General features: G+C 44.6%; 49 protein-coding genes (1 of these 49 running past the window's edge). 9 read left to right on the forward strand and 40 right to left on the reverse strand.

Features of this window, described 5'->3' with window-relative positions; all coding sequences use genetic code 11:
- Positions 1-34: 34 nt before the first annotated feature.
- The 5 genes from ASV53_RS02255 to purL all read right to left on the reverse strand — a co-directional run bounded on the left by ASV53_RS02255 (position 35) and on the right by purL (position 10,518).
- Positions 35-508, reverse strand: coding sequence for a Dps family protein (locus ASV53_RS02255; protein WP_062691023.1), 474 nt, complete (start codon positions 506-508; stop codon positions 35-37).
- Positions 509-894: 386 nt separating this feature from the next.
- The gene (glnB, locus tag ASV53_RS02260; RefSeq protein WP_062691022.1) at positions 895-1,233 is read right to left on the reverse strand and encodes a nitrogen regulatory protein P-II; all 339 of its coding nucleotides are present in this window, start codon (positions 1,231-1,233) and stop codon (positions 895-897) included.
- Between the two features lie 102 nt (positions 1,234-1,335).
- Positions 1,336-1,737, reverse strand: coding sequence for a hypothetical protein (locus ASV53_RS02265; protein WP_239928708.1), 402 nt, complete (start codon positions 1,735-1,737; stop codon positions 1,336-1,338).
- A gap of 255 nt (positions 1,738-1,992) precedes the next feature.
- The gene (locus ASV53_RS02270; RefSeq protein ID WP_141226220.1) at positions 1,993-6,129 is read right to left on the reverse strand and encodes a golvesin C-terminal-like domain-containing protein; all 4,137 of its coding nucleotides are present in this window, start codon (positions 6,127-6,129) and stop codon (positions 1,993-1,995) included.
- Positions 6,130-6,600: 471 nt separating this feature from the next.
- Positions 6,601-10,518, reverse strand: coding sequence for a phosphoribosylformylglycinamidine synthase (purL, locus tag ASV53_RS02275; protein ID WP_094955957.1), 3,918 nt, complete (start codon positions 10,516-10,518; stop codon positions 6,601-6,603).
- 426 nt (positions 10,519-10,944) lie between these two features.
- Here purL and mltF point away from each other — a divergent pair, with 426 nt between their 5' ends.
- Positions 10,945-12,438, forward strand: coding sequence for a membrane-bound lytic murein transglycosylase MltF (gene mltF, locus ASV53_RS02280; protein ID WP_094955958.1), 1,494 nt, complete (start codon positions 10,945-10,947; stop codon positions 12,436-12,438).
- Between the two features lie 534 nt (positions 12,439-12,972).
- On the opposite strand, the gene tadA is transcribed toward mltF, so the two are convergent.
- Both tadA and ASV53_RS02290 read right to left on the reverse strand, forming a co-directional pair.
- Positions 12,973-13,521 carry a tRNA adenosine(34) deaminase TadA gene (tadA, locus tag ASV53_RS02285; RefSeq protein WP_275657083.1) on the reverse strand — a complete coding sequence of 183 codons (549 nt, stop codon included), beginning with the start codon at positions 13,519-13,521 and terminating at the stop codon, positions 12,973-12,975.
- 82 nt (positions 13,522-13,603) lie between these two features.
- On the reverse strand, positions 13,604-14,473 hold the full coding sequence (locus ASV53_RS02290) for a LysR family transcriptional regulator (protein WP_094955930.1): 870 nt from the start codon (positions 14,471-14,473) through the stop codon (positions 13,604-13,606).
- A 209-nt stretch (positions 14,474-14,682) separates the two neighbouring features.
- Between ASV53_RS02290 and ASV53_RS02295 the strand changes: the two genes are divergently transcribed.
- Positions 14,683-15,813 carry an S-(hydroxymethyl)glutathione dehydrogenase/class III alcohol dehydrogenase gene (locus tag ASV53_RS02295; RefSeq protein ID WP_094955931.1) on the forward strand — a complete coding sequence of 377 codons (1,131 nt, stop codon included), beginning with the start codon at positions 14,683-14,685 and terminating at the stop codon, positions 15,811-15,813.
- 151 nt (positions 15,814-15,964) lie between these two features.
- Positions 15,965-16,810 carry an S-formylglutathione hydrolase gene (gene fghA, locus ASV53_RS02300; protein WP_094955932.1) on the forward strand — a complete coding sequence of 282 codons (846 nt, stop codon included), beginning with the start codon at positions 15,965-15,967 and terminating at the stop codon, positions 16,808-16,810.
- Positions 16,811-16,900: 90 nt separating this feature from the next.
- Here the strand turns inward: fghA and ASV53_RS25155 are convergent, their stop codons facing one another.
- The 4 genes from ASV53_RS25155 to guaB all read right to left on the reverse strand — a co-directional run bounded on the left by ASV53_RS25155 (position 16,901) and on the right by guaB (position 22,255).
- Complete coding sequence (locus tag ASV53_RS25155) at positions 16,901-17,035, reverse strand: AbgT family transporter (RefSeq protein WP_141226221.1); 135 nt, start codon at positions 17,033-17,035, stop codon at positions 16,901-16,903.
- Between the two features lie 137 nt (positions 17,036-17,172).
- Complete coding sequence (locus ASV53_RS02305; RefSeq protein WP_062690293.1) at positions 17,173-18,732, reverse strand: AbgT family transporter; 1,560 nt, start codon at positions 18,730-18,732, stop codon at positions 17,173-17,175.
- Positions 18,733-19,088: 356 nt separating this feature from the next.
- Complete coding sequence (gene guaA / locus ASV53_RS02310; RefSeq protein ID WP_062690292.1) at positions 19,089-20,672, reverse strand: glutamine-hydrolyzing GMP synthase; 1,584 nt, start codon at positions 20,670-20,672, stop codon at positions 19,089-19,091.
- A 119-nt stretch (positions 20,673-20,791) separates the two neighbouring features.
- Positions 20,792-22,255 carry an IMP dehydrogenase gene (guaB, locus tag ASV53_RS02315; protein WP_094955933.1) on the reverse strand — a complete coding sequence of 488 codons (1,464 nt, stop codon included), beginning with the start codon at positions 22,253-22,255 and terminating at the stop codon, positions 20,792-20,794.
- 256 nt (positions 22,256-22,511) lie between these two features.
- Here guaB and xseA point away from each other — a divergent pair, with 256 nt between their 5' ends.
- Together xseA and ltaE are read left to right on the forward strand one after the other, a co-directional pair.
- Positions 22,512-23,867 (forward strand): exodeoxyribonuclease VII large subunit, encoded by a 1,356-nt coding sequence (gene xseA / locus ASV53_RS02320; RefSeq protein WP_062690290.1) that lies wholly within the window; start codon positions 22,512-22,514, stop codon positions 23,865-23,867.
- A gap of 180 nt (positions 23,868-24,047) precedes the next feature.
- Positions 24,048-25,058, forward strand: coding sequence for a low-specificity L-threonine aldolase (gene ltaE / locus ASV53_RS02325; RefSeq protein WP_094955934.1), 1,011 nt, complete (start codon positions 24,048-24,050; stop codon positions 25,056-25,058).
- A gap of 104 nt (positions 25,059-25,162) precedes the next feature.
- Here the strand turns inward: ltaE and ASV53_RS02330 are convergent, their stop codons facing one another.
- The 23 genes from ASV53_RS02330 to trmJ all read right to left on the reverse strand — a co-directional run bounded on the left by ASV53_RS02330 (position 25,163) and on the right by trmJ (position 47,965).
- Positions 25,163-26,782, reverse strand: a complete 1,620-nt coding sequence (locus ASV53_RS02330; RefSeq protein ID WP_062690289.1) for an ABC transporter ATP-binding protein — start codon at positions 26,780-26,782, stop codon at positions 25,163-25,165.
- Positions 26,783-26,980: 198 nt separating this feature from the next.
- Positions 26,981-27,211 carry a zinc ribbon domain-containing protein gene (locus tag ASV53_RS02335; RefSeq protein WP_062690288.1) on the reverse strand — a complete coding sequence of 77 codons (231 nt, stop codon included), beginning with the start codon at positions 27,209-27,211 and terminating at the stop codon, positions 26,981-26,983.
- A 582-nt stretch (positions 27,212-27,793) separates the two neighbouring features.
- Positions 27,794-28,678 carry an alanyl-tRNA editing protein gene (locus tag ASV53_RS02340; RefSeq protein WP_094955935.1) on the reverse strand — a complete coding sequence of 295 codons (885 nt, stop codon included), beginning with the start codon at positions 28,676-28,678 and terminating at the stop codon, positions 27,794-27,796.
- Between the two features lie 86 nt (positions 28,679-28,764).
- A complete protein-coding gene (der, locus tag ASV53_RS02345; protein ID WP_062690286.1) occupies positions 28,765-30,267 on the reverse strand; it encodes a ribosome biogenesis GTPase Der in 1,503 nt (500 codons plus the stop codon).
- A 200-nt stretch (positions 30,268-30,467) separates the two neighbouring features.
- Positions 30,468-31,625: an outer membrane protein assembly factor BamB gene (bamB, locus tag ASV53_RS02350; RefSeq protein WP_094955936.1), complete on the reverse strand. Its 1,158-nt coding sequence runs from the start codon at positions 31,623-31,625 to the stop codon at positions 30,468-30,470.
- Between the two features lie 12 nt (positions 31,626-31,637).
- On the reverse strand, positions 31,638-32,249 hold the full coding sequence (locus tag ASV53_RS02355; protein ID WP_062690284.1) for a YfgM family protein: 612 nt from the start codon (positions 32,247-32,249) through the stop codon (positions 31,638-31,640).
- A 13-nt stretch (positions 32,250-32,262) separates the two neighbouring features.
- Entirely contained in the window at positions 32,263-33,531 is a 1,269-nt protein-coding gene (gene hisS / locus ASV53_RS02360) for a histidine--tRNA ligase (protein WP_094955937.1), read from the reverse strand.
- Between the two features lie 94 nt (positions 33,532-33,625).
- Entirely contained in the window at positions 33,626-34,747 is a 1,122-nt protein-coding gene (gene ispG, locus ASV53_RS02365) for a flavodoxin-dependent (E)-4-hydroxy-3-methylbut-2-enyl-diphosphate synthase (protein WP_062690283.1), read from the reverse strand.
- Between the two features lie 11 nt (positions 34,748-34,758).
- Complete coding sequence (gene rodZ / locus ASV53_RS02370; protein ID WP_062690282.1) at positions 34,759-35,745, reverse strand: cytoskeleton protein RodZ; 987 nt, start codon at positions 35,743-35,745, stop codon at positions 34,759-34,761.
- Positions 35,735-36,496, reverse strand: a complete 762-nt coding sequence (gene pilW, locus ASV53_RS02375) for a type IV pilus biogenesis/stability protein PilW (RefSeq protein ID WP_094955938.1) — start codon at positions 36,494-36,496, stop codon at positions 35,735-35,737. Before pilW ends, rodZ begins: the two co-directional genes overlap by 11 nt.
- A 177-nt stretch (positions 36,497-36,673) precedes the next feature.
- Positions 36,674-37,795, reverse strand: a complete 1,122-nt coding sequence (gene rlmN / locus ASV53_RS02380; RefSeq protein WP_062690280.1) for a dual-specificity RNA methyltransferase RlmN — start codon at positions 37,793-37,795, stop codon at positions 36,674-36,676.
- Positions 37,796-38,033: 238 nt separating this feature from the next.
- Entirely contained in the window at positions 38,034-38,462 is a 429-nt protein-coding gene (gene ndk / locus ASV53_RS02385) for a nucleoside-diphosphate kinase (protein WP_094955939.1), read from the reverse strand.
- A gap of 44 nt (positions 38,463-38,506) precedes the next feature.
- Entirely contained in the window at positions 38,507-39,784 is a 1,278-nt protein-coding gene (gene pepB, locus ASV53_RS02390; RefSeq protein ID WP_094955940.1) for an aminopeptidase PepB, read from the reverse strand.
- Between the two features lie 117 nt (positions 39,785-39,901).
- Positions 39,902-41,218 carry an aminopeptidase PepB gene (pepB, locus tag ASV53_RS02395; protein ID WP_094955941.1) on the reverse strand — a complete coding sequence of 439 codons (1,317 nt, stop codon included), beginning with the start codon at positions 41,216-41,218 and terminating at the stop codon, positions 39,902-39,904.
- Between the two features lie 247 nt (positions 41,219-41,465).
- Complete coding sequence (iscX, locus tag ASV53_RS02400; protein ID WP_062690279.1) at positions 41,466-41,666, reverse strand: Fe-S cluster assembly protein IscX; 201 nt, start codon at positions 41,664-41,666, stop codon at positions 41,466-41,468.
- A 123-nt stretch (positions 41,667-41,789) separates the two neighbouring features.
- Complete coding sequence (gene fdx, locus ASV53_RS02405) at positions 41,790-42,128, reverse strand: ISC system 2Fe-2S type ferredoxin (RefSeq protein ID WP_062690278.1); 339 nt, start codon at positions 42,126-42,128, stop codon at positions 41,790-41,792.
- Positions 42,129-42,130: 2 nt separating this feature from the next.
- Entirely contained in the window at positions 42,131-43,984 is a 1,854-nt protein-coding gene (gene hscA / locus ASV53_RS02410) for a Fe-S protein assembly chaperone HscA (RefSeq protein WP_094955942.1), read from the reverse strand.
- A gap of 14 nt (positions 43,985-43,998) precedes the next feature.
- A complete protein-coding gene (gene hscB / locus ASV53_RS02415; RefSeq protein ID WP_062690276.1) occupies positions 43,999-44,514 on the reverse strand; it encodes a co-chaperone HscB in 516 nt (171 codons plus the stop codon).
- A 76-nt stretch (positions 44,515-44,590) separates the two neighbouring features.
- A complete protein-coding gene (gene iscA / locus ASV53_RS02420; protein ID WP_062690275.1) occupies positions 44,591-44,914 on the reverse strand; it encodes an iron-sulfur cluster assembly protein IscA in 324 nt (107 codons plus the stop codon).
- 21 nt (positions 44,915-44,935) lie between these two features.
- A complete protein-coding gene (gene iscU / locus ASV53_RS02425; protein WP_062690274.1) occupies positions 44,936-45,322 on the reverse strand; it encodes a Fe-S cluster assembly scaffold IscU in 387 nt (128 codons plus the stop codon).
- A gap of 34 nt (positions 45,323-45,356) precedes the next feature.
- The gene (locus tag ASV53_RS02430; protein WP_062690273.1) at positions 45,357-46,571 is read right to left on the reverse strand and encodes an IscS subfamily cysteine desulfurase; all 1,215 of its coding nucleotides are present in this window, start codon (positions 46,569-46,571) and stop codon (positions 45,357-45,359) included.
- 31 nt (positions 46,572-46,602) lie between these two features.
- Positions 46,603-47,121 (reverse strand): Fe-S cluster assembly transcriptional regulator IscR, encoded by a 519-nt coding sequence (iscR, locus tag ASV53_RS02435; RefSeq protein ID WP_094955943.1) that lies wholly within the window; start codon positions 47,119-47,121, stop codon positions 46,603-46,605.
- 112 nt (positions 47,122-47,233) lie between these two features.
- Positions 47,234-47,965, reverse strand: coding sequence for a tRNA (cytosine(32)/uridine(32)-2'-O)-methyltransferase TrmJ (gene trmJ / locus ASV53_RS02440; protein ID WP_094955944.1), 732 nt, complete (start codon positions 47,963-47,965; stop codon positions 47,234-47,236).
- Positions 47,966-48,211: 246 nt separating this feature from the next.
- Here trmJ and suhB point away from each other — a divergent pair, with 246 nt between their 5' ends.
- Together suhB and ASV53_RS02450 are read left to right on the forward strand one after the other, a co-directional pair.
- The gene (gene suhB / locus ASV53_RS02445) at positions 48,212-49,012 is read left to right on the forward strand and encodes an inositol-1-monophosphatase (protein ID WP_062690271.1); all 801 of its coding nucleotides are present in this window, start codon (positions 48,212-48,214) and stop codon (positions 49,010-49,012) included.
- Positions 49,013-49,194: 182 nt separating this feature from the next.
- Positions 49,195-49,881: a leucine-rich repeat domain-containing protein gene (locus ASV53_RS02450; protein WP_094955945.1), complete on the forward strand. Its 687-nt coding sequence runs from the start codon at positions 49,195-49,197 to the stop codon at positions 49,879-49,881.
- 85 nt (positions 49,882-49,966) lie between these two features.
- Here the strand turns inward: ASV53_RS02450 and secF are convergent, their stop codons facing one another.
- From secF to ASV53_RS02480, 6 genes are all read right to left on the reverse strand, one after another.
- Positions 49,967-50,914 carry a protein translocase subunit SecF gene (gene secF / locus ASV53_RS02455; RefSeq protein ID WP_062690269.1) on the reverse strand — a complete coding sequence of 316 codons (948 nt, stop codon included), beginning with the start codon at positions 50,912-50,914 and terminating at the stop codon, positions 49,967-49,969.
- A gap of 12 nt (positions 50,915-50,926) precedes the next feature.
- Entirely contained in the window at positions 50,927-52,780 is a 1,854-nt protein-coding gene (secD, locus tag ASV53_RS02460) for a protein translocase subunit SecD (protein WP_094955946.1), read from the reverse strand.
- A gap of 25 nt (positions 52,781-52,805) precedes the next feature.
- Positions 52,806-53,141: a preprotein translocase subunit YajC gene (yajC, locus tag ASV53_RS02465; RefSeq protein ID WP_094955947.1), complete on the reverse strand. Its 336-nt coding sequence runs from the start codon at positions 53,139-53,141 to the stop codon at positions 52,806-52,808.
- Between the two features lie 22 nt (positions 53,142-53,163).
- Positions 53,164-54,342: a tRNA guanosine(34) transglycosylase Tgt gene (gene tgt / locus ASV53_RS02470; RefSeq protein WP_094955959.1), complete on the reverse strand. Its 1,179-nt coding sequence runs from the start codon at positions 54,340-54,342 to the stop codon at positions 53,164-53,166.
- 284 nt (positions 54,343-54,626) lie between these two features.
- On the reverse strand, positions 54,627-55,685 hold the full coding sequence (gene queA / locus ASV53_RS02475; protein ID WP_062690267.1) for a tRNA preQ1(34) S-adenosylmethionine ribosyltransferase-isomerase QueA: 1,059 nt from the start codon (positions 55,683-55,685) through the stop codon (positions 54,627-54,629).
- A gap of 81 nt (positions 55,686-55,766) precedes the next feature.
- Entirely contained in the window at positions 55,767-56,831 is a 1,065-nt protein-coding gene (locus ASV53_RS02480) for a S1 family serine peptidase (protein WP_094955949.1), read from the reverse strand.
- Between the two features lie 234 nt (positions 56,832-57,065).
- On the opposite strand from ASV53_RS02480, the gene ASV53_RS02485 reads away from it, so the two are divergent.
- Together ASV53_RS02485 and ASV53_RS02490 are read left to right on the forward strand one after the other, a co-directional pair.
- Entirely contained in the window at positions 57,066-57,512 is a 447-nt protein-coding gene (locus tag ASV53_RS02485; protein ID WP_062690266.1) for a CBS domain-containing protein, read from the forward strand.
- A 107-nt stretch (positions 57,513-57,619) separates the two neighbouring features.
- Positions 57,620-57,671, forward strand: partial view of an acyl carrier protein phosphodiesterase gene (locus ASV53_RS02490; RefSeq protein ID WP_094955960.1) — the 5' end (the start) only. Its footprint extends 542 nt past the window's final position; 52 of the gene's 594 nt are visible here — the first part of the coding sequence; its start codon is at positions 57,620-57,622; the stop codon falls past the right edge of the window.

Consider the following 57,671-nt stretch of genomic DNA (forward strand, 5'->3'; position numbering starts at 1 on the left):
TTTTTTATGATTATTTAACTGCTTAACTAAACGGTTATTGATTGTAAGCATTCAGCATCCACATTAGCTTTTCTTGCTCTCGGATATAATCACCCATCAATGCCGCTGTCCCTTCATCTTCAGCATCACCAGCTAACCCAAGAATACTACGCTGCATACCCAATAAGGTTTTAAAGCCCGCTTGTAAGCCACTAACACAGTCACTACCTACATGCGCATTAAGGTGTTCTTTGATTTCACTGACCTGAAGGTACTGAGTAAAGCTATGTGATGGCGTTGCACCCAGTGTTAAAGCACGCTCTGCTAACTCATCAATTTTCACTTGTAGATCGGTATAAATTTCTTCAAATTTCGCATGTAATTCAAAGAACTCTCTACCTTTAATATTCCAGTGATAGCCACGTGTATTCATGTAGAGCACTTGATAATTGGCCAGCAACGTATTGAGTTGAGCAGCCAACTCATCAGATTTACCACTATCAAGACCAATAATATTTTGTTGTCGCATAATTCGATTCCTCTTTGTTTTCTGCAATATTACGGGTGCTATCACTCTGACACCATTCGTCTTGCTTTATACATTCAATAGCCAAAAACTATTGAAGTATAATTTTAACAAGTTTTAATCTATTAAAAATACGGAAATTCGACCAAGAAAGTAGCCGTAAAAAAGGTTTAGCAAACCAAGAGAAAGTAATAACAGCAGAAAGATGGAAAGAGAAAAATGGAAATGTAGAGGGCACATGGTGGCGTTGCAATAAGAACAAAGGATTGTTGATAATTACTGGAGCGAAGGAGTTTCGCTCAAAAACCAAGAGGGAACGCAGAATTTATAGCCATAAATGAGCACTCCCGATACAGTTATTGAGCGAAAGAAGACGCTATCATCTCAATTTAGATCGCGTCTTCGTCCTCTTCACCAGTACGAATACGCACAACGCGCTCGACATCAAACATGAAGATTTTGCCATCACCGATTTTGCCTGTTTGCGCTATTTCAATAATGGTCTCAATACACTGTTCTGCCACTTCATCTGTAACTACAATTTCAAGCTTCACTTTAGGCAGAAAGTCGACCATGTATTCTGCACCACGGTATAGTTCTGTGTGGCCTTTCTGACGACCAAAACCTTTCACTTCAGAGACTGTCATCCCTGTGATGCCAACTTCGGCCAAAGCTTCACGTACATCATCCAGCTTAAATGGCTTAATAATGGCTTCGATTTTTTTCATTTTCTCGTCGTCCTTTTTGAGCGGAGGCTAATAGAATGATTATCTCAGAAACCCCTACTGTGCCTCAATGTATTTAACCACTTAGATCACAAAGGTTCATATTTATAATGAGTGAAGATCTATTGGCGAATCCATTTTTTTCAACAGTAAAAAGACAGCATAGAGCAAAATACTGATATTCAGAGCTAGTACGATATAGGCTCTTATTTCAACAGGGAAAAATAGCGGAACGAAGGGCACCAAGCTAAAACTAAAAAACATGGTTGCGGCGGGTATAAAAAAATAGAGCGGTAAAAATCCCCAATGGCGGCCATTCAATAAGCCTACACTGGCTAAAACTCCTGACATCAGTACTAAAACTGCGATCACGACAGGCACGATACCCAATTGGTTATAGCTAAAGGCTAAAATAAACGCGTCGATATTGCGTAGCAAACAAACGGTAACAATGCAGCCCAACACACGCAGTGCCAGTGTGGATGTATATTGTTTTACAGTATCCAATGTGTATTTCATCCTTGATAGTACAACGTCGTCTGAAAGCACCAATTCCATGTGACACAGACTATGTTCAGCGAACAAAACGCTAAATGATTAGCCGAGCATTTTAGGAGGAACACTTTAATGACTCAACACCAAACTCAGCAATTTGGGCAACTGCTCAACTTTTCCAATAATTCTCACACTTTTTTTTGCTTTAAAACAAAAAAATCGCCCATTAAGGCGATTTAATAACAAGATTTATCTAGTATTTGAATATTATGGCAACGGCTTATAAATAACTTTAATCGCATCCGCTGCAATACCGTATTTATACCCCCATGAGGTATAAGCACCACTAATACACACTTTATATTGCTGACCTTTCTGCAAATAAACAGATTCAATCAAAGGCGAAAAACGATAACTCTCCTCATACAGATCAAGCTGTGTACTCGCTAACTCGGCATCATTCTCAAGCAACTGATACTTAACCTTATCTGAACCATAGCCATGACTGCGGCTAAAGCCCCCAGGGCTGTTCACGGCCACTTGATAATATCCATTTTCAACCACTTCAAATACCCATTCAGCTTTAGCATGGCTATCGGTCGAATAATAATAGTCATCACCATACTGGCCATTATCATCTGTTTTCAAGCTTCCCGGAACAGTGATATTAAAGTTACGATCTTGGTTATCCATTACCGTACCTTGTGGACCTAGACTAATAATGACAGGTTCTGGTACCTGACTTTTCTCGAGCATTTTAACCGCGTTATCCAGTTGTGCCTTCATTGCTAACATAGTTACTGATGATAACGTAGGATCAAAAGCTACCTGTTTCACACTCGCCAACGCTGTATTCAGCTGACTCACAGCCTCCGCAGAATACTGACCAGGCTGGTCACCCACCTGTACAGAAACAAGCAAAATTTCGGCTTGTTCAACCCACAGTTGCAACTCTGACCCCGCAGACATATTGGTATTGCTTGAGATATATTCAACCTTAATCGCATCTGCAATCAATGGGCCTGTGATGATCTCAACGCTACGATTATGTAAGGTGACTTTGTAATCATGGCTAGCATCAAAAACAAAATTACCTAATGTCACATACTGACCATTTGGCGCCGCAGGATAATTAAATGGCGCCGCGTTCTGAACACCGTCAACAAGATTGAACATACGATCTTTCGATTCACCAGCAGCAGAGAACACATTGTACTTAGCCCCTGTAGTGGCACCATGCGCAAAGAACATTGAGCCTTGAGCAAAGTTCGACGGCGTTCGCATTGATACACGGTATGTCCCGGGCTTATTTACGCGGAACCACCACGCAGCATGCGAAAAGTAGTTATCACCACTACCTGACGCGTACTGGTAGCGACCTCCTTGGCTATCATTAGGACGGTCTGCTTGGCTTACCCAATTACCCGTGGTTTCAAAAGCGGCATCATCGTTATCAATAATACATGCCATCTCAGCCTCACAACTGGCGGGTTGCTTACTTACCAAAGTAATCGTGGGCAATGGGGTATCATTTTGATGCGGATCGACCTGACTTAATAAATTCGCATCTTTAACCTTCACCTTCATTCCATTATGAGTGAAGAAATCACTCACCTGCCCCGTCATTTCAAGGAATAAACCACCTGAACGCTTAAGTGAATCTGCCGCTAAATAAATCAATGACAGGTGATCTTTACCCATGTTGCCAGATTTAAACGCTTCAACCAGCTGTTGATTATCCAACATCATACGTTGGATATTCTCAAGCGCCATGACAGGCGTAACGTGGGTGCCACGGTTAAATCGCGCGACCACTTTCAATGGTTGCTCATGCTCAGCGCTGACTGAAAAACTACGATTTAATGACGGGGTTATAGCATTATCAAGTTCATAACGTAGCGACTGCAACCCAATTAATTTCACCATAGGCTCAGAGCCTGCGAGCGGCGCAGCAATACTGCCATCAAATGGCATAACAGGCTTACCGTCCGCACTGTTTGGAATAGTTTGATCTGGCAATGTTGTCATTGGTTGGCCATTCGCCGAGTATTGCTGATAGCCATTAGCATCGATAACAGGTGCTCCCCCCACAACCTCAGCCATATAAAGACCCGTATCGCTGGCTTTCAGCTTGGCAGCAAAGTTCAGTGGATCAACCCCATCAATCACACTCTGTAGCGTATAGAAATAATGCTCAAAGGATTTTGAACCTAACGTTAGTGGTTGCTCAGTATCCAAGTGTTTGAGGGCACCTAGGATTTCAGGGCGAAAGCTTGGTGAATGCTCAAGCAGCTTTGGTACCCCACCACCTGTGGTTAGCAATGCTGCGGCTTGAATTTTCGGTAAGTTTGGATTGTATTGACGCACCAAAGGATCGTTGTTTACAGCCACAAATGGCATTCCCAACACGCCACCTAACGAGTGACCAACAAAGTAAACGCGGCTAGTGTCGAAATCAGCGATACCATCGCCATCAAGGTCAATATTTTTCAGGCTAGCATTTAAATTCAATAAGTCAGAAATAGCTTGGCGCATCCGGTCACGCTGACTTAACACATTACTGAAATTCATAAAAGTCGAGCCCGAAGTGCCCTTAAGCGCGGCTAAATCCCAACTCATCGGCGTCAACTCACCCGTAGGGGTACGTGTCGCACCAAAGTGACGCTCAACAATACCATCCATCTCACCTAATCGAGTTTGAAGTTCAACTTGAGTTTGGCGTTCGCTATCAGTCAGTGCTGTTTGGCTCGCTAACTGACTCAGTGTTTTTTCAGTTTCAGCGCGAAGAGAGTCCATCCCAAAACCAATAAATGGTGATGGTAGCGCTGTACTGCCAATCAATAATTGAGGGGATATCCCGTGCAGCGGTAAATCCATCGCTATCGTGGCAAAACAAGCATTATCCGGACGTTCTTTATCGCACAGAGATGCTAGTGCCATACCAGCAGGAAAACTGTTACTGCGGTCGCCCAAAATACCATGTTGGAAGATCACCACAGGCCAACCACCAATAGGTTTATTCCCTTCAGGCAGAGTAACCAAAAAAGGCACTTTATATTCGGCTTGCTGATCAGGGGATGATAATGCATTTTTTGCACCAATAGACGCTGAATGCGGTTCACGGTATTGCCATTCATCATGACCAAATTCCGCCAATGCGCTCGCTTTAATATGGCGTTTGTCATCCAATTCTGGCGCGGCTAAATAATACGGTAAACTAATATGTCCCTGAAAAAACTTGACCTTCGGATAACCAAACGAAGCAAACTCGAACCCCTGAACACCATTCGTCAGCAAATCATCCAACAGTGAACCATCTAGCTTAAAATCTTGATATTGCAATTTGAGCTGATCAACTTGCTCAACAGATAGATTAAATTGTTGTGCCAGTACTTGGCTATCGAGAGAATTAAATACCACCCCAAGTTTTTGCAAAAACGGATCGAGCATATCGCCAATCGATAAGTCTCGGCGAATAATTCCCACTTCTCGAGGTTGTGGGATTGCATTACCGTGAGAGACAGAAGCAAGCAAATCATCCGCTTGCTGCTCTGTTACCCCTTGATTCATCAGAGCCGCTTTCGGGCTAGCTAAAGATTCAAGCTGCTCTGTACCGACAGTTGTTGTAAATGTAAAAGCATGCGCAATTTGCTCTGCCACTTTCTTGCGATCATCTGACAAGTAACTTGATTGCCCTCTTTCAATAAAACCACCGGCAATGGCGGCCAATACATCACTGGCCATATTGTGCCAACGTAAAACAACAGCAGCTATTGGCAAACCTTCCGCCGAAGGGCTTGAGTGACTAAAACGATGATAATCTTGAGAAGGGACAATCGCTCGCCCTTGGCAGTCACGCAACGTATTAGCAAGGATCACTAAATACTTAGTGTTTGGTGCTAATGGTAATAATGGGCTAATTCGCAGTACACTCGCTTCCCCATCTAAAGTAACCACGTTGGCTCGGATTTGTTGTTGAGCCAGTTTACGCGGATCAACCAACTGACCACCATAGCCTTGAAAATTGTCCAGCAACATTACATCGCCTTGGCCAGACTGTAGTGGCAACACGAATACATTTTGAGTTGAGCCACTATAAGAGACGCTATTAGGATCAAGTGGCTGGCTAAAGCTCACATCAAATTGCGCCGATGTAGAAAAACCAAAATTGTCAGCCAAGGTTAACCCTCGCCCCCCATTAATACTCACAACCCCATCATCTGGCGTCTGATAATCAATACCTGCCGCTAGACGAGAACCAAAACGTAAATCATTCACCAAATCCATTTGTTGGCTGAGCGGCGCAAAGAGTACATGCGGCCGATCGCCAGTGTGATACGTGGTTGTTACCGAATTGTCATCAGGAGACGAACGGTCAAAACAGCCTGCCATTGACGCACTCAAGGCCAACACCACAAAACAACCTTTAAGAGAAAGGCGGTGAGATCGGTTTATAGATTGAAATGAATTACCAAACACTAGACACCATAAATCAAGACAGCAACTACTCCCTTTTCAATCAATAAACTTCAACCACCACACAATACGCAGGGAAAAATCATCGATAACAGGTTGTAATGCTATTTAGCAGAAATAGAAGCAAACGATAATAATCATCATCACGAAAGTCCGAAGAACCAAAGCGTTATACCAGCGACCATTAAACAACTAGTTAACTTATTGATGGTATTGGAACTTTATGATGACGCTAGGGTAGTAATATAATTATGCTTCTAATGAAAGGGGCGCGATTATACAGATAATGTCTTATTGAGAGGTCGGAGGTGAAGCTTGAAATGGTGAATAAAAAGGCAGTTACAACTGAATAAACAAACATCGGGCAAAAAGCCTGCCCGATGTTTAATTTTACAGCTATTAACCGATGTTAACGCGTGCATTACGGAACATACGCATCCATGGGCTGTTTTCGCTCCAATCATCTGGGTGCCATGAGTTCGCAACAGTACGGAATACACGCTCAGGGTGCGGCATCATGATAGTCACGCGGCCATCTTGTGTCGTCAGACCCGTAATACCATTTGGCGAACCGTTCGGGTTGGCTGGGTAGTTCTGCGTCACGTTACCGAAGTTATCTAAGTAACGCAGTGCCACTGTACCTGATTGCTCGATTGCAGCAAGGTGCTCAGCATTACGAACTTCGACACGACCTTCACCGTGAGAAACCGCGATTGGCATGCGAGAACCTGTCATTTCATTAAAGAACAAAGAGTCACTCTTCTGTACTTCAACCAAGCTAAAGCGCGCTTCAAAACGCTCTGATTCGTTACGCACGAAGCGTGGCCATAGCTCTGAACCAGGGATCAAATCACGTAAATTCGACATCATCTGACAACCGTTACACACACCTAATGCTAGGGTGTCGTTACGGTGGAAGAAAGCTTCAAACTGGTCACGCGCCATGTTGTTGAACAAAATTGATTTCGCCCAACCTTCACCCGCGCCCAATACATCACCATAAGAGAAGCCGCCACACGCGACCAACCCGTTGAAGCCATCAAGCTTCACGTCGCCAGAAAGAATATCGCTCATGTGAACATCTTTCGCTTCAAAGCCAGCGCGGTCAAATGCGGCTGCCATTTCAACATGGGAGTTCACACCCTGCTCACGCAAGATAGCCATTTGTGGTTTCGCACCCGTATTGATTGCAGGTGCAATAAACGGTGCTGCCACATCTTCGTTAATATCGAATGTTAGCTTAGTATTTAGACCTGGGTCGCTGTTGTCTTTCTTCGCTTCAAACTCTTGCAGTGCACCCGCTGGGTTATCACGCATCGCTTGCATTTGGTAGGTTGTTTCAGCCCAAATAGTACGAAGTTCAGTACGGTTTTGCTCTAGCACTTGGTCGTTACCATTCCAAATGCGAACAATATCTTCATCAACTACAGTACCAATGATGTGGCTACAATCTTCTAAGCCGTTTGCAGCCAATACCGCTTGCACTGCATCTAGGTCTTCAGTGCGAATCTGTAGCACCGCGCCCAATTCTTCGTTGAACAGGGTAGCGAGTACATCGTCACACTCGTCACCGTCAGTGGTGTTCAAATCAACTTCAACACCGGTGTGACCAGCAAATGCCATTTCTGCTAGCGTCACGTATAAGCCACCATCACCACGGTCATGGTAAGCCAGCACTTGCTCATCACGTACTAGCTGTTGAACTGCAGTGAAGAAGCCTTTCAGTAATTCAGGGCTATCAACGTCTGCTGGTTTATCACCAAGCTGCTTATAAACTTGCGCCAGAGCTGTTGCACCAAGGCGGTTTTGACCACAACCTAAGTCGATAAGCACTAGGCTTGAATCGCCTTTATCGGTACGCAGCTGAGGCGTTACTGTTTTGCGAACATCTTCTACACGGCCGAAAGCAGTAATCACAAGCGATAATGGTGAGGTCACTTCTTTGTGTTCACCGTCTTGTTCCCATTGGGTTTTCATCGACATCGAATCTTTACCCACAGGAATCGTTAGACCCAGCGCTGGGCATAGTTCTTCGCCAATCGCTTTAACGGCTTCGTACAAACCCGCATCTTCACCAGGGTGACCTGCTGGCGACATCCAGTTAGCTGACAGATTAATACGCTTCATGTCGCCAATATCTGCACTTGCGATGTTGGTAATAGCCTCACCTACCGCTAAACGTGCCGATGCGCCAAAATCAAGCAGAGCAACAGGTGTACGCTCACCCATCGACATTGCTTCACCGTGGTAGGTGTCGTAACTTGCAGCAGTTACTGCACAGTTAGCAACGGGTACCTGCCATGGGCCAACCATTTGGTCACGTGCCACTAAGCCTGTCACCGTACGATCACCAATGGTGATAAGGAACGTTTTTTCTGCAACAGCTGGCAGACGAAGTACGCGCTGGGTGGCTTCTTCTAAATCAATCCCCGCGCGGTCAATTGCCTGACCTTCTACTTTCAGCGTTTTCGCATCACGGTGCATCTTCGGCGCTTTACCCAATAGAATGTCCATTGGCATATCGATTGGCGTATCGTCGAAGTGGCTGTCTTCAAGCGTTAGGTGACGCTCTTCAGTCGCTTCACCCACAACCGCATACGGTGCACGTTCGCGCTTACAAATGGCATCGAATGCAGCCATGTTTTCTGGCGCGACAGCCATCACATAGCGTTCTTGTGATTCGTTACACCAGATCTCTAGCGGGCTCATGCCTGGTTCGTCATTAGGTACATCACGTAGTTGGAATTTACCGCCACGCTCACCATCATCAACCAACTCAGGTAATGCATTTGAGATGCCGCCCGCGCCTACATCGTGGATAAAGGCGATTGGGTTGTTTTCACCCATCTGCCAACAACGGTCGATCACTTCCTGACAACGACGTTCCATTTCTGGGTTTTCACGCTGTACTGAAGCAAAATCAAGATCTTCTGCCGACTGGCCAGACGCCATTGATGATGCTGCGCCGCCGCCAAGGCCAATGTTCATTGCAGGACCACCCAGTACGATCAATTTCGCACCCACAGGGATCTCTTTTTTCTGAACATGCTCAGCACGGATATTACCCATACCACCTGCAATCATGATTGGCTTGTGGTAACCACGTACTTCTTCGCCATTGTGTGACGTTACTTTCTCTTCGTACGTACGGAAGTAACCTAAAAGGTTAGGACGACCAAATTCGTTGTTAAATGCTGCGCCACCTAATGGGCCTTCAAGCATAATATCTAACGCGGTAACAATACGGCCCGGCTTACCAAAATCGGTTTCCCAAGGTTGTTCAAAGCCCGGTACACGCAGGTTAGAAACCGTAAAGCCAACCAAACCAGCTTTTGGCTTACCACCAATCCCCGTCGCGCCTTCATCACGGATTTCACCGCCTGAACCTGTTGATGCGCCTGGCCAAGGTGAAATGGCCGTTGGGTGGTTATGTGTTTCAACTTTCATCAAGATATGTGCCGCTTCTTGATGGTAGTTATATTGGCGAGATTCTGGGTTCGGGAAGAAACGACCCACTTCAGAGCCTTCCATTACCGCTGCATTATCTTTGTAAGCAGACAGGACGTGCTCGTGGTTCTTTTCGTAGGTGTTTTTGATCATCTTGAACAGTGACTTTTCTTGATCAACACCGTCGATCGTCCAGTCAGCATTAAAGATTTTATGACGGCAATGCTCTGAGTTCGCTTGAGCGAACATCATCAATTCAATGTCATTCGGGTTGCGACCAAGTTTAGTGAAGTTTTCCACTAAGTAGTCAATTTCGTCTTCTGCTAATGCTAAACCCAAAGTGACGTTTGCTTCTTCTAGCGCCGTGCGGCCACCAGCAAGAATATCAACAGATTTCACTGGAGCAGGTTCAGCTTGAACAAACAAGGCTTGTGCGGCTTCAAACTCACCGTAAACCACTTCCATCATGCGGTCGTGGATTAAGCCTTTCAGCTCTTCAATGTGTTCATTCGTTAGTGTTGCTGTCGCTTCGACGTAATACGCTGTACCACGTTCTAAACGTTTAACGTGTGTTAAACCACAGTTGCGGGCGATATCCGTTGATTTAGAAGACCATGGCGAAATAGTGCCTGGACGTGGCGTTACCAGTAGCAAGGTGCCAACTGGCTCATGCTCGGCAATCGTTGGACCGTAGGTCAGCAGGCTTGCAAGCTTGCTTTGCTCGTCGGCAGTAAGAGGCGCTGATAAATCAGCAAAGTGCATGAACTCGGCATAAATGCCAGTCACAGGCAGACCTAATTCGCGACAACGCTCTAATAGCTTATTAACGCGAAACTCAGATAGTGCGGGTGAACCACGCAAAATTTCCATGTGCGAACGACTCTCGATTAGCAGTTGAATGAAGGTGATATTGATGTGGTAATACATACCTATTGGCATCTATTACCACATCAATGTCACCTTTTTCAGCAATTACACGGCTCAGTTTCGAGGTGTATGGCTCATGTTTGGGCGTAGTATAAGGGAAATTGTTTGGTGACGTAACACCTGACGCAACCGTTTGCGTGTTTTTTTTCCATTCACACGTAATTTCAGCATAAAAAAAGCATTTCCCGATCGTTTCAATAGCATTATCACCACAAAGCTGACAATCAGTATGCACCGGACCGATAATCTTAAATGTTATATTGAGTACATGATTACTATCAGGTTACTTTGATGATCCGTCGTCATTTGGTATAAAGAACACCAAACTATAATGATGAGCATGTATATTTGAACAGTCATTCATTCAACATTCGCTTCAAAGCCTTGGTACTGGTTGCATTTGCTTGCTTCGGCCTTAGTGGATGTAAATGGCAAAGCCAACCTCAAGACGACTTAGAGCGCATTCGTGAAAGCGGTGTGCTTCGCGTTGGCACGCTGAATAATCAGCTTTCTTACTATATCGGTAATGACGGCCCAACAGGGCTAGATTATGAACTTGCCCAGCGCTTTGCCAAAAAGCTGGGGGTTAAGCTTGAAATGCAACCTATGTTCACCCTCTCTGGGCTTTTCCCTGCTTTAAAACGTCACGATGTCGATATTATTGCTGCTGGCTTAACCATTACCCCCGATCGTATCAATGCCTTTAAAGCCGCACCTGCTTACTACTTTGCTAGCCAAGTGGTGGTGTATAAAAAAGGGAATTGGCGCCCACGTAAACCAAGTGATCTAGCACTAAATAAAGGCAGCTTAAAAATAGTCAAAGGTTCAAGCCATGAAAAACGCTTACTGCAATTAAAAGAACTTTATCCTGACTTAGTATGGGAAGCCTCTGACGATACCGACAGTGATGAACTGCTACGTTTAGTGGCTGCTGGTGAACTTAACTTTACCGTGGCGGATTCAGTTGATGTGGCTTTGCTTCAACGTATTCACCCTGACATTGCTATCGCGATGGAGCTAACAGAAGACGAACCCATTGCTTGGTTTGTAAATCAATCACCCAACGACAGCTTGTATGCGCTGCTGATTGAGTTTTTTGGCGACATTCAGCAAAGTGGCGAACTGGCCAATCTAGAAGAGAAATACTTCGGCCATGTTGATTCTTTTGATTACGTCGACACCCGTGCATTCTTGCGGGCGATTGAGAAAAAGTTACCACGTTGGGAAGCCTTATTTAAACAATACTCCAACGAGTTTGACTGGCGTTTATTAGCAGCCTTGTCTTACCAAGAATCCCACTGGAACCCTCGTGCAGTGTCACCAACAGGTGTTCGTGGCATGATGATGTTAACACTGCCAACCGCCAAATCAGTTGGCGTGAATAACCGCCTAGACCCCGAGCAGAGTATCCGTGGTGGTAGCGCGTATTTACGTAAAATGATTGCTCGCGTACCTGATAGTATCGAAGAGCATGAGAAAGTGTGGTTTGCCCTCGCCTCTTACAATGTTGGTTTTGGCCACATGATGGATGCCCGCCGCTTAACCCAAAAGCAAGGTGGTAACCCTGATGCGTGGAGTGATGTTAAACAACGTCTACCTTTACTGCGCCAGCGTAAATACTACAGCCAAACGCGTTACGGCTATGCCCGTGGTGATGAAGCTTTAAATTACGTCGAGAACATCCGTCGTTATTACCAAAGCATTATTGGTTACGAGCAAGCGCACAGTGAGCCAGTACAAGATGAAGGCATCGCTAATATCGATGGCTTACAAATCATTCAAGCACCGCAAAAACAAGCGGTAAATGTAAGCGGGGCGACGTCTGCAAATGAGGCAGAAAACAGTAGCGATACTGTCCAGTAATAAGCCGTAGTACAAAATTTTACGAATAATTAAAGCCTGCCTTCCAAGCAGGCTTTTTCTTTACAAACTGTACTATTCGTAAACAATCTCACACTTGGTATGAGAAATAATGAGACCTAGCACGATGGTTTTAGAACAATGTCGTTCTCTTCAGCGTCGCTATAAGTAGTATTGATTTATATATAACGGACCCAGAATCAAGGGAGGATAAATGAAGCTATTTAAACGGAAATCCGCCAGTCCTACATTTCAAAAAAATATGACCTCCGCAGCGACCCGCCGTAAACGTCTGAGTGTTAACGTACGCCGAAAAATTTTATGGCGTCAGCGTAGCTATTCTCTGATCCAGCTTGGCGAGTGTGTGTAATTACTCGGTACTAATACCTTACTGTTAATCTCTACTAGCGCTGTTTTCACCATGAATGCGCCCAAGTCCTGTGCGACCGCCCATAGACAGATTCACTATAAGCTTGAAACAAAAAAGCTCAGTTTGATAAACAGACTGAGCTTTCTTTATAATATCGCGTCTTATCACTATGCCTCTTTATCGTTTGCCTCTAGTGCACGACGTGCTTGTTTTTCTGCTTTCTTTTCCGCCCGACGACGCTTAAAAAAAGCTTGTAGTTGCGCACGGCATTCTGGCTCTAACACACCCGATTCACACAATACATGGTGATTCACTTGGTCGTAACTTAGCAAATTCATAGTACTGCCAGCGGCGCCCGTTTTTAGATCTGGCGCGCCATACACCACCTTACCGATTCGGCAATGCACCATAGCACCAGCACACATAGGACAAGGTTCTAAAGTCACGTACATAACCGCGTCCAATAAACGGTAGTTTTGCACCACTTTGCCAGCTTGGCGCAGTGCCATAATTTCAGCATGTGCAGTAGCATCATGCTGACCGATAGAGCGGTTCCACCCTTCTCCAATCACACGTCCATCTAATACCACGACAGCACCTACAGGTACTTCGCCTTCAGCTTCTGCGTTACCCGCCAATTCAATGGCACGGCGCATATAACGCTCATCTTGATGAGGGTCGGCTAGATGGATATCGGTAGAGGTTTGCTCGGTCACGATGATTCTCGTACTACAGGGGTTATGTTTGGCTCGGGATTATAACGAATTATAAGCATTAACCCAGTGCCAGTTTATTTTTCTAGGTTAAATTTAGTGCAAGGTAATCCACCAGCATCCGTACTTTTGGTGATAAATGCCGATTATGCGGATAGAGTGCCCAAATCCCCTCTTCAGGTTCTTGATACTGTGTCAGCACCGCCACTAAAGAACCATCAGCCAAATCATCGGCAACATAATAATCTGGTAACTGACTTAATCCAGTGCCTTTACGCACCGCATCTAACAAACCATAGCCACTGTTACATCGCAAACTGCCGCCTACTTTGACCGATTTATCTTTGCCTTGCTCTTGAAAGTGCCAATGGTCATAGTTACCAACTAAACAATTATGCTGATGCAATTCAGATAACGAATGCGGTGTACCATACTTCGCCAAATAATCAGGCGAACCACACACAAACTGGGTACGCGTTGTTAAGCGTTTCGCCATCATACTCGAACTTGACAAGCGCCCTAATCGAATCGCCAAATCATATCCGGCCTCGACCAAATCGACCTGTTGATTGGTCAGATCCATATTGATCAATACGTCGGGATAAAGCTGCTGAAAGTCATTAATCAACGGCATAATAAATTTCTCCCCATAGGTCACTGGGGCGGTTAACTTCACTAACCCTTGCGGTTTATCTCGTAGGCTGGTGATAGCTCGCTCTGCCTCTTCCAATCCATCAAGAACTTGGCGGCAGTGTCGATAATAAATCGCGCCTTCTTCAGTCAGAGAAACTTTACGTGTAGTGCGGTAAAACAACTTAGTGCTTAACCGACCTTCCAAGGCACTGATCTGCCGACTCACTTGGGCGGTTGAAATGCCAAGCTGTTTAGCGGCACTGGTAAAGCTTTCACGCTCAGCGACGGCCACAAACTCCATCACACCTTCCCACAGAAACATTATTACACCTGAGTAAAAGTAATTTGATAATTAGGGTAATTATCATTCATGTAGAAATAAATACAATAGCCTCATCAAAACAAACGACAGCGCTTTCACGATTACGATTGAAACCTTCGTCGTTCTCACTTTTATCTTCTACTGTCTATTAGTACGAAGTGAAGTGTGACTAATAACTACAGACCAAGAGTCTTAAAGAGAGAATGAAAATGTCTGACCAATTTATCAAATCAAAAGCAGCTATTGCTTGGGGCCCTAACCAGCCATTATCTGTTGAAGAAATTGACGTAATGTTACCTCGTGCTGGTGAAGTACTGGTTCGTATCATTGCAACAGGCGTCTGCCACACTGATGCATTTACACTTTCTGGTGATGATCCTGAAGGCATTTTCCCAGCAGTACTTGGTCACGAAGGTGGCGGTATTGTTGAACAAGTGGGTGAAGGCGTGACAAGCGTACAAGTGGGCGACCACGTTATTCCACTTTACACCGCTGAGTGTGGCGAATGTAAATTCTGTAAGTCAGGTAAAACCAACCTTTGTGGCGCGGTGCGTGAAACACAAGGTAAAGGTCTAATGCCTGACGGTACAACCCGTTTCTATAAAGATGGCCAGCCAATTTACCATTACATGGGCTGTTCAACTTTCTCTGAATACACAGTACTGCCTGAGATCTCACTGGCTAAAGTGAGTAAAGAAGCACCATTAGAAGAAGTATGCCTATTAGGCTGTGGTGTAACAACGGGTATGGGCGCAGTACTTAAAACTGCCAAAGTACAAAAAGGCGATACGGTTGCGATCTTTGGTCTTGGCGGTATCGGTCTATCGGCAATCATTGGTGCAACTATGTCTGGTGCAAGCCGCATCATTGGTGTTGATATCAACGAAAGCAAATACGAGCTAGCGAAAAAATTAGGCGCAACAGACTGTATCAACCCGAACGACTATGACAAGCCAATCCAAGAAGTGATCGTTGAGATGACAGACGGTGGCGTAGACTTCTCATTTGAGTGTATCGGTAACGTCAACGTGATGCGTTCAGCGCTTGAGTGTTGTCATAAAGGCTGGGGCGAATCGGTTGTTATCGGTGTTGCTGGTGCTGGTCAAGAGATCTCAACGCGTCCATTCCAACTTGTGACGGGTCGTGTATGGCGTGGTTCTGCATTTGGTGGTGTTAAAGGCCGCTCTGAACTACCAGAAATTGTTGACCGTTACATGGCAGGTGAGTTCGCACTGAATGATTTCATTACTCACACTATGGGTCTTGAAGACATTAACCATGCGTTTGACCTAATGCACGAAGGCAAGAGTATCCGTAGCGTTATCCACTACGATAAATAATCTCACCTCCCCGTTCCCGATACTCATTCAGCACTGCAATTGCAGTGCTGTTTGTTCTTTTTACCGCTCTTTCTAGAGCACTTTATCTTTCTTTTAAACACGCATTTCTTTTTTATTTTCTGTTTCAGTACTTCAACATTGAGAGCCGACCATGACATTAGAAAACATCAGTGCCAATAAAAGCTTTGGCGGCTGGCACAAACAATACACTCACCGCTCAACCGCATTAAATTGCGACATGCGTTTTGCTATTTTCTTGCCACCACAAATAGCACAAGGCCAGCAAGTACCCGTGCTTTACTGGCTATCAGGCTTAACCTGTACCGATGAAAACTTCATGCAAAAAGCAGGCGCACAGCGTCTAGCCGCTGAATTAGGTATGGCCATTGTGGCACCAGATACTAGCCCTCGCGGTGACGATGTACCTGATGATGCAGAAGGCAGCTACGATTTTGGCTTAGGCGCAGGGTTTTATCTGAACGCAACAAAAGCACCTTGGCACCGTCATTACCGTATGTATGAATATGTGGTATCTGAACTGCCAGCGCTTATTGAAGCGAATTTCCCAGTGACAACCCAGCGTGCAATCAGTGGTCACTCTATGGGTGGACACGGCGCACTGACCATTGGATTAAAGAACCCTGAGCGTTACAGTTCAATCTCTGCGTTTAGCCCGATCACTAACCCAATGAATTGTCCTTGGGGGCAAAAAGCATTTACTGGTTACTTGGGCACCAACCAAGAAGATTGGGCGCAGTACGATACCACTGAGCTCATGAAAGCCAGCCAAGCACAGCTGCCAGCCTTGGTTGATCAAGGCACACAAGACAATTTCTTAGCAGAGCAATTAAAACCACAAGCCTTGCTAGATGCAGCAGAACAAGTGGGTTACCCACTAGAACTACGCTTACAAGAAGGCTTTGATCACAGCTATTACTTTATCTCGAGTTTTATTGATGATCACCTACGTTTCCACGCGAAACACCTAGGTTTATAATCCGTCGCGCTCTATGCCAAAAACAAAATAGCCCAGCAAATGCTGGGCTATTTTGTATCTATATCGGCTTAACCGATCATGCCTTTTTGCTTAGAAACCCAGTGGGATCTCAAACGCGAAGAAACATACGAGTACGGTTGTCCATACCGATAGGAAAGCCAGCGAGTATGGCACCATCATCGCAATCACATCACCAAAGGTTAGCTCTGGCTTGTAGTTACGCATGAAGGGTAAGTAATATAATCCCCTAAACCTGAGTAAATCAGTAGCTCAGTAGCGCTAAGAAGTTATATCTGAGCCAAAAAAAAAGCCTCGCAATGCGAGGCTTTAGCATAATGTACTAGCCTAAAGGCTATCTAACATTACATTGAGTAAGTGTACGGAGCTTGGATACCAAGAGGAATACCCAGTGCCCAGTATGCCAATAGGAAGATAGTCCAACCAATCAGCATTGCAATAGAGTACGGCATCATCATCGAAGCCAGCGAACCAATACCCGATGTTTTCACGTAGCGTTGCATGTAAACAACAACCAGAGGGAAGAACACCATCATAGGTGAGATAATGTTAGAAACAGAATCACCAACACGGTATGCCGCTTGCGTTAGCTCAGGAGAAATACCCACAGCCATCAGCATTGGTACAAGAATAGGACCAATCAGTGCCCACTTCGCTGATGCAGAACCCACCAGTAAATTCACAAACGCCGTAAGTAAAATCATACCAACAATCGTTACCTGACCGGGTAAGTTCATTGCGTGCAGCAGTTCAGCACCCGAAAGCGCCAATAGTGTACCTAGGTTAGATTGAGTAAACGCCACTAGGAATTGAGCAATAAAGAATGCCATTACCATGAAGCTACCCATGCTGCTCATGGTTGCTGACATTGCTTTAATCACATCGTCGCTAGCTTTAAATGTGCCAGCAACTTTACCGTAAACCACACCCGGAATAACAAAGAGGATAAAGATCAGCGGTACAATCGACTGCATCAGTGGAGCAGAGAACGCTGTGATTTCACCATCTGGAGAACGAAGGGGTGATGTCTCAGGGAATACAGAAGCAACAAGTACAACGATACCCGCAATCATAGCCCAGCCCGCACGCGAGAATGCTTTACTTTCGATTTCAGAGAAAGAACCCATATCTGGAGCTTCTTCTGCATCAGTATCAATCGGTGTATTCGCCAGGCGTGGTTCGATGATTTTCTCTGTTACATACCAACCGATAGCAACAACAAGAATCGACGATAAACCCGTGAATAGTAGATTTGAAAGTGGGTTCACAATGTAATCAGGATCTAAAATTTGAGCTGCTGATTGTGTAAAACCAGCAAGGAGTGGATCGATACCTGAAGGGATGAAGTTGGCAGAGAAACCACCCGATACACCAGCAAAGGCTGCTGCAATACCCGCTAGTGGGTGACGGCCTGCAGCGTGGAAGATGATACCACCAAGAGGAATAACCAGAACATAACCTGCATCCGCTGCCGTGTGCGAGACAATCGCAACTAGAATCAGCATAGGTGTTAGTAGTTTTGCTGGCGTGAAGTTCAACATCTTCTTCAGGCCCGTGTTAATGAAGCCAGATGCTTCAGCAACACCCACACCTAACATCGCAACCAGTACGATACCCAGAGGAGCAAAACCAGTGAAGTTTTTCACCATATTTGCTAAGAAGCTTGCGAAAGACTCACCCGTAAGTAAGTTCTTCACTTCAACCGCTTGACCTGTAACTGGGTGAATAAAGCCAAAATCAACTTGCGATAGCAATGCTGATAATGCCCATACAATTAATAGTCCCCAGAAGAATAACAATGCAGGATCTGGGATCTTGTTTCCTGCTCGTTCGATAAAGTTTAAAAACTTATTCATACCACCAGATGACGCTTCCGGTGCTGTTTTTGCTGCTTGATTACTCATGGGAACTCCATGGATGTGTAGTGTTGGTTTGCGGCGAATTATTTGCTGTACTTCTTATACGCCAGTTGATCATCGTTTTTCTCAGACTAGGAGAAAACTTTCAAGAAATTGTAATGTAAATGCAGCCTAAAAAAGCGCGTTAGACCAAGAATCAGACGAATTGCATTTGTTTATATTGTAAACGGAGATTAACAGAGAACATCCCCCTAACAAATACAACACTAAAAACACCCAACCTCGTAACCTCTTTTAGGCCGTATAACTCAACACACCGATTCCCTAATGGCCTTTCTAAACGAAAAAAGACACCCGAAGGTGTCTTTTTAATTGTGTAAGCTATCAATACCTACAGGGTATTATTCCCACTCAATCGTTGCTGGTGGTTTACCTGAAATATCGTAAACAACACGTGAAATGCCATCAACTTCATTAATGATACGGTTAGAAACCTTACCAAGGAAGTCGTATGGTAGGTGTGCCCAATGCGCAGTCATAAAGTCGATGGTTTCAACTGCACGCAGTGATACAACCCAATCATATTTACGACCATCACCCATTACGCCCACAGAGCGAACAGGTAAGAATACAGTGAACGCTTGTGATACTTTATTGTACAAATCTGCTTTATGCAGTTCTTCAATAAAGATTGCATCAGCACGACGTAGTAAATCACAGTATTCTTTCTTCACTTCACCCAGTACACGTACACCTAAACCAGGCCCAGGGAATGGGTGGCGGTAAAGCATGTTGTAAGGTAAGCCAAGCTCTAGACCAATCTTACGTACTTCATCTTTAAACAATTCACGTAGTGGCTCAACAAGGCCCATTTCCATGTCATCAGGAAGGCCGCCCACGTTGTGGTGAGATTTGATAACGTGTGCTTTACCGTTCTTCGATGCCGCTGATTCGATAACATCAGGGTAAATCGTACCTTGTGCTAACCATTTTGCATTTTCTAACTTTTTCGATTCTTCATCGAATACATCGATAAATACGTGGCCGATGATCTTACGCTTAGCTTCAGGTTCGTTCTCGCCGGCTAATGCAGAAAGGAAACGGTCTTCCGCTTTAACATGCACAATGTTCAGACCGAAGTGGTCACCGAACATGTCCATAACCTGCTCACCTTCATTTAAACGAAGTAAGCCATTATCAACAAATACACATGTTAGCTTGTCACCAATCGCACGGTGAATAAGCATAGCAACAACCGATGAATCAACACCACCAGATAGGCCTAGGATAACTTCATCGTCACCTACTTGTGCCTTAATGTTTGCGACAGCATCTTCGATGATGTTTGCAGAAGTCCACAGTTTCTCACAGCCACACACTTCAAGAACAAAGTTCTCAATCATACGCATACCTTGACGCGTGTGTGTTACTTCAGGGTGGAACTGTACACCGTAAAAACGTTTTTCTTCATTCGCCATTGCCGCAAATGGACAGGTTTCTGTCTCTGCAACTTTTACGAAATCAGATGGAATTTCAACAACTTTATCGCCGTGGCTCATCCATACGTCAAGTAATGGTGCGCCGTCTTCTGCGATAGCATCTTCAATATTTTTGAATAGGCCTGTTGGCTCAACAACTTTAACTTGTGCATAGCCAAATTCACGTTCATTTGAGCCTGCAACTTTACCGCCAAGCTGCTCAGACATTGTCTGCATGCCGTAACACACACCAAACACAGGTACGCCAGCTTCAAAAACATATTGTGGTGCACGTGGAGAACCAGCTTCAGTAACACTTTCCGGGCCACCAGAAAGGATAATACCGTTCGGGTTAAAGTCACGAATGTCGGCTTCATCGACATCCCAGCTCCATAGCTCACAGTAAACACCGATTTCACGGATACGACGAGCAATTAACTGAGTATATTGAGAACCAAAATCCAAAATAAGGATGCGCTGGTCATGAATATTTGTAGATGTAGTCATTATCGAGAAGTCTCAAAAATAATTGAAATAATAGTGGGGGGCTTTAAAGCGCCCCCGATCTTATAGAAGTTTCATCATTAGGCAAACGTTTTCGCCTAATCAATACTCGTCAGGTAAAATTAACCTAAACGGTAGTTTGGTGCTTCTTTTGTAATGGTCACATCATGAACGTGTGACTCTTTAATACCGGCACCAGAGATACGAACAAACTCAGCTTTGGTACGTAAATCTTCAATCGTTGCTGAACCAGTTAAGCCCATGCTTGAACGCAAGCCACCCATTTGCTGGTGAATAATTTCTTTGATGTGACCTTTGTAAGCAACGCGGCCTTCAATGCCTTCTGGCACTAATTTGTCTGCTGCGTTATCTGTTTGGAAGTAACGGTCAGAAGATCCTTGAGACATTGCACCCAGAGAACCCATACCACGGTAAGACTTGTAGGCACGGCCTTGGTAAAGTTCAACTTCACCCGGCGCTTCTTCAGTACCAGCGAACATAGAGCCAACCATCACACATGATGCGCCAGCAACAATCGCTTTACACATGTCGCCAGAGAAGCGGATACCACCATCGGCAATAACAGGAATGCCGTACTCAGCGGCCGCATCGGCTGCATTAGAGATAGCAGTAAGCTGTGGAACACCCACACCTGTTACAATGCGTGTTGTACAGATAGAACCAGGGCCGATACCGACTTTAACCGCATCAACACCCGCTTCGATAAGTGCACGAGCACCTTCAGCTGTGGCTACGTTGCCGCCAACGATTTGTAGTTCAGGGAATGCTTCACGGGTTTCACGAATACGTTGTAGAACGCCTTCAGAGTGACCGTGAGATGAATCGATAAGTAGAACGTCAACGCCCGCTTCAACCAGCGCTTTAACACGCTCTTCGTTGCCTGCGCCTGCGCCAACTGCAGCACCTACACGTAGACGGCCGCGCTCATCTTTACATGCGTTAGGTTTACGTTCTGCTTTTTGGAAGTCTTTTGCAGTGATCATGCCTTTCAGTTGGAAATCATCATTAACCAGTAGCACTTTCTCTACACGGTGTTCTTGCATGATGGCTTCAACTTCTTCACGAGAAGCACCTTCTTTTGCTGCCGCCAGTTTTGTTTTTGGCGTCATCACGTCTTCAACTTTAATTGAAAGGTCGGTAACAAAACGAACGTCACGACCAGTGATAATACCAACAAGTTCGTTGTTATCACTCACAACTGGGTAACCAGCAAAACCATTTTCAATAGTCAGTGCTTTAACATCAGCGATAGTTGCTGATGGTTTTACTGTCACAGGTTCAGACACAACACCCGCTTCGAACTTCTTAACCATGCGTACTTGGTTAGCTTGTTGTTCGATAGACATGTTTTTGTGAATGAAGCCAATGCCACCTTCTTGAGCTAACGCGATAGCGAAGCGACCTTCGGTTACTGTGTCCATTGCAGCAGAAACCATTGGAACGTTGAGCGAAATCTTTTTCGTTAGTTGGGTGCGCAGATCGGCAGTGTTAGGGAGAACCGTAGAGTGTGCTGGAACCAGCAGAACATCATCAAAAGTTAAAGCTTCTTGTTTGATACGTAACATTGCAATATCTCACACCGAGTTAAGGTTTAAAGGAGGATAAAATATTGCGAACGAATTATACGTATGATGCAATCGTTTGGCTACAAAAAAATTATATTTTTTTATTGACTCTTTTTGCTTGATACGTAATATATTTCGGTTAAGTTTCCGGTGCTGCGGTCTCGCATGTAAGGCCAAGATCTGTCCATAGATCTGCCTGTATGTTTTTTACTCTTTCCGCACATTACCTAGCCTTCGATAACAGGTGCCTCACCTCGTGACTCTATTCGCTCAAACTCAATCCAACGATCGTATCTTTACTGTTTCAAGCCTCAACGCAGAAGTTCGCTTATTGCTCGAAAATGAAATGGGCATTGTCTGGCTTGTGGGTGAACTGTCGAACTTATCCATGCCCGTCTCAGGCCATTGGTATTTCACACTCAAAGATTCACGCGCCCAAGTTAAGTGCGCCATGTTTCGTGGCAACAACCGCCGGGTAACCTTTAAGCCAGCGAATGGTACGCAAGTACTAGTGAAAGCCCGCTTATCACTGTATGAACCTCGTGGTGATTACCAACTGATCATAGAGAGCATGCAGCCAGAAGGCGATGGTCGCTTACAGCAACAATTTGAACAACTTAAAATGAATTTAGCGGCTGAGGGCTTGTTTGCTCAGTCACTAAAAAAACCACTGCCTGAACAGCCTAAACGCGTCGGTATTATCACCTCTAAAACGGGTGCGGCATTGCATGATATCTTGAACGTTTTACAACGACGTGATCCTAGCCTGCCAGTGGTTATTTACCCAACCATGGTTCAGGGTGAAGGGTCAGCGATTTCGATTGCTCAGGCCATTGGGCGAGCCAATTCACGCCAAGAGTGTGATGTGTTGATTGTCGGTCGTGGCGGTGGTTCACTTGAAGATTTATGGGCGTTTAACGAAGAAATCGTTGCCCGTACGATTGCGGCTAGTCAGATCCCGATCATCAGTGCCGTTGGCCACGAAGTGGATGTCACTATTGCCGATTTCGTCGCTGACATGCGCGCTCCTACTCCTTCAGCAGCGGCAGAATTAGTTAGCCGTGATAACAGCCATCAGACCCAAAAAATCAGTCAAAAAACACAACAACTGACCCACAGCGTTCGTCAGTATTTGTCTGATCGTCGTCGTCATTTAACCCAGTTGCAACACAGATTAGAGCGTCAACACCCGCAATTGAGGTTAAACCAACAAAGTCAGCGACTTGATGATGTCAGCAGCCGTTTAGAGCGCGCGATGAAAAACTATATTGTTCAACATCGCCAGCACCTTAATCGTAATGAACACAAGCTAGCCCTACATTCACCCGTGCAAACACTAAAGCAACAAGCTAACCGCTTGGAACGTGTTGAAAGCCGTTTACATGATGCAATGGATAGACGCTTACTCACTGCACGCCACCAGCTAGCAATGGCAGCAGAAAAACTGGAAACGGTTAGTCCACTCGCGACTCTAGGGCGTGGCTATTCGATTACTCGAGACAGTAAAGGCAAAGTAATTCGCACCACAGATCAAGTTAACCATGGCGATACTATCATCACTAAAGTGGCTAACGGTGAAATCCAATCGGTCGTTTCAAAAGACCACCAATAACCCACCTAGATTTCAGTTAAGATGCACTTGTGTACACAAGTGCATTAATATCTCTTCAAAATAAATAAAACATCATAAAAATAATGGTTTTTCTCCTACACAATGCAGCGTAGTCTCTAGTACTAAGTCGGACACATTGACTGGCACTAAACACCTACAGCAGTATGAGGAAAACAAGGAATGATAGATTTTCGATCTGACACAGTGACACAGCCTAGCCCCTATATGCGTGAAGCCATGGCGCAAGCTCCTGTAGGTGATGATGTTTATGGTGACGATCCAACCGTGAATGAACTTGAAGCTTGGACAGCGAAACGTCATGGTTTTGAAGCCGCACTTTTCACCTCCTCTGGAACTCAAGCCAACCTATTAGGTATCCTTGCCCACTGCCAACGAGGCGATGAATACTTATGTGGGCAGCTGGCTCATAATTATAAATATGAAGCGGGTGGCGCGGCTATTTTAGGCTCGGTACAACCACAACCGATTGAGAACAATCCAGATGGTACACTGTGTTTTGAAAAACTGGCCTCAGCCATCAAGCCTGACGACATTCACTTCGCCCAAACCAAATTGTTGAGCTTAGAAAACACTATAGGTGGTAAAGTTTTACCTCTGGATTATCTAGCTAAAGCCCGTAAGTTCGTAGACCAACATAACTTACTGCTACACCTTGATGGCGCACGCGTATACAACGCAGCTGTCGCACTCAACGTCGATGTTACCGAAATCAGTCAATACTTTGATTCAATGACCATTTGCTTATCCAAGGGACTAGGTGCACCTGTTGGTTCGCTACTATTAGGCTCAACAGATTATATTGAGCGAGCGAGAAGGCTCAGAAAGATGGTCGGCGGTGGCATGCGCCAAGCGGGTATTTTAGCGGCTGCAGGCAAAATAGCCCTGACAGAAAATGTTGAAAGGCTGGCAGATGATCATGCCAATGCTGATTATTTAGCACAGCAACTTGATCTATTAGACGGCTTTAATACCGCTGATTTCCCACCACAAACCAATATTGTCTACGTCAACGTCGATAAAAAAATTGATATCGCCGCTATCGCAGCAAGCTTAAAACCACAAGGGATCTTATTTTCACCGGGTTACAGTCCAATGCGCTTAGTCACCCACTTGGACGTTTCGCGTGAAGATATCGATACCTTCATCAACGCATTGAAACAACAACGCTAGCAAGCTGTTAGTCGCTAGATAACAGGTTATCGCTACAAATAAAAAGAGCGATTCATCGCTCTTTTTATTTAATGCATTCAGGCTAACGTCAGTGCTTTAATCATTTATGCCACTGCTGTTTCATCAATCATCATACAGGCACTAATCAAGCTCTTTGTATAAGATTCTTGAGGATTATCGAATATCTGCTCTGGTGTTCCCCGCTCGACCACCGCGCCTTTCTGCATCACAATCACTTCATCTGAAATCGCTCTTACCACAGACAAATCATGACTAATAAACAGGTAAGCTATGTTTCGGCGCTGCTGAATATCTTTAAGTAATTCCAACACTGTCAGCTGAACCGAGCGATCCAGTGCCGATGTTGGCTCATCTAACAAAATAAACTGTGGCTCTAAAATAAGTGCTCGAGCAATCGCGATACGTTGACGCTGCCCACCTGAAAATTCATGCGGGTAACGGTTAATGCTAGCAGGATCCAAACGTACTTCTTCCAACGCTTTTTTAGCTTTTACTAAACGTTGTTGGTGAGTTAAATCAGTAAATACAGTCAGTGGTTCAGTAATTATCTCACCCACCGTCATTCGTGGTGATAAAGATCCAAACGGGTCTTGAAAGACCATCTGCATATTTCTTTTTAACTCAAAACGTTGCTGCTTAGTCATTTCATCAAAGCGTTTGCCTTGGAATATGATCTCACCTTGTGAATCCAATAACTGCATGATGGCACGGCCCATGGTCGATTTACCCGACCCAGACTCCCCGACTATTCCAACGGTTTGGCCTTGCTTTAATGTTAGGTCTATCCCTTTTACCGCTTGAAGCAACTCCGTTGGTTTTCCTAACCAGTTATTTTTCAATACGTAATTAACGCGCAAGTCACGCACTTCAAGAATATTAGGCGAAGAGTTATCCGTTTCATGGATACCAGGTTTAGGTTCAGCATCTAAGAGCATTTTGGTGTAGCTATGCTTAGGTGTCGTAAATACACCTTCAACAGTACCCGTTTCAACCACTTCACCTTTACACATCACCACCACATCATCAGCAAAATGGCGAACAACCCCAAGGTCGTGAGTAATAAATAAGATCGCCATCCCCATTTCGGCTTGGATTTCTTTCAGTAGGTTCAATACCTCTGCTTGAACGGTCACGTCCAATGCCGTGGTTGGCTCATCAGCCACCAAAATATCAGGCGTATTTGCCAGTGCCATCGCAATCATGATGCGTTGCAGCTGGCCACCAGAGAATTCATGAGGATAATGATTCAGTCTTTTACGAGGATCAGGCAGATGTACCTTGTCAAACAAGGCTAACGTTTCTTCCATCGCAACACGTCGAGAAACACCACGGTGATGAATAATAGCTTCAGCCACTTGCTCACCCACGGGCATATACGGATTCAGCGATGTCATCGGCTCTTGGAAGATCATTGCAATACGATCACCACGGATGCTGCGAAATGCCTTTTCATCCATACCAAGTAAGTCTTGCCCTTGGAATCGAATTGAACTTTGCGCACCAATTCGAGCATTGTTAGGCAGTAATCCCATAATGCTGCTTGATGATACTGATTTACCCGATCCCGATTCCCCCACGAGTGCCAATGTTTGGCCCTTCTCTAGGGTGAACGAGATGTTCTTAACAGCATCAAAACATTCATCTTCCATCTTAAACGAGACAGAGAGATCGCTTACTTCTAACAATGGATGTTGCACAGCCATACTAATATCCTTATCAGTAACAATAATTGCAATTGATAATTATTATCACAAGTAAAAATAAAGCACCAGTATAAAAACCTATTACTTGGGTATGACGTATTCGAAAATATAACGAAAACCGTACTCTAAGCATGCTTTTCGCTAGTTAACAGACCGGATAAAAATAAATCCATGGCGAAGGGGCCATGGAAATAGGGATCATTCTGCAGGGGTAAAAGCGATACGTACTCGAGATTTTGACTTTAACTCATTACAAGCATTACAGAAGTAGCTAGCAGAACCACAGGCTTGTAGCTTCTCTAACTCGGTATCACAATCAGGACAAAAAGCCTGTTTCGTCAGAGTTATCTGGCATTTTTCGCAGCTATATTGGTTAGCTTGCCAAGCGAGTTCGTCGTGGCAAGTTGGACATACATTTTCAGTTGTCATCGTTATCTCCTTTTAACCTGACTATCATATCAATACTTTACTCGCAGTGACTAAATCGATCCAAAACAAGCTTGATCTATCACAAACCTCCTCATAACAAGAATGACAACAGAAGAGTGCCAGAGCGATAAGCAAGCGTACTAACTGAAAGTCGCCGTATTCAAAGGCCGTAATTTAGTAAGACTGTTTTCATGCTTCCGAGAAAACGATTCAAATTTGACCACACCAAACAATCAACTGAATACTTAATGTTCAATCTACTACCTGATCAAGTCACATGAACAAGGATCTTTATGGTGATCACAGGCAAAAGCCATCTTGATCAGCGATCACCCCTCAAAAGAACATTTATCAATACACATCCCGAAAGCATAAGTTACATATGCTGTTTTTGGATTTTAAGCGATATATATATCTGCAGGTAGGTATTTAAAGCAAAAGATCCAACAGATGACAAATGAAGATCTTGGTTGAAATTCGACGATGCTCTCTGTCGGAAATCGATATATAACCATTAAAAACGGCTAACAACTGAAAAATAACCACCAATTCGAACCGCATTAAACATGCGTGTATACCTAGTTATTTCGCAGGCACAACAGATGTCACCATTATCAGCTCTTGATCAGAAACTAATTCGAAACTCACTGTTAGCTGCTCATACTCTGTCAGCGAGTTGATATGCGTACCACCACACGGAATCTCTATTAGCCCTGCCTCTTCACCTAAATCGCATTGCCAATAACGAGAATCTGTCAGCGCTTCGCCCTCTTTACGCATCACAACAGCTGCGCCATTTACTCGCCACTGTTCAAGCTGTTGATTTATTTTCTCTGCTATTTCATCTAGCTGACTAACAAAGTCGGCACTGTTTAAACCGCGCTTACGTAGCGTTTTACCTAAACGATAAGTGTCGGTACTGCAATCTGGCGAAACAATACTTTTTGTTTGCGCATAACTGTGGAAATCAAAATAACCCAGTTCATCACAGCGAGTCGGTTCTTTACGCCAAAAGTCATGATGAAGCACTTTATTTATCGCCAGTGATGACAGGTGGCCTGCACTGTGCCCGCGGCTCAAAGCTTGCTGATGTTCAGCATCAACGGTGAGTTCTATCTCGCTACCGTCTGCGAGCTCAATCGCTTCATCAATATGATGAACCACAACAAACACCCAGCCCTCTGTATCGCGCTTAACCGGAATATCATGTCCAACGAACAGCTGCTTTGTTTCCAGTTCAACAGCACCAACCTGACAGTCTGTAATGTCATGATTTACGTCATTTACTTTAACCATTCCACGATCAGCGGGGTGATCCGGCCAGATATGGCTCACTGGGTGGAAAGGCGTTTGCTCTGTCACTAACCAAGTGCCTGCTGCTTTTGCTGGCATCGATAGTTGCACCAGCGTTTTTACGTGAGTTTGTTTTTGTGGGAAGACAACCACTGTAGAACGAACCAAAGTCATAATGTTCCTGCTGTAATGATTAGAAATAATAGATACAAAAAACCCAGCACGAGGGCTGGGTTTCATTTTATGCTTTCTAACTGTGATTAGTCACGATCACGGTTTTTCAATGCAGAGGTTAGACGCTTACGTTGACGCTCTTGTGAGATCGTCAGCTTTTGCGTTTTACCTTCAAACGGGTTATCGCTGCTTTGGAATAGAATACGGATTGGTGTACCCATCAATTCTAAAGACTTACGGTAGTAGTTCATTAGGTAACGTTTGTAAGAACCCGGAAGTTCATTCACTTGGTTACCGTGAATTACAACGATTGGTGGGTTGTAACCACCTGCGTGCGCATACTTCAGTTTCACACGACGACCACGGATCATTGGTGGCTGGTGATCATCTTGAGCCATTTGCATAATACGTGTCAGCATAGATGTGCTGATACGCTTAGTTGCAGACTGGTAAGCTTCAATTACAGATTCGTATAAGTGACCAACACCCGTGCCGTGTAGCGCAGAGATGAAGTGAATACGAGCGAAATCAACGAAACCTAGACGACGATCTAATTCAGACTTAACGCGATCTTTCACGTCGTTGTCCAAACCATCCCATTTGTTCACTGCAATCACCAGTGAACGACCAGAATTCAGGGCGAAACCCAGTAAACTTAGATCTTGATCTGAGATATTTTCACGCGCATCGATAATCAACAGTACAACGTTGGCATCTTCAATCGCTTTAAGTGTTTGAATAACAGAGAATTTCTCTACAGCCATGCTCATATTTTTACGACGACGAACACCCGCAGTATCGATCAGCACGTATTCTTGACCATCACGTTCCATCGGAATGTAAATGGAGTCACGTGTTGTACCAGGCATATCGTAAACAACAACACGTTCTTCACCTAAAATACGGTTAGTCAGTGTTGATTTACCTACGTTTGGACGACCAATGATCGCCATTTTAATAGGTTGTTCTTGTAGGCGTTTGTATGCAGCTTCTGCATCTTCTTCAGATAGGTTTGCGTTCTCGATCTCTTCTACAGTGTTTAAATCTGTAAGATCGATTAACTCGCCATCTTCACCTTCAGTCGTTTCTTTCAATGATTCAGCAAACGGTGCTAGCGCACGTTCCATCAATGCTGTTACGCCACGGTTTTGTGCCGCTGCGATTTGGTACATAGCATCAACGCCAAGCTTCCAGAAGTCAGCACATGCGCTATCGCCATCAATACCATCAATTTTGTTAACAACCAAAAATGTCGGTTTTTCGCGGCTACGTAAGTGTGCAGCAATCGCTTCATCAGATGACGTAAGGCCAGCACGGCCATCTACCATAAATAGAACAACATCAGCTTCTTCAATCGCCGCTAGCGATTGTTCAGCCATTTTTGTTTCTACGCCTTCTTCTGTACCATCAATACCACCGGTATCGATAACAATAAATTCGTGCTCTTCTAACTGAGCTCGACCGTATTTACGATCCCTTGTTAGGCCAGGAAAATCAGCTACCAGCGCATCCCTTGTGCGGGTAAGACGGTTAAATAACGTCGATTTACCCACGTTAGGGCGCCCGACAAGGGCAACAACAGGAATCATAAGTACCTCTTACTTTTCATAGTCTTAATCATGCTAATCCCTATATCTTTATCTCTTCACGACAATAATCTAGGAACGGAATTCAACTTAAAAACTAACGTTCTTATCTATTAGTTTAAGATGAATTACTATAAATAACGGCTCCTAACTGTATAAAACAGTAGGAGCCGACTTAATATTACGCGGTATTATAGCAAAGCTTACGGCATTTGCATTTTATTGATTTGACCGTCTCTGGTAACCACTAAGTAACCGTCGCTAACTTTAACAGGTGGAATTGCAATACCACTGCCATCAACTTTTTGCTGTGCAGTAAACTCACCCGTATATGGGTCTAGCCAATGGAGGTAACCTTCACTGTCACCAACAACAACATTGCCATCAATCACAACAGGAGAGCTTAGTAAGCGATATTCTAGATCTTTGTTTTGCCAAATCTCTGTACCACTACGCGCATCTACTGCAACAACATGATCTTTATCAGTGATCAGATAGATCTGATTACCTTCAACAATGAAGTTATTAGCCGAAGAATAGCTACGTTTCCACGCTGGTTGACCAGTACGTAAATCAATAGAAACTAAGTTACCATTATAACTCACTGCAAACAGGCGTTCACCAGCAATAACAGGTGATGCGTCAACATCAACTAAACGGTCGATTTCTGTCGAACCTTTCGGTGAACCTATCGGCTGTTGCCATAACATTTGACCAGTGCCCATAAGTGCCCCAGCTAAACGTCCGTTTGCTTGGCCCCAAAATACACCACCAGAAATAGCGACGGGTGAACTATCACCACGTAGCGTTAATGTTGGTACTTCACCACTTAAACGCCACTTGTCTTCACCAGTATCAGCATCTAACGCTTCAAGTACGCCACGGCTAGTATTAACGATGACAAGACCTTCATCGACTAATGGTGCCGCAAGCACTTCACCTTCAACGCTAGTACGCCACAGTTCTTCACCTGTTTCTTCATCCAACGCAATCACTTCTGCGTTTTCAGTACCAAGGAAAACTTTACTGTAGGATACCGTGATACCACCTGAAATTTTCGCTGTGATATCAGATTCAAGATCTTGTGACCAAATCACTTTGCCTGTATCAGGCTCAAGTGCTTGAACAACACCATCTCTATCTGCAACGAAAATCTTGCCGTAACCCACTGCTGGTGACAATTTAGAAAAGTATTGGCCAACACCACTACCTACTTTATGTCCCCAGCTTTTAACAGGGGTGAAATTGCTTTCGACAACAGGAAGCGGTGCCTTTTGAATCGATTCTTCTTCACCGGCACAGCCCGCAAGTACGCCTAACGTAAGTGCAATAGTTACCGCTTGCTTGAACACCTTCTGCATACAGTTCCGCCTTTACTGCGCTAAATCGTCTAGCTTCATTTGTACAACAGGCGATGTACCCAATTGCTGTGCTTGAACATACGCTTCACGCGCAGCAGCACTGTCACCTTGTTGTAAAAGAATATCACCACGAAGCTCTTCAACTTTCGCTTTCCAGCTTTCAGCAGTGACTTTGTCTAGTTCAGCAGTCGCTTGATCAAATTTTTGCTGTTCAGCATAAATTCGGGCAAGACGGGTTTGCGCTAGAGGAAGAATAGCTTCATCTGACGTATTTGTGATAGCCCAGTTAAGCTGCTCTGTCGCAGCATCTAGTTCATTATTCTGAACTTGTGCTTTTGCCAGTTGCAACGCCGCCAGTACTGAATATTGGCTTTCTTCGTGACCCGCAATGAAAGCTTTAACATCAGCAATAGCTGAATCGTTACCGCTTTCTAGTGCTGTTATCGCTTGCGTATACGCATCAGAGGCTTGTTCTTTACCTGATTGGATTTCTCCTTGGTAAAAACGCCAGCCATAAAGACCACCCAGACCAATCACAGCACCTAGAACAACGGCTTTACCGTTTTCTTTCCACCACGACTTAATCGCTTCAACCTGTTGTTCCTCGGTCTCGTAGACGTCCACTTCCTGTCCTCTCTTAAATCAATTCTGCAAGCTTCGCAGCGACTTCATTCTGTGCCATTGTTTCTTGCTCGCCACCGCGTAGATCTTTCACTACGACCGTGTTGCTGGCCATTTCATTTTCGCCAAGCACAAGCGCAACAGCTGCACCGACATTGTCGGCACGCTTAAATTGTTTTTTAAAGTTACCGCCACCAAAGTGAGTCATCACTCGTAGGCCGGCAACTTCTTCGCGTAATTTTTCAGCCAGTTGCATACCAGCCATACGAGCACCGTCACCCATTGTTACTACATAAGCATCAACTGGACGACGAACATTTGTCAGTTCCAGTGTTTCCATCAGTAGAACAAGGCGTTCAACACCCATAGCAAAACCAACAGCAGGTGTCGCTTTACCACCTAACTGCTCAACCAGACCGTCGTAGCGACCACCAGCACAAACAGTGCCTTGTGCACCTAGGCTTTCAGTCACCCACTCAAATACAGTACGGTTATAATAATCTAAACCACGTACAAGTCGCTCATTTACTTGGTATTCGATACCAGCAGCGTCTAATAGTTCACATAAACCAGCAAAATGTTCTTTCGATTCTTCATCTAAGTATTCTGATAGCTTAGGTGCGTCAACTAGGATCTCTTGAACAGCAGGGTTCTTGGTATCAAGAACACGCAATGGGTTGGTGTGCATACGGCGCTTACAGTCGTCGTCTAACACTTCAGTGTGCTGCTCTAAGAAAGCGACCAGTGCAGTACGGTAATCAGCACGAGCCTGAAGTGAACCGATTGAATTCAGTTCAAGACGCACGTGCTCAAAAATACCCAACTCACGCCAGAAACGCGCCATCATCATGATCAATTCAGCATCAATGTCTGGGCCATTTAGACCAAACACTTCTACACCAAACTGGTGGAATTGACGGTAGCGACCTTTCTGTGGACGTTCATGGCGGAACATTGGGCCTGTGTACCACAGACGTTGTTCTTGGTTGTATAACAGGCCATTTTGAATACCAGCACGTACACAACCCGCTGTACCTTCAGGACGCAGAGTGAGGCTATCGCCGTTACGATCGTCAAAAGTGTACATCTCTTTTTCAACAACATCGGTCACTTCACCGATAGCACGCTTGAATAGATGAGTCGATTCTACGATTGGCATACGGATTTCATTGTAACCGTATGCACTTACAACACGTTTAATCGTATCTTCCACTTTGTGCCAAAGTGGAGATTGTGTAGGTAGGCAGTCGTTCATGCCTCGAATTGCTTGAATTTGTTTCGCCACGTTTATTCTCGTTAACCGATGGGGAATTGAACCGAATATATAGGTATTGAAGGAAATAGTGAACCGCCTGCCGCATTACAACAGGCGTTTTAGCTTATTTCTCGACTTCTTGAACGTTAATACGATTATTAACGTCTAAAATTGCTGCTTTTGCTCGGATCTTGGTTTCTAGTTGATCGACAATGTTGTCGTTATCAAAGCGCTCTTTTTGACGAAGACCATCCTCATAAAAAGCACTCTTACGATTACTGCCCGCGATACCAAGATGAGAAACCTCTGCTTCACCAGGGCCGTTAACCACACAACCAATCAAAGACACATCCATTGGAATAGTGATGTCTTCTAAGCGTTGTTCTAGTTCGTTTACGGTAGCAATCACATCAAATTCTTGACGTGAACACGTAGGACAGGCAATAAAATTAATGCCACGCGAGCGAATTCGTAACGATTTTAAGATATCAAAGCCCACTTTGATTTCTTCAACTGGATCAGCGGCAAGCGAGATACGCAATGTATCACCGATGCCTTCAGACAATAACATGCCAAGACCAACCGCTGATTTCACTGAACCAGCACGTGCACCGCCCGCTTCAGTGATACCTAAGTGCAATGGCTGCTGAATTTGTGCAGCCAGCTTACGGTATGACTCAACCGCAAGGAAAACATCTGATGCTTTCACACTGACTTTAAACTGGTCAAAGTTCAGACGATCAAGAATATCGACATGACGCATCGCAGATTCAACCAGCGCATCTGGGGTGGGTTCACCGTACTTTTGTTGGATGTCTTTTTCTAATGAACCGCCATTGATACCAATACGGATCGGGATGTTTTTATCGCGCGCGCAATCAACCACAGAGCGAATTCGGCTTTCATTTCCGATATTACCTGGGTTAATACGTAAGCAGTCCACACCATATTCAGCCACTTGAAGGGCAATACGGTAGTCGAAGTGAATATCGGCCACGAGTGGAATATTCACTTGCTGTTTAATTAATTTGAATGCTTCAGCCGCATCCATAGTAGGAACAGACACACGAACGATGTCGGCGCCCACTTTTTCAAGTGCTCTAATTTGAGCAACTGTCGCGTCTACATCTGTGGTACGGGTGTTCGTCATCGACTGAACGGCGATTGGAGCACCGTCACCAATGGGTACGTCACCCACATAAATACGTGTGGACTGACGACGTTTAATCGGGGATTCGTTATGCATTGCTCTTACTCTTACTGCGGCAGTTTCAATCGTGCGACTTTACCAGCAGGGTAAACGCTTAAGTCAACCTGCTCGCCTTTATAGTGCATTTTAACAACACCAGGCGCACCTAGCACTATCTTATATGGAGCTGTGCCATTTAAGTTCAGGGTTTCACCTGCTTTTTTAATGCCGGTATCTAGACGTTTACCGTTCGCATCACGGATATCAATCCAACAATCCCCACTGAATGTTAGGGCAAGATCGGTATCTGCAGCTACTGATGCAGTGGCATCATCTTCAAGAGTGACTTCTTCAAGTACTTCTTCTGCCATATCTGGCGCTTGAACAATGGCAGGTTCAGGTGAGAACGTTGCTTCAAGTTCAGGCAAACTGGCAGGCTCAGTCGCTGGAGAGACTAACGCTTGGGTTGTTTGTTCAGATGGCGTGGAATTTGCGCTCGGTGACACAGAATTGTTTGCAGCAGAAACATCAGATGCAGTCGCTGGGTTAGCAGAAGGCGTTAACGTATTCGCATTGGCTAGTGATTCATCCAGCGGTTGCGCTGCTGACGTAACAGATACGATTTCAGCTTCTTGACTAATTTGTTGGCTCTGCCACCACCACCACGCAGTTAAGCCAACGAATACTGTTCCCAGTACCCAAGTTAGGCTCATAATACGATTGTCATGCTTTTCACGTTTAGTACGACGTGAAAAACTCTGCATTTCTTGTTCTTTCGGTTGTGCATGGCCCAGTTTATCTAACTGACCCAGTAATTCGTCTTCATTAAGGCCCACAAATTTCGCGTACGAACGAACATAGCCACGCGTGAACGTGGCCGACTGTGCGGCTTCAAAGTTGTTGTTTTCAATAGCGTCGATAACCGACTGGCGTAAACGTAAGCGACTGGCAATATCTTTTTGTGAGTAGCCTTGCTTCTCACGAGCCTGACGCAGTACATCTCCTGGACGCATCACTTCTTCATTTTTTTGCGTTTCGTTCTGTTCAGTCTTCATTGGCTAAATAGTTCTGATATTGCTGAGAGTCTGGAAACTGCTCCTGTAGCAAATCGACATATTTTTCAGCTTGAGTCAGTCTTCCCGACTGTTGCTCTAACTGAATGAGTAACGATAAGCTATCGGCTTTGTACCCATATCTCTTGTTAAACGTAAATAACAATACCCGCGCATCTTTATAATTGTTCGATGCTATATTCAATTGCGCAAGCTGTAATAATGATCTGGCTCGTTGTGGGTCATGTGCTAAAGCGCGTTCAAAGTAAAACACTGCTTCTTCATTCTCACCTTGTTTCAGGCGACACAATCCCGCATTTTCATAACTTGCTGACGTTAAATAATAATAAGGCTGCTTGATTGCACGTTCAAATGCATCAATCGCTTCATCATAACGCTCCTGTCCACACAAGAATACACCATAGTTATTGCGGACATCGCCATTTTTTGGTGAATCTTTGAGGGCTCGCTTGTACATGGCTTCAGCTTTGTCGCCTTCGTCCACCTTTTGGTAGTAATACGCCATCGCATTTTGCGCGCGGTAATACTTTGGAGCATAGGCTAATGCTTGATCAAGATTTTTTCGAGCACGTTGCCATTGCCCCATCTCTAAATAACTTAACCCCAAGGCAATACGTGCTTCTGATGCTTCAATGCTATCAAAAGCTTTACCATTAGAATTTTGGTTGGGGTCAACGGTGACGCAGCCCGCTAAAAAAACACACAGTACAAGTGCTAATGTTAATCGAGCCATAATATCATCCTACTCTCGTCCATGTTGAGAACAGTTGGCACTCAAGTCGGGTACTTGGCGTCCACTAAAGGCCTTATTCAATCACTCAATAACGGAAAAAGGCCAATAGTATCAGGCGATAACTGTTGTCAGGAGATGGTATCTGACTTAGCTCGATAAACACATTAGATTACAGTTTTAGACTGCTTTTACTGGAATTTGTTCACCTTTTTGCGCTTTACCTTGGGTACGTTTTGTGCGGTCAATCACATCGCCAACAAGTTGACCACATGCTGCATCGATATCATCACCACGTGTTTTACGGACAGTTACCGTGTAGCCGTATTCCATTAGCGTTTTCATAAAGCGATCAATTCGAGAATTGCTCGGCTTTTTGTAAGGTGAACCTGGATAAGGATTGAATGGGATCAGGTTAATTTTTGATGGCGTGTTTTTCAGTAGTTCGCCTAACTGACGCGCATGATCCATATCATCATTGATATGATCAAGTAACACGTACTCGATCGTTACACGACCGCGGTTTGCGTTCGATGATTCAATATAACGGTGAACAGACTCTAGGAAAGTTTCGATGTTATAGCGATCGTTGATCGGCATAATACTTGAACGAAGCTCATCGGTTGGCGCATGCAAAGAAATAGCGAGTGCGACATCAATGTTACCCGTCATTTGATCAAGGCCAGAAACAACACCTGATGTTGATACTGTTACACGGCGCTTAGACAAACCAAAACCAAGATCATCAAGCATGATTTCCAGTGCAGGGATCAGGTTTTTCATGTTCAGCAGTGGCTCACCCATGCCCATCATTACGATATTAGTGATTGGACGACGACCGGTTTCTTTCTCGATACCAATTTCTTTCGCTGCACGCCATACCTGACCAATAATTTCAGATACACGTAGGTTACGGTTAAAACCTTGCTGAGCCGTTGAACAGAATGTACATGCTAGTGCACAGCCCACTTGAGAAGATACACACAATGTTGCGCGTTCTTCATCTGGAATGTATACCGTTTCAACGTCTTGATCGCCCACGCGCATAGCCCATTTGATGGTGCCATCACTTGAATGTTGCGCTTCAGAAACGATTGGCGCACGCACTTCTGCAACCGCTTTAAGCTTCTCACGCAGTTTCTTGTTGATGTTCGTCATATCATCGAAGTCATCACAACCGAAATGGTACATCCACTTCATTACTTGATCAGCACGGAATGCTTTTTCGCCCAGCTCTTCAGCAAAATATTTACGCAGACCTTTGCGATCGAAATCCAGTAGATTAGTTTTAACAGTTGTCATCGGTTGTAGCCTCATATAATTCGTGACGAATTCTGCGCCTTAAGCACCCACAAAAGAAATAAGTAGTCAGTGGCGTGCGACAGGTCATTGTTTAAGGCGCGAAATTGTACAGGCTTTACTCTGATGTTTCCACTTATCACAGTGTAGCTACTTTCAAAGGGACCATTTTCCTTTTAGATCCAAAAAAAATGGGAAGCCTAAGCTTCCCATTTTTTATTATTTCAACTTGTCTGCTGCATTAGCCGCGTGGGCAAATCTCATCATCAGCAAAGAAGTACTCAATTTCACGCGCCGCTGATTCAGGGCTATCAGAGCCATGTACCGAATTATGACGCATACTTAAAGCAAAGTCGGAACGAAGGGTGCCACATGCCGCATCTTCAGGGTTTGTTTTACCCATCAATTCACGGTAACGCTCGATAGCTTGTTCACCTTCCAATACCTGTACCATCACCGGGCCAGATGTCATGAATGACACTAAATCACCAAAGAAAGGTTTCGCTTCATGCTCTGCATAAAACCCCTTTGCTTGCTCTTCAGTTAGTTGCAGCATTTTAGCCGCCACAACCTTAAAACCCGCTTTTTCTATACGATTATAAATCGCGCCAATCAAGTTACGCTTAACTGCGTCAGGTTTTACGATTGAAAATGTTTTTTGAATTGTCATTATTCTTCCTTTTAAATCTTTTGATCGGTCAGCCACGTTAGCAACTACAGTAGTAATGCCGCGATATTCGCCACACCTAAACCGGTTGCACCCGCAGCCCAACGAGCGTTCGGACTATCGTTAAAACATGCTGCTAAATCAAAGTGAATCCAGTTTGTCGTTTCGTCATCAACAAAACGCGATAAGAAGCCAGCGGCATTCGATGCGCCGCCCATACCCCCCCCTTTTTGCACTCGGCTATTCGCCGTATCTGCATAATGAGAAGGGCACTGACCTTGATGCCATTTTTCTAATGGCAATGGCCATGCGGGTTCGTTAACCAACTCTGAAAGCTGCTGCGCTTTCGCCAATAATGGCTTATTTAAACCGAAAATTGCGTTGTAATCACTACCAACGGCCATCATTGCAGCACCCGTTAAGGTCGCAGCATCAATCACTAATGGCGCTTTAGTTTCACTGGCTGCAATCAAGCCATCTGCAAGAACAAGACGACCTTCTGCATCGGTATTCACTACTTCAACGGTCACACCGTTTTTGTACGTTAACACATCACCAAGCTTATAGGCATCGCCTGCGATTAAGTTTTCAGCACAACATAAGATCAACTTCACACGTTGGTTCAAACCTTGCTCAATCGCATAACCTAATGCCGCAGTTACTGTCGCGGCACCGCCCATATCGCATTTCATCGCGACCATGCCAGCACTTGGCTTGATACTGTAACCACCTGAATCGAAGGTAATACCTTTACCGACTAAGCAGGCAGAGACAGGGGCATCAGGATTGCCAGTCGGGTTGAAGTCTAACGTTAACATCACAGGTGGACGGCTGCTTGCACGGCCGACGCTGTGTGTGCCAATCCAACCTTTGGTTAGCAGATCATCACCAATTACTAATTCGTGGCTGATATTATCGCCATCAATCTGAGTCAGAAATTCTACTGCGTCATTCGCAAGTTTCTCGGGGTACATGTCTTCAGGCGTTGCATTCACAACCTGACGAACCCAATCAGCGCTACGACGGCGAGCATTTAATAACTCAAGTTCGTCTTCATCAGCTGATGCCCATTTTAGCTCTACAGACTGAGATGTCGCCGCAAAACCGCAATAGAACGCCCATTGACGTTCGTAGCTCCAACCTTCACCTTCAAGAGCAACTTGCGTTGCACCTTGTGCTTGTAAGGTACGGCCAGCCTGTTGAATACGGCGAAGTGGGTAATCTCCCGAAAAGTGAATCACAGCACCTTCGGTTTGAAAAGCAACCAGAGCATTGTCGCCCCATGCACCTGAATAGGCTTCAGATGATAATGTAATCCTTAACATAATCGACTTCTCTACTTTCATGATTGTCTTGCGTTTATGGCTGCGCTGAAGATCAGCGCAACCTCACAATGTTTATTTTGAGTATTCTTTCTCTGCTGTTATTACAATGAATAACAGTTAGTCAGCTAAATGCTCTTCTTCTACAGAGTCATCATCGCAAAGGATGTTAGCAAGCGTTCGTACACCCATGCCGGTAGCACCTGCAGACCACTTGTCGTTCGCGCTCTTACGGTAAGTACCACTACAGTCAATGTGCATCCAACCGTTTTGGTAGTCTTCAACAAAGTAAGATAAGAACGCAGCAGCCGTACTTGCACCCGGTAAAAAATCACCTTGTGAGATGTTAGACAAATCAGCAAAGTTAGATGGCATCATGCCACGGTGCATTTCAGCTAGAGGCAATGGCCATAAGCCTTCCATCTCTTCGCTTGCAGACATTAATGCACGCTGAGCAAGATCATGGTCAAAACTAAACAATGCATGGTAATCATTACCCAGTGCATTTTTAGCCGCACCCGTCAGCGTTGCACAGTCGATGATCACTTCAGGGTTTTGTGAGCTTGCGTAAATCAGGCCATCAGCCAGTACTAAACGGCCTTCAGCATCGGTATTTAGGATTTCTACTGTTTTACCGTTTTTATAAGTAATCACATCACCCAATTTGAAAGCACGACCAGAGATCATGTTTTCAGCACAGCAAAGGATCAGTTTAATACGCTTATTCGTACCACGAGCAATAGCAAGTGCTAGACCACCCGTCGCCATTGCTGCGCCACCCATATCAGCTTTCATTGCTGACATACCGCCTGATGGCTTCAAGCTGTAACCGCCTGAGTCAAAAGTAATGCCTTTACCAACAAGACAAGTATGAACAGGCGCATCCGCGTCACCTGTTGGGTTGTAATCTAGACGAAGCATTGCTGGTGAGCGCTCTGAACCACGACCAACCGTGTATGTTCCCATCCAGCCTTCATCGATAAGGTCGTTACCTTTAATGATTTTGTACGTTACATGCTCTGGTGACAGTGATTTGATGAACTCACCCGCACGTGAAGCTAATTGTGATGGACGAACAACTTCAGCTGATTGGTTGATAACTTCACGCACCCAGTTAGTCGCTTTTAGGCGAGCTTGTAGTTCCGCTTCGTCTGTCGCTTCTAGCGCAGTCCACTCAACTTCATTGCCTACTTTGGTGTTACGGTGCCCTTGAATAAAAGACCAAATACTTTCAAGCTCCCAACCGTCCCCCATTAGCGTTACGTGTTTGATACCTTGACCATCAAGTTTACGTGCCGCACGTTGAATCGCGACTAACGGATTATCATCTGTTAGGTGGATCGTTGTTCCCTCTGCATCATAAGATACAAGAGCATTACCTCCCCACTTAGCATCCGCGGGCTCCTGAGATAAGAAAACAAGCATATTGGCAGACATGTAAAACTCCTTGGGTTCTGTTCCAATCTAGTGAATAGCGCAAAATAAAAGGCGGCGCAGTTTCACCCTTAACCTTGGTTATGAGGGCGCACTGGCTAGTTTGCAAGATGATATAACATTTAGATACAACAAAGCGGACCATTGGTCCGCTTTCAATCACGTTTAACGATACTTTGCCCTGTCTATTAAATTTAAACAAGTTCTTTACATAAAAGTAAGAGCAAGATCGACTTGTCGTACTGATGGATCAGTCCGCTTCTTCAATCCAATACATCTGCACCGCTTCGAGCACACGTTCATTACAATGGGTAGGGTCATCATCGAACGCTTCAAGCTCCATGATCCACTCACGTAGTTCAGTAAAACGTACCGTGTGGGGATCTTGTTCGGGGTACTGTTCACAAAGTGCAATTGCAATTTCAAGCGAGTCTATCCATTTCAAACTCATAATCATTCCTTGTCCTTTCAATACTACATAAAAATATAGCCCCCCTATCAGACTATTGCTGTGCAACAGTTAACAGGAGAGCTATATTTATTGTCACTTTGTCTGCCAGAGCAGTACTTGTGATTAGTGTTGTTCCGACGCCAGATTTAGCGTGTATTTCGGAATTTCAACCACAAGATCAACTTGAGCAACTTTAGCTTGGCAACCTAAGCGTGATTCAGGCTCAAGACCCCATGCTTTATCTAGCATGTCATCTTCAAGCTCATCACTTTCATCCAACGAATCAAAGCCTTCACGTACAATCACATGGCAAGTTGTACATGCACATGATTTTTCACAAGCATGCTCAATCGCGATGCCATTTTTCAGGGCAACGTCCAGTACTGTTTGGCCTTCTTCAGCTTCAAGTACTGCGCCTTCTGGGCAAAGATCTTCGTGGGGTAATACAACAATTTTAGGCATGCCTAAACCTCATCAATAGATTGACCAGCCAATGCCTGTCGAATAGATTTGTCCATTCGACGAGAAGCAAAATCTTGGCTAGCTTTGTCTGTTTTCTTAATACCATTTTCAATTGCGCGTACATCAGTACCTTGACGCAATTGAACCAATTCCATCATCACAGCTTCCAACGCACTACGCTCTTCCTTCGATAGTAATGTATCACCATCTTGAGCCAATGCTGCAATAAGTCCTTCTAACACACGATCGGCTTCAACTTGTTGTTCAGCGAGCGCTCGTGCATCTTTATCGTCTTGTGCGTAGGTCATTGAATCACGAATCATAGTCGCGATTTCATTATCACTTAAACCGTAAGACGGCTTAACTTGAATAGACGATTGTACACCGCTGCTCTTTTCCATCGCTGTCACAGACAGTAAACCGTCAGCATCAACTTGGTAAGTCACACGGATATGGGCAGCACCTGCCGCCATTGCTGGAATACCGCGCAGCGTAAAGCGTGCCAGTGAACGACAATCGCTCACCATTTCACGTTCACCTTGTACAGTGTGAACAGACATTGCAGTCTGACCATCTTTGAACGTGGTAAATTCTTGTGCACGTGCAACAGGAATTGTGGTGTTACGTGGGATGATTTTTTCAACCATGCCACCCATGGTTTCAATACCCAATGATAATGGGATCACATCCAATAATAACATCTCAGTATCTGGCTTATTGCCCACTAAAATATCAGCTTGAATAGATGCCCCAATAGCAACAACTTTATCTGGATCAATGGTTGTTAGTGGTGTTTTACCAAAGTAATCACCGACTAATTCACGCACCAGTGGGACGCGTGTCGAACCACCGACCATAACAGTTTCAATTACGTCATCACTTTCAACATCCGCATCGCGTAGTGCGCGGCGGCATGACATCAACGTTTTCTTCACTAATGGTTGAATCAATGAATTAAACTGTTCACGTGTAATTTCACCTTGCCAGCCCAACACATCAATCGAAGTTGTTGTGTTATCTGATAAGGCAATTTTAGCGTCTGTTGCTGCATCTTGCAGAATACGGCGCTGTTGCGCAGTTAAGTCTTCACCAAGGCCGGCTTGGGTCGCAATCCAATCTGCCAATAGGTGATCGAAATCATCACCACCTAGCGCAGAATCACCGCCCGTCGCCAATACTTCAAATACGCCTTTTGATAAGCGTAAAATAGAAATATCAAAAGTACCGCCACCGAGGTCATAAACAGCAATCACACCTTCTTGACCTGAATCTAAACCATAAGCAATCGCCGCTGCTGTTGGCTCATTCAGTAGGCGTAATACATTTAAGCCAGCCAGTTGCGCTGCATCTTTGGTACCAGCACGTTGAGCATCATCGAAGTAGGCAGGAACCGTGATCACTACCCCCTCAAGATCACCACCCAGCGTTTGCGTTGCACGCTCTGTCAATGTCTTAAGGATTTCAGCGGACACTTGAATTGGGTTAATAACACCATGACGTGTTACCAGTTGTGGCAAACCGTTGTCAGTTGCAGTGAACTGGTAAGGTAAATGTGGGTAACGCTGTTCAATATCAACCAATGAGCGGCCCATCATTCGCTTAACAGAAATGACGGTATTCTCTGGGTCTTGCTGTGCGAATGCTTTTGCATCATGGCCGACTAACACCGATTGCTCACCGTAATGAACAATAGATGGTAATAATGAACGATCATTATCATCTACCAGTGTCGCGGGTTCGCCGCTGCGAACAGCAGCAACTAATGAATTTGTCGTACCCAGATCAATACCTACCGCAAGACGATGTTGGTGCGGTGCAGCGCTTTGACCTGGTTCAGCAATCTGTAACAGTGCCATGGTGATTCCTGTTTTTAATCTAGTAACGTCTCTTCCAGACGCTCAACTTCGTCACGCAGCTTATCAATAAATTTAAGCTTACGCACGGCATCCGCCGCATCATTCCAATTACTCTCTGCCAATAATGCTTCAAGCTCTAGGAGTTGTGCTTTAAAGAGCGTTTTAGTTTGTTGCTCAAAATCAAATAGAGCATCGGCAGGATCGCTAGCATCAGAAATTTCTTCAAGTTCTTCACGCAGTTCCATTTGCTGCATCAAGAACATTGGGTCTTGCAATGTTTTGTGCTCGCCACGGATGTCTAGGCCACGCTCAGAAAGCATGTACTCTGCACGAGAAATAGGGTGCTTAAGCGTTTGGAATGCATCGTTAATTTGAGCGGCTTTTTGTACCGACATCAAGCGATCACGCTCTGAAGCCGTAGCAAAATTATCAGGATGGAAACGACGCTGCAGTTCACGAAACTGGTGTGAGAGAAGGCTACCATCGAGTTCAAATTGGAAAGGTAGGCCAAATAATTCGAAATGATTCATATCGCATCTAGTATCAGTAAAATGCGCAGTGAAAAGTGAAATAATTCACACTTTATACTGCGCATAGAAAAGGCGATTATACGTTAAAGCTTTCGCCACAACCGCATTCGCTCGATACGTTAGGGTTATTGAACTGGAAGCCTTCGTTTAAGCCTTCTTTGGCAAAATCTAGCTCAGTACCATCAAGGTAAACAAGGCTCTTAGGATCAATAATCACCTTTACGCCTTGCTTTTCAAACACTTGATCGCCTTCATCGAGTTCATCTACGAATTCGAGCACATAGGCCATTCCTGAACACCCTGAAGTACGGACGCCGAGACGAAGACCAATGCCTTTACCACGGTTTTCTAGGAAAGTAGCTACGCGACTTGCTGCCGCTTCAGTAATAGTAATGGCCATATACAACAACCCTCAACGGAATTAATTTTCTTCGTGTTTCTTTTTGTAATCAGTTACAGCTGCTTTAATTGCATCTTCTGCAAGAATTGAGCAGTGAACTTTTACAGGCGGTAATTCAAGTTCTTCAGCAATCGCTGAGTTCTTGATTGATGCAGCTTCGTCTAATGTTTTACCTTTAACCCACTCTGTAATAAGTGAACTAGAAGCAATAGCAGAACCGCAACCATATGTTTTAAATTTAGCATCTTCGATGATGCCATCGTCGGTAACTTTAATTTGCAGCTTCATTACGTCGCCACAAGCTGGTGCACCCACCATGCCGCTACCAACACTTTTATCGTTTTTATCAAATGAGCCCACGTTACGCGGGTTCTCATAATGATCGATGACTTTTTCACTATACGCCATGATAATTTCCTCGAATGCTATATGACCGCAAAGATTAGTGGTGTGCCCACTCAACGGTATCTAAATCTACACCTTCTTTGTACATGTCCCAAAGTGGCGACATCTCACGTAGTTTTTCAACTGCGGTGCTGATTTGGTTGATTGCGTGATCAATTTCTTCTGCAGTCGTGAAACGACCGAAAGAGAAACGGATTGAGCTGTGTGCCAGTTCATCGTTCAAGCCAAGTGCACGTAGTACGTACGAAGGCTCTAGGCTTGCAGATGTACATGCAGAACCAGATGAAACTGCTAGATCTTTCAGTGCCATTAGCAGTGATTCACCTTCAACGAATGCAAAACTTACGTTTAAGTTGTTTGCAACACGTTGCTCTAGGTCACCGTTAATTGTTGTTGCTTCGATGTCTTTAATGCCATCAAGTAAGCGTTGGCGCATTGCATCAGCGTGAGCACGATCTTGCTCCATTTCTTCTTTTGCAATTCGACAAGCTTCGCCCATACCGACGATTTGATGCGTAGCTAGCGTACCAGAACGCATTCCACGTTCATGACCGCCACCGTGCATTTGCGCTTCTAGGCGAATACGTGGCTTACGACGAACGTACAATGCACCAATACCCTTAGGGCCGTACAGTTTGTGCGCTGACATCGAAATCAAATCAACTTTCATTTCTTGCACGTCGATTGGTAATTTACCTGCAGATTGCGCTGCATCAACGTGGAAAACAATTTTGCGTTCGCGACATAATTCGCCAATTGCTGTGATGTCTTGGATCACACCAATTTCGTTGTTCACGTGCATGATAGACACTAAAACGGTGTCTTCACGAAGTGCATCACGAAGCTTAGCCATGTCGATCAGGCCGTTTTCTTCAGGGTCAAGGTATGTCACCTCAAAACCTTCACGTTCTAGTTGACGACATGGGTCTAAAACAGCTTTATGCTCTGTTTTACACGTGATGATGTGCTTACCTTTTTTATGGTAAAAGTGCGCAACACCTTTGATTGCTAAGTTATCAGACTCAGTAGCACCCGACGTGATAACAATTTCACGCGGGTCTGCATTTAGAAGATCTGCAATTTGTTCACGTGCGTTGTCTACCGCTTCTTCTGCCTGCCAACCGTAACGGTGAGAGCGAGAAGCTGGGTTACCAAAGCAGCCGTCCATAGTCATACACTGCACCATCTTTTCGGCAACACGTGGATCAACAGGACAAGTAGCAGAATAATCTAAATATATAGGCAATTTCATTTTCATCTCCGAAAACACGGACAGCTAGTCTCTAGGAGCGGACATCGACACCAATGGTGGCGTTATCGTGTTGTTTTTTATTTACTAAATTCGACTTAGCAACGCTGTTTTGTAAATACTGATCTTGACGGTCAGAAATGGCTTGAACATCGTTGTCTTTCATCAGCTCACCGAGCGTGATGTTGTTTAAAAAGCCACTGATGCGTGAACTTAAATCGTGCCATAAGGTGTGAGTTAAACAGCGGGCTCCGCCTTGACAACCACCTTTCCCATGACACTTAGTTGCATCTACTGACTCATCTACAGCTGCGATAACCATGCCAATAGCAATAGCATCCGCGTCTTCACCAAGGCGGTAACCACCACCGGGACCACGAACACTTGCCACTAAACCGGCTTTACGCAACCGAGAAAAAAGCTGTTCTAAATATGACAGCGAGATACCTTGGCGCTCTGAAATATCAGCCAAAGGCACTGGGCCATCTTGAGAATGCAAGGCGACATCTAACATCGCTGTTACTGCATATCTTCCTTTTGAAGTCAATTTCATAACACACCGCTACCCACTCATGTATATGGGAGCAGTTTTGCATACCTGACTAAAACAGTCAAGTATATACCCGACTAATTCGGTCAGGCTTTTAACCCTTTGCTATGTAGGTCTACTTTTCGCGAGAAGCTAAAGATTTCTCAACTGAAGAAAGGATACCACGCAGGATATTCAACTCTTGCTGCTCAGGGCGAGCACGGCTAAATAAACGACGCAATTTAGTCATGACCATACCAGGATGGTTCTTATTGATAAATTGGGTTTGGCGAGTCACTTTTTCAAGGTGTTCATAGAACATTTCTAGTTCTTTAGCACGAGGATATTCAACCTCTTGCTTTTCACCTTTGTACTTTTCAGCTTCAAGATGCGCCATGCGAATCTCGTAGCTAATTGTCTGTACTGCCATCGCTAAATTCAGTGAGCTATATTCAGGATTTGCAGGAATGTAGACATGACAGTGACATTTTTGCAGTTCTTCATTGGTTAGACCGGTACGCTCGCGGCCAAATAGAATTGCAACAGGGTGGGAATTAGTTTCTTCAATCGTTTTGATGCCACATTCACGAGGATCTAGCTGAGGCCACTCCAATGTACGTGAACGAGCACTTGAGCCAATCACTAAACCACAATCAGCAATTGCTTCATCAAGTGTGTTGACGATTTTGGCGTTCTCAACAATATCCGCAGCACCTGCAGCGAGGGCAATAGACTTCTCATCGATCTCACAAGCAGGATCAACAAGGACAAGATTTGTTAAGCCCATCACCTTCATGGCTCTGGCGGCAGAACCTATGTTCCCAGGGTGGGATGTACCAATTAAAACAACGCTGATTTTATCTAACATGACGTAGCAATTTTCCGACGATTTGTTAAAGCCGTAGGATTTTAGCACAGCCATTTTGAAAGTGGGGAAAACATGTAGTTTCAATCAACATTATTATCAGAATTACACTTCAATCCATGCAGCCTATTTCCTAAAATGCTTTTATTACCCACCCAGATGAATAAAAAATAACCACTTCCATTTTTGCACGGCTCTGTTATACTCGCCGCCGCTTTTTAGTTCTTTAACATCCGTTGGGAAGATCCTATGCATCCGATGCTAAACATCGCCATTCGTGCTGCACGAAAGGCCGGTGACCATGTCATAAAATCACTAGAAAAACCTCAATCAATCGAGGTTGCTGAAAAAGGTAATGACGTCGTTACTAATATCGATCTTGAAGCTGAAGCTCTCATCATCGAAACAATTCTTAAGTCTTACCCTGATCACTGCATCATTGGCGCAGAGACTGGTACTAAAGAAGGCCGTGACAAAGAATGTCAGTGGATCATTGACCCAGTGGATGGCACCAAAAACTTCGCACGAGGTTTGCCTCACTTCGCTATCTCAGTAGCACTACGCATGCGTGGCCGTACTGAAGTAGCTGCCGTTTACGACCCTGCTCGTAACGAACTATTCACTGCAACACGTGGTTCTGGCGCTCAATTGAACAGCCAACGCCTACGTGCAACTCAACCGCGTAACCTTGCTGGTACTATCCTTGCAACTGGTCTACCGTTTGCTGCTAAGCAACATGCTGAAAGCTACATGAAAATCCAAAGCGCATTATTCGTTGAGTGTGACGACATGCGTCAAATGGGTTCAAGTGCGCTAGACTTATGTTACCTAGCTGCTGGCCGTGTTGATGGCGTTTTCAAATTAGGCCTTAAGCCTTGGGAAATCGCTGCAGGCGAACTAATCGCTCGCGAATCTGGTGCTATCTGTACAGACTTCACTGGTAACACTAACTACATCACGTCTGGTAACATTGTTGCTGGTAATGCACGTGTAGTTAAGCCAATGCTAGCTAAAATCCGTGAACACGGTAGCGATGCACTGTCTAAGTAATCTTTGATTACTCACCAAATTTTAAAGCCCTGCACAATGTGCGGGGCTTTTTTTTTCAACAAATTTGACGATTCCTTCCCTAACAGGCAGCCATGCCTTCGATAACCTGATCTAACACTTATAAAACATCATACTGATTATGTAGAATACGCGTTTATTTCTCGTTTCTGTAGGTTACTGTTATGTCGTCTCTTTTCACGCGCACTCTGCCCCTCTCCGCTATTGCCATTATCTGCACATCGCTATTAAGCGGCTGTGACAAACATTATGAAACCGTGGATGCAATTCCCTTTGCCGATCAAAACTTCCGTACCTGTGTATTAGAAGCCAATGAACAGTATTCAGAAGACATTACAGAACTGGATTGTGATAACAGCGATATTAAATCTGTCGATGAGCTGAAATATTTTGAAAACCTACGCGAGCTATCGCTAAAAGATAATCAACTCGCAGCCATTGACCTCACCAACAACCCAGAACTACGTGCCGTTAACTTAGCAGATAACGAAATCCAAGCATTAGACCTGAGTGAGAATGAAAACCTACGCAGTCTCGTCATCACAGAAAATGAACTAGAGACCCTGGATATGACTGCTAACTCTAAACTAGAAAAATTATTGGCGGGAAATAACCAACTAGAGAATGTGGTACTGAGTAAAAAAAGCCGTTTAGAACGACTTGCGCTGCCATCAAACGAACTCACTGCTTTGGATGTAAGCGCAGCAACCGAGCTTGAGCTGCTGAATGTGATGAACAATGACCTCGTCGAGTTAGATCTCAGCCACAACACCAAGCTGACAACCTTGATTGAGCAAGGCAATAAAATGAATGGCGGTAAGCAGCGCCCTGCCAGTGAATGGGCTAACTAAGCCACTCCATTCTCTGCGTTGTCATACAGACATAAAAAAACGGTGCCACATGGGCACCGTTTTTATAAGCAAGAATCACACACCACTAAGGCATAGATTCAAACTCTTCACCTTCTTTCTCAACTTGCGGTGGCATTAGGTGTTCACGAACAATACCTAGTTTCAGAGCAAGTGCAGAAGCCACGTAAATAGACGAGTAAGTACCTACCACGATACCAATCAGCAATGCGGTCGCAAAGCCGTGGATCATAGTGCCACCTTGTAAGAACAAGGCAATAACCACAAACAATGTTGTTGCCGACGTAATTAACGTACGGCTTAATGTTTGGGTAATCGAGTTGTTCATTACATCAGATGAGTCACCTTTACGCATCTTACGGAAGTTTTCACGGATTCGGTCAAATACCACGATGGTATCATTGAGCGAGTAACCAACCACTGTCAGCAAGGCTGCAACAATGGTTAAATCCACTTCAATTTGTAAGAACGAAAAGATACCGATAGTAATAATAATATCGTGTGCCAAGGCCAGTACCGCACCCGCAGCAAGACGCCATTCAAAACGCATTGATACATACAGCAAGATACAAAGTAATGAAGCAATAATTGCTAGACCACCCGCTTCTGCAAGTTCATCACCCACATTTGGACCAACGAACTCGATACGACGCATTTCAACGTTTTGCTCAGTACCCACTTTTAGCGCATCAATGATCTGTAAGCCTAGCTTCTCACCTTTCAAGGTTTCACGAGGCTGAAGACGTACTAATACATCACGTGCAGTACCGAAGTTTTGAACAATGGCATCACCAAAGCCTGCTTTCTCAAGCGATTCACGAATAAGGCCTAAATCAGCAGGTTGTTCAAAACCTACTTCAATTAAAGTACCACCCGTAAAATCAAGACCCCAGTTAAGCTTCTTAGTCGCAACCGTACCTATTGCTACTGCAATCATAACGAGAGAGACAACAAAGGCCACTTTCGACCAACGCATAAAGTCGATCACTTTATCCGCTTTCATTAATTGATACATTCCAGCGTCCCTCTAGATCGACAGCTTATCTACGCGTTTTCCGCCGTAGATAAAGTTAACTACTGCACGCGTACCGATAATCGCCGTAAACATCGAGGTCAAAATACCAATCGATAACGTTACTGCGAAGCCTTTGATAGCACCTGTACCCACGGCAAACAAAATAATTGCAGTGATTAACGTAGTGATATTTGCATCGGCAATGGTACTGAATGCGTTCGCGTAACCCTGCTGAATCGCATGTTGAGGGCTGCGGCCTTCACGTAATTCTTCACGAATACGTTCAAAGATCAGTACATTGGCATCAACGGCCATACCTACAGTTAATACGATACCGGCAATACCTGGCAAGGTCATGGTAGCCCCTGGGATCATCGACATAACACCGATAATCATCACCAAGTTCATCATCAATGCCATATTGGCAATCAAGCCAAATTTACGGTAATAAATCAGCGTAAACAGCATTACAGCTAACATACCCCATAGACACGCTTGCACGCCCATATCGATATTTTGCTGACCCATTGATGGACCGATAGTACGCTCTTCTACAATTGAAATAGGCGCAATCAATGCACCCGCACGTAATAGCAATGCTAAGTTGTGCGCTTCAGCAGCAGAGTCGATACCTGTGATACGGAAGTTACGACCAAGCGCAGTTTGAATTGTTGCTTGGTTGATCACTTCTTCGTGCTTTTCAAGAATCACTTTACCGTTTTCATCACGTTCGCCACTGTCTTTATATTCAGTGAACATGGTAGCCATAAGCTTACCAACGTTATTACGTGAGAAGGCTGTCATCTTGCTACCACCTTCGCTATCTAGCGAGATGTTAACTTGTGGACGACCGTATTCATCAGCACTTGAGCTTGCATCAGTAATGTGAGAACCCGTTAGGATGACACGTTTTTTCAGTACCGCTGGGCGGCCATCACGTGCTGTTTTCACTTCACTACCAGCAGGTACGCGACCTGCCATGGCTGCTGCTATATCAGCACTGCTATCTACTTCACGGAATTCAAGCGTTGCTGTCGCACCTAAAATTTCTTTTGCGCGCGCAGTGTCTTGAACACCCGGTAATTCAACAACGATACGGCTAGCACCTTGGCGTTGTACCAATGGCTCAGCAACACCCAATTCATTCACTCGATTACGAAGAATAGTGATGTTTTGCTCTACCGCATAGTTACGGATCTCTTTTAAGCGCTCTTCAGAGAATGTTGCGCTCACCACGAAGCGGCCATTGCTGGTGCTATCGCTAAAGATCATATCAGGGTGAAGTTTCGCAAGCTCACGCTCTGTTTGTGCCATTTGCTCGGCATCACGCAGGCGTACTTCAACCGTAGTATCAGTTTTACTGATCGCACGGTAACGAATTTTTGCTTCACGCAGTTCAGTACGGAATGTTTCTTCCTGCTGACCCAGCAATTTTTCCATTGCCGCATCCATATCCACTTCCATTAAGAAGTGAACACCACCACGCAGGTCAAGACCAAGTTTCATCGGTGAAGCACCAATTGATTCAAGCCAGCTAGGGGTTGCAGGTGCAAGGTTTAAGGCTACAACGTAGTCTTCACCGAGTTCGTCGTTGAGAATATCGCGAGCACTGATTTGCGTATCAGGGTCGTTGAAGCGGACCAGAACAGCACCGTTCTCGAAAGCGATAGATTTGTAGGAGATTTTACTTTTTTCTAGGTCTTCGGTGACAACATCCAGAGCAGACATATCTACCGAGGCGCCACGCGCCCCGGAGATTTGAATCGCTGGATCTTCACCGTAAATGTTGGGAAGTGCATAAAGCAAACCGATGAGGAGTGCGAACACTACCATCAGGTTCTTCCACAATGGATAACGGTTTAGCACTGCTATGATCCTTCAAAGCGAATAATTATAGAGACTTCATCGTGCCTTTTGGCAGAACAGCAGTCACGAAGTCTTTCTTGATTGTTACTTCAGTGCTGTCGTTAAGCGCGATAACAATGTAGTCGTTATCTTCAGATACTTTAGAGATCTTACCTAGTAGGCCGCCGTTCGTTAGCACTTCATCACCTTTGCCCATGGAAGACATAAGATTTTTATGCTCTTTCGCACGTTTCGCCTGTGGACGATAAATCATGAAGTAAAAAATTACAGCAAACAGACCAAGCATGATGAAAAGCTGCATGCTACCGCCTTGTGGAGCACCTTCAGCTGCGGCATGTGCCTGAGAAATGAAAAGACTCATTTAATAACGTCCTCGTTAATTGTTAAGCGTTTTTTAATGGTGGAACTTCACGGTCACGACGCGCATAGAATTCATCTACAAACGCATCGAAACGATCTTCGTCAATCGCCGTACGAATACTTTCCATCAAACGTTGGTAATAACGCAAGTTATGAATTGTATTCAGACGTGAACCAAGAATCTCGTTACATTTATCTAAGTGGTATAAATACGCCTTAGAGTAATTACGACAAGTGTAACAGTCACAATGCGGATCTAGTGGCGTTGTGTCTGTTTTATGTTTCGCATTACGGATCTTGATCACACCACCGGTCACAAATAAGTGGCCATTTCGGGCATTTCGTGTAGGCATTACGCAGTCGAACATATCGATACCGCGGCGAACACCTTCAACTAAATCTTCTGGTTTACCAACGCCCATCAGGTAACGTGGCTTATCTTGAGGCAATTTCGGGCACGTATGTTCAAGAATACGGTGCATGTCTTCCTTCGGCTCACCTACTGCTAGGCCACCTACTGCGTAACCGTCGAAGCCAATATTGGTTAGGCCTTCAACTGAAACATCACGAAGATCTTCATATACACCACCCTGAACGATACCAAATAGGGAATTCGGGTTTTCTTGCTTGTCGAAATGGTTACGACTACGTTGAGCCCAACGTAATGACATTTCCATCGACTTCTTCGCTTCGTCGTGTGTCGCTGGGTACGGCGTACACTCATCGAAAATCATAACGATGTCAGAACCAAGATCGTATTGGATTTCCATCGACTTTTCAGCGTCCATGAAAACTTTGTCACCGTTTACAGGGTTACGGAAATGAACACCTTCTTCGGTAATTTTACGCGTTGCGCCAAGGCTAAATACTTGGAAGCCGCCTGAATCGGTCAAGATCGGGCCTTGCCATTGCATGAAGTCATGCAAATCACCATGAAGTTTCATTACTTCTTGGCCAGGGCGTAACCAAAGGTGGAAAGTATTACCTAACAGGATTTGTGCACCTGTTTCTTTTACTTCTTCCGGTGTCATACCTTTAACAGTACCGTAAGTACCTACAGGCATAAACGCAGGGGTTTCAACCGTACCACGTTCAAACTGCAAACGACCGCGACGTGCACGACCCTGCGTTTTATCTAATTCAAATTTCACACAACCTCCAAAAGCCAGAGAAACAATCTGACATAACAATCTGCTAGTCATAGCGGTGAACAAACACGGCATCTAGTCAGAGCAAATACAACGGGCGGAATGCCTAATGTATTTTAGCGATAGCATTGCCGACTTTTCGACAATACTAGCCATTATGATAAACATAACAGCTAAATTCTGGTGCACTTAGCGCAAGAAAGGCTGCAATTTTAACAAATGCAGCCTTACATGACACTGACTTAACTGAGTAAGTCGATAATTAAACCCGCTTCAAGGCGTATTTGTTCACTCTTACTACGTAAATCAACAAATACCCTCGATAGCATAGCCAATGTTTAGTCTTTTGTGCGACGAGTAATAAACATGGCATCACCGTAGCTGAAGAAACGGTATTGGTTTTCAACCGCGACTTGATACGCTTTCATGGTGTGATCGTAGCCTGCAAATGTACTCACCAGCATGATCAACGTTGATTCAGGTAAGTGGAAGTTTGTCACTAACGCATCAACCAATTGAAATTCGTAACCACCTGGGTAAATGAAGATGTCGGTATCACCAAAGAAAGGCACTAACTCAGTCCCTTTTTTCAGCGCATCTTGCGCAGCTGATTCAAGTGAACGAACCGATGTCGTACCTACGGCAATCACACGACCGCCATTTGCTTTCGTTGTTAGCACTGCATCGACAACATCTTGCGGAACTTCCACGTACTCTGAGTGCATGTGATGATCGTTAATATCATCAACACGAACAGGCTGGAAAGTACCAGCGCCTACATGCAAAGTAACAAACGCAAAGTCTGCACCTTTCGCTTTAATGGCAGCCAGTAGTTCATCATCAAAATGAAGGCCCGCGGTTGGTGCTGCTACTGCGCCAGGCTTCGCGTTGTAAACCGTTTGGTAACGTTCTTTATCTGCTTCTTCATCAGGGCGGTCAATGTATGGTGGTAACGGCATGTGGCCGACATCTTCCAATACTTCAAGGACCGTTTGATCACCTGTAAAGCGGATTTCAAATAGCGTATCGTGACGCGCCACCATTTCAGCTTGGTGTTCATCATTATCACCTAAAAACAGGACGTTACCCGGTTTTGGTGATTTAGAAGCACGAACATGGGCAAGGATGCTTTTATCATCCAGCATACGCTCCACTAACACTTCAATTTTGCCACCTGACTCTTTGCGGCCAAACACGCGAGCAGGGATCACTCGGGTATTGTTGAATACGAGTAAATCACCCGGTTCAACTAAATCCAGCACATCTTTAAAGCCTTTATGCTGCAGTTCACCAGTATTTCCCGTCAACTGAAGTAGTCGACTCGCAGTACGCTCAGGTTGTGGGTAACGAGCAATAAGCTCATCAGGTAACTCAAAGTGAAAATCAGAAACTTGCATTTTGTCGCGCCTCAAAAAACAGAGGCAGCTAGTATAGGCTGCCTTACTGCAATTTCAAGGAAAGTTCGAAATGACGCGAGACTAAACAAGCGTTAGAGCGCGCCTTACGGCTAATCCCAATAAGCTCAAGAGCACAACAATACCAAGACTACCGCCCCCACCGTCGCTACCCGTAACACTATCGACGCTTGGCACTGCGATATCGGTTCCTGCATTACTGTAGTCTCTCGCAAACGGATTTACACTTAGCTTAGGCGTGCTAACAGATGCTAAACGGTTTCCCGTTACTGTGTTGATCCAAGCAGTGAAACTAACTACTTCGGTATATACCCCAGGTAAAGAACTGGCACAGCCATCCCCAAAACTGACAAGGCCTAATAATCGTAAACCAAAATCAGCATCACTAGCTCGAAGTGGGTCTTGCCATACCAATGGTCCGCCAGAGTCACCAAAGCAACTGTCGCGGACCACTAATGGCGAAGGAGAAATAGCACACACAAAAATGTTCGCTTCACCGCTGGTGACACCCGAACCCCATTGATTATTACAGGTATTATCAGGCACCCCAGTGAGTAAGGTTTGTTGTAAATCCGACGATCCCGAAGATCCATTCACACTGGTACTACCCCACCCTGAAACCAAAAGATTCGCAGGATTATTGCCACCTTGGGTATAGCTGGTTTGAAATTCGGTATTGGCACGGCCTATTTGGTCTTGATTCGCTATTAATATCGGTTTGGCACTGTCTGGTGCAGGAGCTGCCAACCTGAGTACAGCAATATCATTAGAAAAACGAGAGGCATTGTAGCTGTTATTAATCGTGCGACGACTCACTGACAACGCATTACGAGATGAAGCACTAAATACACTTGATATACCCGCCCAGACTTTAATATCAGCGGCATTAGCGGTTAGGCCACCATTTTGTAAACAGTGGGCCGCCGTTAATACGACATCTTGTGCCACCAGCACTCCCCCACAAACGTAGGTGCCATCAGTAAAAGAAATATTGAGATAAACTTGCCAAGGGAGCTCATCATTCTGGCTAGTCACGCCACCAATGATTCGAGGGGATACAGTAGGAGATGAAGCAAACACAGGTAAACTTGCGAAGCACAACAGCAGTAAAACAATATACCTAGCCATAACTCTACCTATTATTATTGATGTGACAATCAATATGAATATTTAGTGCGATTTTAATGCCAAATAAGCATATTGATTAATCAAGTATATGCCAGTCCCAAGGCTTTACCTGAAAAATACCGATAAAACAGCAGTTGAGAATTTTGTGAATTTTTGACTGTGGTCATAGGTAGTTAGGTTTATATTCGCTACATTCATAGAACAGGGATTTGTTACCTGTTAATGGAGGCAAGTATGTTTACTGTCGCAGATATGATGACTCAAAATCCATACGCTTTAGGCCCATCGAGTACCTTGGCTGACGCGAAAGATTTAATGGAAAAACACGCTATTCGCCATGTGCCTGTCATTGATGACAATCACCATCTTCTCGGCTTAGTCACTCAACGCGATGTGCTATCCGCACAAGAATCAAGCTTAGAGATGATCACCCAAAGTAACTTTATGTCGGCACTCGACATTCAACTTCATAAATGCATGAACCGCTCACTAATGAGTGTAGATTGTCACGCTGGGTTAAAAGAAGCGGCGCTGTATATGCAAAAGCATAAAATTGGCTGCTTACCTGTGGTAGAAGAGAAAGTATTGGTCGGTATTATTACCGATAGCGACTTTGTATCTATCGCCATTACCTTGCTTGAAATACAAGATGAAGTTGAGCCAACAGAAACCGAGGCATAAGCAACAATAAAATTAGCTGTAGACGAGGCTATGCTGTCATTTGCTAACCTATTCACTATTCTTTTAGAAACACAATGCGCTCGCGGGCGCATGAGCATAAGGTAATTGTGAATTTTTTAGCACATTTAGATCTCGCTGATTTTTGTCGAAGTCATTTGG

The sequence above is a fragment of the Photobacterium sanguinicancri genome, from assembly GCF_002265265.1.
Lineage (GTDB): Bacteria > Pseudomonadota > Gammaproteobacteria > Enterobacterales > Vibrionaceae > Photobacterium > Photobacterium sanguinicancri.

What these genes read in the sequence shown, in the direction of transcription:
- glnB (WP_062691022.1), bottom strand. Translation starts at nt 1,233, where the DNA reads ATGAAAAAAATCGAAGCCATTATTAAGCCATTTAAGCTGGATGATGTA.
- ASV53_RS02340 (WP_094955935.1), bottom strand. Translation starts at nt 28,678, where the DNA reads ATGACTTTGGTTCGTTCTACAGTGGTTGTCTTCCCACAAAAACAAACT.
- iscA (WP_062690275.1), bottom strand. Translation starts at nt 44,914, where the DNA reads ATGGCCATTACTATTACTGAAGCGGCAGCAAGTCGCGTAGCTACTTTC.
- trmJ (WP_094955944.1), bottom strand. Translation starts at nt 47,965, where the DNA reads ATGTTAGATAAAATCAGCGTTGTTTTAATTGGTACATCCCACCCTGGG.
- yajC (WP_094955947.1), bottom strand. Translation starts at nt 53,141, where the DNA reads ATGAGTCTTTTCATTTCTCAGGCACATGCCGCAGCTGAAGGTGCTCCA.
- purL (WP_094955957.1), bottom strand. Translation starts at nt 10,518, where the DNA reads ATGGAAATTTTGCGTGGTTCACCCGCACTATCTGAGTTTCGCGTTAAT.
- der (WP_062690286.1), bottom strand. Translation starts at nt 30,267, where the DNA reads ATGATTCCTGTTGTTGCCCTTGTCGGGCGCCCTAACGTGGGTAAATCG.
- ASV53_RS02485 (WP_062690266.1), top strand. Translation starts at nt 57,066, where the DNA reads ATGTTTACTGTCGCAGATATGATGACTCAAAATCCATACGCTTTAGGC.
- ispG (WP_062690283.1), bottom strand. Translation starts at nt 34,747, where the DNA reads ATGCATAACGAATCCCCGATTAAACGTCGTCAGTCCACACGTATTTAT.
- ASV53_RS02450 (WP_094955945.1), top strand. Translation starts at nt 49,195, where the DNA reads ATGTCGTCTCTTTTCACGCGCACTCTGCCCCTCTCCGCTATTGCCATT.
- fghA (WP_094955932.1), top strand. Translation starts at nt 15,965, where the DNA reads ATGACATTAGAAAACATCAGTGCCAATAAAAGCTTTGGCGGCTGGCAC.
- hscB (WP_062690276.1), bottom strand. Translation starts at nt 44,514, where the DNA reads ATGAATCATTTCGAATTATTTGGCCTACCTTTCCAATTTGAACTCGAT.
- guaB (WP_094955933.1), bottom strand. Translation starts at nt 22,255, where the DNA reads ATGTTACGTATCAAACAAGAAGCTTTAACTTTTGATGATGTTCTGCTG.
- pepB (WP_094955941.1), bottom strand. Translation starts at nt 41,218, where the DNA reads ATGTCTGCCAATATGCTTGTTTTCTTATCTCAGGAGCCCGCGGATGCT.
- iscU (WP_062690274.1), bottom strand. Translation starts at nt 45,322, where the DNA reads ATGGCGTATAGTGAAAAAGTCATCGATCATTATGAGAACCCGCGTAAC.
- ndk (WP_094955939.1), bottom strand. Translation starts at nt 38,462, where the DNA reads ATGACAATTCAAAAAACATTTTCAATCGTAAAACCTGACGCAGTTAAG.
- pilW (WP_094955938.1), bottom strand. Translation starts at nt 36,496, where the DNA reads ATGGCTCGATTAACATTAGCACTTGTACTGTGTGTTTTTTTAGCGGGC.
- ASV53_RS02295 (WP_094955931.1), top strand. Translation starts at nt 14,683, where the DNA reads ATGTCTGACCAATTTATCAAATCAAAAGCAGCTATTGCTTGGGGCCCT.
- fdx (WP_062690278.1), bottom strand. Translation starts at nt 42,128, where the DNA reads ATGCCTAAAATTGTTGTATTACCCCACGAAGATCTTTGCCCAGAAGGC.
- suhB (WP_062690271.1), top strand. Translation starts at nt 48,212, where the DNA reads ATGCATCCGATGCTAAACATCGCCATTCGTGCTGCACGAAAGGCCGGT.
- ASV53_RS02430 (WP_062690273.1), bottom strand. Translation starts at nt 46,571, where the DNA reads ATGAAATTGCCTATATATTTAGATTATTCTGCTACTTGTCCTGTTGAT.
- secF (WP_062690269.1), bottom strand. Translation starts at nt 50,914, where the DNA reads ATGTATCAATTAATGAAAGCGGATAAAGTGATCGACTTTATGCGTTGG.
- iscX (WP_062690279.1), bottom strand. Translation starts at nt 41,666, where the DNA reads ATGAGTTTGAAATGGATAGACTCGCTTGAAATTGCAATTGCACTTTGT.
- ASV53_RS02480 (WP_094955949.1), bottom strand. Translation starts at nt 56,831, where the DNA reads ATGGCTAGGTATATTGTTTTACTGCTGTTGTGCTTCGCAAGTTTACCT.
- queA (WP_062690267.1), bottom strand. Translation starts at nt 55,685, where the DNA reads ATGCAAGTTTCTGATTTTCACTTTGAGTTACCTGATGAGCTTATTGCT.
- ASV53_RS02330 (WP_062690289.1), bottom strand. Translation starts at nt 26,782, where the DNA reads ATGGCTGTGCAACATCCATTGTTAGAAGTAAGCGATCTCTCTGTCTCG.
- hscA (WP_094955942.1), bottom strand. Translation starts at nt 43,984, where the DNA reads ATGGCACTGTTACAGATTGCTGAACCAGGTCAAAGCGCTGCACCGCAC.
- rodZ (WP_062690282.1), bottom strand. Translation starts at nt 35,745, where the DNA reads ATGAAGACTGAACAGAACGAAACGCAAAAAAATGAAGAAGTGATGCGT.
- ASV53_RS02290 (WP_094955930.1), bottom strand. Translation starts at nt 14,473, where the DNA reads ATGTTTCTGTGGGAAGGTGTGATGGAGTTTGTGGCCGTCGCTGAGCGT.
- ASV53_RS02335 (WP_062690288.1), bottom strand. Translation starts at nt 27,211, where the DNA reads ATGACAACTGAAAATGTATGTCCAACTTGCCACGACGAACTCGCTTGG.
- guaA (WP_062690292.1), bottom strand. Translation starts at nt 20,672, where the DNA reads ATGACTACATCTACAAATATTCATGACCAGCGCATCCTTATTTTGGAT.
- ASV53_RS02255 (WP_062691023.1), bottom strand. Translation starts at nt 508, where the DNA reads ATGCGACAACAAAATATTATTGGTCTTGATAGTGGTAAATCTGATGAG.
- iscR (WP_094955943.1), bottom strand. Translation starts at nt 47,121, where the DNA reads ATGAAATTGACTTCAAAAGGAAGATATGCAGTAACAGCGATGTTAGAT.
- ltaE (WP_094955934.1), top strand. Translation starts at nt 24,048, where the DNA reads ATGATAGATTTTCGATCTGACACAGTGACACAGCCTAGCCCCTATATG.
- rlmN (WP_062690280.1), bottom strand. Translation starts at nt 37,795, where the DNA reads ATGACAACTGTTAAAACTAATCTACTGGATTTCGATCGCAAAGGTCTG.
- tgt (WP_094955959.1), bottom strand. Translation starts at nt 54,342, where the DNA reads ATGACTAGCAGATTGTTATGTCAGATTGTTTCTCTGGCTTTTGGAGGT.
- bamB (WP_094955936.1), bottom strand. Translation starts at nt 31,625, where the DNA reads ATGCAGAAGGTGTTCAAGCAAGCGGTAACTATTGCACTTACGTTAGGC.
- pepB (WP_094955940.1), bottom strand. Translation starts at nt 39,784, where the DNA reads ATGTTAAGGATTACATTATCATCTGAAGCCTATTCAGGTGCATGGGGC.
- ASV53_RS02305 (WP_062690293.1), bottom strand. Translation starts at nt 18,732, where the DNA reads ATGAGTAATCAAGCAGCAAAAACAGCACCGGAAGCGTCATCTGGTGGT.
- ASV53_RS25155 (WP_141226221.1), bottom strand. Translation starts at nt 17,035, where the DNA reads ATGCGTAACTACAAGCCAGAGCTAACCTTTGGTGATGTGATTGCGATG.